Genomic DNA, 52,825 nt, shown 5'->3' with positions numbered 1-52,825 from the left:
GAAAGCAGCTACATGCCGGCACAACTGGCCCTGCCCTACGCATCGCTCGCCAAGGAAGCGCGCAGCGGTCAGGTCGCGATCGTGCCCACCGCCGCCTTCCCCGCGCCGGCCGCACCGACCGATCAGCAGCTACAGGCTTATTACACCGCCAATCGCGCGCGTTACACCGTGCCCGAGCGTCGCGTGATCCGCTACGCGATCGTCACCCCGACCAGCGTCCTTGCCCAATCGGCACCGACCGATGCCGAGATTCAGGCCGCGTATCGCGCCAATGCCGCGCGCTTCGCACCGTCGCAGACGCGCACCGTGTCGCAGGTCGTCATCGCCGACCAAGCCGTCGCCGCCAAGCTGGCGCAGGCGGTCCGCGGTGGTCAGGCACTGGCCACCGCCGCCAGCGCGATCGGTCTTGAAGCCACGAGCTTCGCCGGCCAGACCAAGGGGCAGTTGGCGGGCAAGACCTCGCCCGCCGTTGCCGATGCCGCATTCGGCGCGCAGCAGGGTGCGGTCGTCGGGCCGGTCCAGTCGCCGCTGGGCTTCGTCGTGTTGAAGGTCGATGCCGTCACGCAGGTGCCTGGCAAGACGATCGAACAGGCCCGCCCCGAACTGGTCGCCGAATTGAGCAAGACGAAGGGCGCGACGGCGCTGGGTGCCATTCAGGAAAAGATCGACGGCGGCATCACCGATGGCGCGACGTTCGATGAGATCGTCAAGGATGCCAAGCTGTCGGCGCAGGCGACCGCCCCGGTCACCGCGCAGGGCATCGATCCGCTGAAGCCGGCCCAGCCCGATCCGGCGCTGACTCCGATCGTTCAGGCAGGCTTCGCCTCCGAATCGGGCGATGCGCCGCAGATCGTGCAGACGGCCGCCGATGGCACCTTCGCGCTGGTGTCGACCGGCGAGGTCACCCGCGCCGCGCCCCGTCCGCTGGCCGAAATCCGCGAACAGGTGATCGGCCAGTACAAGCAGGATCAAGCGCTGAAAGCCGCCCGTGCGGTAGCACAGCAGATCCTGACCAAGGTGAATGGCGGGATGCCGATCGGCACCGCCGTCGCCCAGTCGGGCACGCGCCTGCCGGCCCCGCGCCCGGTGAACGCATCGCGCGCGCAGCTGTCGCAGCTGGGCGCGCAGGTGCCCGCCGCGCTGCAGCTGATGTTCTCCATGGCGCCGAAAAAGGCCAAGCTGACCGCCGCGCCCAACGGAGAGGGCTGGCTGATCGTCTATCTCGACGGCATCCAGCGTGGCGATGCCCGGAACGACAAGGCGGCGATCACCGGCGTCGGTCGTGAACTGGGTCGCCTGACCGGTAACGAATATGCCGAGCAGTTCGTCGAGGCGGTTCGCCGGCAGGTGGGCGTGAAGCGCAACGAACAGGCGATCAACCGCGTCCGGGGTGAACTGGTCGGCGGCGCCATGCCCGCCCCCGCACAATGAATGGACTGGAGGGCGTAGCCGCTGCCCGCGCCGCGCTGGCCGAAGGGCGGCCGGCGCTGCTGTGGACCACGCGGGTCGCCGATACCGAGACGCCGGTCGCCGCCGCGCTCAAGCTGATCCAGCCGGGGCGCGGTGACTTCCTGCTGGAATCGGTCGAGGGCGGGTCGGTGCGTGGCCGGTACAGCCTGTTGGGGCTGGCCCCCGATCTTGTGTTCCGGGCGCAGGGCCATGATGCGGCGATCAACGCGCGGTGGCTGACCGACCGCGAGGCGTTCATGCCCTGCGAAGAGCCGACACTGGCGGCATTGCGGACGCTGGTCGGCCAGTGCCGGATGGACGTGCCGCCCGCGCTGCCCCGCGCGCTTGCCTGTCTCGTCGGCTATTTCGGCTATGAGACGGTCGGACTGGTCGAAACGCTGCCACGGGCGGCGGACGACGCGCTGGGCCTGCCCGACATGATGTTCGTCCGGCCGACCGTGTTGCTGGTCTTCGACCGGCTGTCGGACACGTTGTTCGTCGTCGCACCGGTCTGGCCAGGCGCGAGCGTCGAGGCGGCGGCAGACCGGATCGAGGCGACAGCGGCGGCACTGGACGCAGCGGCCCTGCCCGCCCCCGCGCGACTGGCCGAGGTGCCTGAACTGGCGCTGACCCCGACCCTGCCCGCTGGACGCTATGGCGACATGGTTGCGGCGGCGAAGGAGTATATCGCGGCCGGCGACATTTTTCAGGTGGTGCTGGCACAGCGCTTCACGACGCCCTTCCCGCTCGAACCGTTCGAACTGTACCGGGCATTGCGGCGGATCAACCCGTCGCCGTTCCTCTACCATCTCGACCTGCCCGGATTTGCGCTGACCGGGTCCAGCCCGGAAATCCTCGTCCGGCTGCGCGATGGCGAAGTGACCATCCGGCCGATCGCCGGCACCCGGCCGCGCGGCGGTACGGCGGCGGAGGACGAGGCGAACCGGACCGGGCTGCTCGCCGATCCCAAGGAACGGGCCGAGCATCTGATGCTGCTGGACCTTGGCCGCAACGATGTCGGGCGGGTCGCGTCGGCCGGCAGCGTGCGGGTGACCGACAGCTATACCGTCGAACTCTACAGCCATGTCATGCACATCGTGTCGAACGTGGTCGGCACGCTTCGGTCGGACGCGGATGCGCTGGATGCGCTGTTCGCCGGATTTCCCGCGGGCACGGTATCGGGCGCGCCGAAGGTGCGGGCCTGCCAGATCATCGCCGAACTGGAGCGAGAGCGTCGCGGGGCCTATGCCGGCGGCGTCGGCTATTTCAGCCCCGACGGGTCGATGGACTCGTGCATCGTGCTGCGGACGGCGGTGGTGAAGGACGGGACGATGCACGTCCAGTCGGGCGCGGGCATCGTCGCTGACAGCGATCCGGCGTACGAGCAGCGCGAGTGCGAGGCGAAGGCAGGCGCGCTGCTGGCGGCTGCACGCGAAGCGGTGGCGCAGGCGGGCAAGGTTCGTTTCGGACAATAATGCGCAAGGTGGCGGAGTTTGCGCTACGTTCATGTCGCGACGCTATGCTGGTCGCGACGATCTGCGGCCAAGTGTGCGAAATCGCATGATTCGTCGGTGAGAATTCATGCCGTGGATGGGCGAAAACTGGTGCCGCCGTCTCGGTGAGTGGGGAAGACCATGGTGCAGATTTGCCGTGCGACCTTGCAGCATCTCGACCGGATCGTTCCGTTGTTCGACGCCTATCGCCAATTCTATGGTCGGAACAGCGACCTCGATGGCGCGCGCGCGTTCCTGACCGCGCGGATAAAGGGGGACGAATCGGTGATCCTGCTGGCGGCGGACGGTGCGGGCTTTGCCCAGCTCTATCCGTGTTTCTCGTCCGTGCGGATGCGGAAGACGCTGATCCTGAACGATCTGTTCGTGGCACCGGAGGCACGTTGTCAGGGGGTCGGTGCGGCGTTGCTGGACGCCGCCTGCGTTCATGCGCGTTCGGTCGGCGCGGCCAAGATGTCACTGTCGACGGCGGTCGACAACAGCGCCGCCCACGCGCTGTACGTCCGCGCTGGGTGGGAACGCGATGCGCAGTTCCACACCTATACCATCGGCGTCGACTGAGGCCGCGCCTGATAGGGGAGACGACGGCCGGCTATCTCAAGGCTTCAGCGTCGCAGCGCGATCCAGCCGAGCCATAGCCAGCCGACAATCATCGCCAGTCCACCCAGCGGGGTGATCGGACCCAGTAGGCCACGCGGACCGCCCAGCGCCATGACGTATAGCGACCCGCCGAACAGCAGCCCACCACCGACGAACAGCCAGCCCGGCCCGCGCGCGCCAAGGCTGATCGCGACCAGCGCGGCAATGGCGTGGGCAAGCTGATATTGCCCGCCGGTCTTCAGCCATTCGGCTGCCGGCCCGGAAGCCCCATGCGCGCCGAACGCTCCGGCGGCGACCGCCATCGCGCCCGACAGCGCAGCCGCGAGCAGAAGGAAGTTCATCGCAACAACTCCAGCGTATCGACGACCATCGCGACCGCGACGACCAAGGCGGCAATGGCGGCGACCAGCACCGCCCCCGCCAGCATGTCCTTCACCACGCCCACTTCCGGGTGGTGACCGGGATGGAGGAGGTCGATCACCCCTTCCAGCGCGGCGTTGAGCAGTTCGAGCGACAGGACGATGGCGATCGTCATGCCGATCAACGCCCACCAGATCGGCACGGGATGCAGCACGATCAGCCCGGTGACGGCCGCGCCGGCGAAAGCCAGATGGGTGCGGAAGCTCGCTTCCCGTCGCCACGCCGCGCGCAATCCGGCTACCGCGAAGCCCAGTCGCTCGCCGAGCGGCCGTCCCTTCATCCCGCGTCGTCCGGCACCGTACCCGATGCGGCAGCCACACGGGCATGGGTGAAGATCATGTCGCGGCCCTCGCGCAGATCGCCGGTTTCAGATTGCTGCGAGAGGCGCTTGGCGTCGGTCTTTCGGTACAGATCCTCGGTTCGGTCGATTTCGCCATCGTCCACCCCGACGCTGACCATCGCCGCGCGTGCCATGGTGACGGCGGAATCGAGCACCTCCCGAAACACGCCCTGGACCGGGGTGCCGGCCAGCTTGACGACCGAACGTCGGTCATAGGCGCGCACGAAGATGCCGGCATTCGGAAACGCCTGATGGATCGCCTCGATCGTGTCGGTTTCGAACGGATCGCCATCGACGCAGAACAGCAGCAAGGCGGCGTCCTGCGCCCCGGCAAGGCGGAGCAGATCGATCCGCGTGCCGTCGCCATAATAGACCTTCATGCCGAAGCTGCCGGCGATCTCGATCATCTCGACATCGCGGTCGATGACGGTGACGCTGATCCCCTGTGCCAGCAGCATCTGTGCGACCGTTTGCCCGAAGCGGCCATAGCCGGCGACGACCGCGCTGGCCCCGTCATGGCGCGGACCTTCGGGCATGTCGCCGCGCGTCTTGTCGGGATCGGCACGGAACCGGCGCGTCGCCATCATCAGGAACGGCGTGGTCGCCATCGACAGGGTGACGATCGCCCCGAACACGCTCGCCGCCTCCGGCGCGATCAGCAGCGCATTCTGTGCCTGCGCGAACAGGACGAAGCCGAATTCGCCGCCTTGGCTGAGCAACAGGCCGAGCGCCAGCGCACCACGCCACGGCATTCCGAACAGGCGGCCAAGCCCGAAGATAACCAGCCCCTTGGTCGCGATCAGCGCCAGCGCCATGCCGACCACGAACACCGGCCGTTCGACGATCGCGCCCAGATCGAGCATCATGCCGACCGCAAGGAAGAACAGCCCGAGCAGGATCGAGCGGAACGGCTCGACATCGGCTTCCAGCTCGTGCCGGTAAGGACTGTCGGCCAGCATCACGCCGGCGATGAACGCGCCGAGCGCGGTCGACAGACCGAGTGACTGCATCACCGCCGCGCTGGCGATGACGGTGAACAGGCCGGCGAACACGAACATCTCGCGCTCGCCCATATTACCGATCAGGCGGAATAGCGGGCGCAGCAGGAAACGGCCGGCAAGGATCAGCCCGACGACCGCACCGACGGTCCACAGTGCCAGCTGCCAGCCCGGGGGGCCACCGGCATCGGCCGGATTGCGCGACAGGGCAGCGACGATGGTGATGAGCGGGACAATCGAGAGGTCCTGAAACAAGAGGATCGCAAAGGCGCGTTCACCGAACGGCGTCTTCATACGTCCGGCCGATTGCAGCATCGGCAGCACCTGCGCGGTCGAAGACAACGCGAGCGGCAGGCCCAGCGCGAGTGCCGCCGCCCAGCTGAAATGGGTGGCGAGCCAGACGACGCCGGTGATCGCGACCCCGCACAGGACAACCTGCATCAGGCCGAGTCCGAAGATGTCGCGTTTCATCTGCCACAGGCGCGTGGGGCTAAGTTCGAGGCCGACGAGGAACAGCAGCAACGTGATCCCCAGTTCGGCAATGGCGAGCTTGGATTCGGCATTGCCGACCAGCCCTAGCACCTGCGGCCCGACCACCGATCCGGCGACGAGATAGCCGAGCGTGGCACCGAGGCCGAGCTTGCGGAAGATCAATACGAACACCAATGCTGCGCCCAGCAATGGCGCGAAATCATGGAGCAGCGATGCCGTGCCGTGTTCCATCAGGCGGCGGCCCGCTGGTGCGCGGCGGTGGCGGCGGCTTCGGCGGCCGCTTCGAAGGCGAGGCGGATCGAAGCGTGGCGCGCGCTGTGCGGGCGGGCAGGTTCGAACAGGATCAGGCCGGGCCAGTCGGGCGCGTCGCCCTCCCCGGCAAGCCATGCCGCCAATGCGTCGCTGGCAGCGGCGAGGTCCGCCGGCGACGTGCCGACGATCGCACGGGCCAGCAGCGCCGACGATGCCTGCCCCAGCGCGCAGGCCCGCACCAGCATCCCAACGCCCGCGACACGGCCATCGTCACCCAGCGCGATGTCTACCGTCACCCGGCTACCGCAGATAGGAGAACGTCGTTCGACGGAGGCGTGGGGATCGGAAAGGCGAACGGCCTGCGCGGTTTCGGCGGCGAGGCGCAGGATTTCGGTGTTGTACAGGTTTGCGGTCACCGGACCGATGTAGGGCGCGTTCGTGACGGTGGCGAGTCGAAGTCGGCTTTTTCTATTCGCCGAACACCGGTTCGCCCCGGCGGCGGCGGTCGATGAAGTCGACGACGCTGGTGCTGGTGGCGTTCAGCAGCGGATAGGTGCGCGCGTTTCTGATCCACAGCGGCCGCCGCGTAGGACCGCCACCGATGAAATCGGCCGCGAGCAGCAGCAGCAGAAAGGCGAGACTGACGAGGATCAGCCCCTTCAACGCGCCGAACCCGAACCCCAGCGCACGGTCGACCGGACCGAGTACCGAGGCACGGGTGCGCGCGCCGATGCCGTTGGCGACCAGCCGTCCTGCGAAATAGCCGATACCGGCGATCAGCGCGAACGCCAGCGTCGCCGCACCGCCCGCCGTGCCGGTCGGACCGACCAGCGCGGCGGCGACGGGCGTATGGAACAACTTGAGCATCAGCACGACCAGCGCCCACGCGCCCAGCGACAGGACCTCGGTGACGAAACCACGCATGAAGCCCAGCACCGCCGCGCCACCGACGGTGCAAAGAACGGCGATGTCGAGCGAGGTCAGGCCCATGGGGGTGGCTATGCCGGGCGGCGGGGAGATTGTCGAGCGGGTGGTGGTGTCACCGATACTCCGTCAACCCGGATCAAGTCCGGGGTAACGGCTAGTTTGTGCGGACCGCAAATCCTCCCCGGCACGGTGAAGGATTTACCGCCCCAGCATATAGTCCACGAAGCGCGGCAGGTCCTTGAAACCGGAGAGCTTGATCGCGCCGCCTTCCGCCTGGCTGGCAGGAGCGAGCGCGCGCGAAAAGCCGAGCTTGCCGGCCTCCTTGAGCCGTAGTGCGCCGTGCGCGACCGGGCGGACTTCGCCGGATAGCGCAATCTCGCCGAATACGATCGCGTCCGAGGGCACCGGCCGTTCGGACAGTGCCGACACCAGCGCCGCCGCAACGGCAAGGTCGGCGGCGGGGTCGGTCACGCGGTACCCGCCGGCGATGTTGAGATAGACTTCAGCGGTCGCGAAGGCGAGGCCGCAGCGTGCTTCCAGCACCGCGAGGATCATTGCCAGCCTACCTGAGTCCCACCCGACCACCGCGCGGCGTGGCGTCGCCCCGGAGGCGAGGCGGACGGTCAGCGCCTGTACCTCGACCAGCACCGGGCGCGTGCCCTCCAGCGCGGGAAAGACGACCGTGCCGGTCACATTCTCGTCACGACTTGTCAGGAACAGCGAAGAAGGATTTGAAACTTCAGACAATCCTTCGCTTTCCATCGCAAAGACGCCGATTTCGTCCGTCCCGCCGAACCGGTTCTTGACCGCGCGCAGGATGCGATACTGGTGACTGCGCTCTCCCTCGAACGCCAGCACCGTGTCGACCATGTGTTCCAGCACGCGCGGGCCGGCGATCGACCCGTCCTTGGTCACATGGCCGACCAGCACGACGGCGGTGCCGCGTTCCTTGGCGAAGCGGATCAGTTCGCCCGACGACGCGCGGACCTGGCTGACGGTGCCGGGCGCCCCTTCGATCAGGTCGCTGTGCATCGTCTGGATCGAATCGATGATGAGCAGGTCGGGCGCGGCCGATCCGCCGAAGGTCGTCAGGATGTCGCGCACCGACGTCGCCGCCGCCAGCTGCACCAGGGCATTGCCAAGGCCCAGCCGCCGCGCGCGCAACCGGACCTGATCGGCGGCTTCTTCGCCGGAGACATAGGCGACGCCCTTGCCCGCCAGCGCGAGCTTTGCCGCCGCCTGCAGCAGCAGGGTCGACTTGCCAATGCCGGGGTCGCCGCCGATCAGCGTCGCCGACCCCTCGACGAACCCCCCGCCCAGCGCCCGGTCGAGTTCGGCGATGCCGGTCGTCAGCCGATCGGGCAGCGCTATATCGGTGTCGAGACCCGACAACAGGATCGGCCGACCGCCGCTTTGCAGATTATGCCGCGCCGAAAACGGCGTAACGGCCGCGCCGGCATCCTCGACCAGCGTGTTCCAGTCGCCGCAATCGGCGCATTGCCCCGCCCATTTCGAGGATACCGATCCGCATTGCTGGCAGACGTAGCGCTTCTGGGGTTTTGCCATGGCGCCGCGGTTAGCAGATGCGGAACGAAAGGGGAATATCAGTCGAGTTCGCTGCCGCGCTTCAACACCTTGGTGCCGTCGTCCTGCTCGATCAGATAGGCCGGATTGTCCTTCGTCCCGTTCTTGACGACCTTGCTGCCCTTGATCGTCCGCTGCACGCGGCGGTCGAAGCGTTCCTCGACCTTGCCCTCGGCCGTGCCGTTACCCCACGACCATTTGACGTTCTGGCCCTTCTTGTAGCCGTCGCTCATCTTGTCCGCTCCTGTTTATCGGCGGGATCAACCCGTTGGAGCAGCCAAGCGTTCCGGTGGCGTACGGGGCGTTCCGGCGCTATGGGCACGCGGATGAAGCCTTCCCAACTCCGCGTCGCGATGTTCAGCGGAAACTACAACTATGTCCGCGACGGCGCGAACCAGGCGCTCAATCGTCTTGCCCGCCACCTGCTCGACCATGGCGTCACCCTGCGTGTCTATTCGCCGACGACCGACAAGCCGGCCTTTCCGCCGACCGGCGATCTGGTCAGCGTGCCCGCATACGGGATGCCGGGTGGGCGCGGCGAATATAAGCTGGCGCGCGGGTTGACCGCGAAGACGCGGGCCGATCTGGAAGCCTTTGCACCCAATATCGTCCATGTTTCCGCGCCCGACATTCTCGGCCACCGCGCGCTGAGCTGGAGCCGCGACAGGGGGATCGCGACGCTGGCGTCGCTCCACACCCGGTTCGAAACCTATCCGCAATATTACGGCATCGGCTTTCTGGAGCCGGTGGCGGTCGCGCTGTCGAAGCGGTTCTACAATCGCGCCGATCAGGTGATGGTGCCCGGACGCGGCATGGCCGATCTGTTGCGCGAATGGGGCGTCACCTCCCCCATCGGCATCTGGTCGCGCGGAGTGGACCATAAGCGGTTCAGCCCGGCAATGCGCGATCTCGACTGGCGGCGGTCGCTGGGGATCGGCGATGACGAGGTGGCGGTCAGCTTCCTCGGGCGGCTGGTACTGGAAAAGGGACTGGACGTCTTTTCCGAGGTCGCGACCGAGTTGCAGCGGCGCGGGGTCAAGCATCGCATCCTCGTGATCGGCGAAGGCCCGGCGCGCGACTGGTTCGCCGAGCGCGTGCCGCACGCGGTGTTCGCCGGGTTTCAGGCGGGCGACGATCTGGGCCGCGCGGTCGCGTCGATGGACGTGTTCTTCAACCCCTCGATCACCGAGACGTTCGGCAATGTCACGCTGGAGGCGATGGCCGCCGGCGTGCCCGTCGTCGCCGCCCGCGCGACCGGCGCAGTGGGGATGGTCGAGGACCGGGCGACCGGATTCCTGGTGCCGCCGCGCGACGTGCCCGCCTATGCCGATGCCATCGCGCGGCTTTGCGAGGATGCAGACCTGCGCTGGCGCATGGGGCTGGCGGGGCATGAGGCGGCGAAGGCGTATCGGTGGGATACCGCGAACCAATCGGTGCTGGATGCGTATCTGAAGATCGTGCGAGGGTAGGTTACAGTTCGAGCAAGGGCAGACGCGGCGTAAATAGAGCACTGTGTTGACATCGCAGGGGTCGTAACTGCCGGTCGACGATAGAGCCGCGACGTTGCGTGTATGGATTCCCGCCTTCGCGGGAATGACGAAGGTGGTGACATTGGTGGCAAGATCGATGGAATCACCGCCCTCGACCCCTGCCCCGCCGATCGCTTAACGTCGCATCAACCCGTGTCCGGTATCGTTGCGGGTGACGTTTAGGGTTCCCGCGCCGATGATCGACAATTTCTCGCTGGGGCTGACCCACCTGCTAATGCTGATCGCGGCATGGCGGTTGCTGCGGCGGCCGGACCTCGACGATGAGCGGGTGCGCGACGATGCCCCGCGCAAAGGGCGGGATCGCTTCGGTGCGTGACCTCGTCTTCGTCGCCTTTCTGGGATTGTTGTTCGCGGCCGGGTTTCGCAAGCCGTTCGTGTTCATACTGACCTATGTCTATATCGACATCGTCTCGCCCCAGCGGCTGACCTATATCCTGCTCAATTCGATCCCGATCTCGCTGATCGCCTGCGGGCTGGCGGTCCTCGCGTGGGTCGCGGTCGATGACAAGCGCGACACGCGGATGGCGCCGCGCCAGTTCCTGATGCTGGCGCTCCTGCTCTATTGTTTCTGGACGACCAAGACCGCCGATTTCCCGGTCGAGGCGCAGTTCAAATGGGAATGGGTGTGGAAGGCGCTGGCCTTCGCCATCTTCCTGCCGCTGACGCTCAGGACCAAACTGCGCATCGAGTCGCTGCTGCTGTTCATGGTACTGTCGGCGGCGTCGATCATCATCGTCGGCGGGATCAAGACGCTGGGATCGGGCGGCGGCTATGGCGAACTCAACCTGATGGTGTCGAACAACGCCGGCCTGTACGAAGGGTCGACCATCTCGACCGTCGCCATCGCGATCATTCCGCTGATCCTGTGGTTCAGCAAGTTCGGGACGGTGTTCGCTCCCGACTGGCGGGTGCGCGCCTTCTGCTACGCCCTCATCTTCTCCTGCCTGCTGATCCCGGTCGGCACGTCGACGCGGACGGGACTGCTGTGCATCGTCCTGCTGGGCGTGCTGATGCTGCGCGACGTCAAGCGGCGGCTGACCTATCTGGCATTGGCCGGCGCGGCGGGACTGATGGCGGTGCCGTTCCTGCCGTCCGCCTTCACCCAGCGAATGGAGACGATCGGGACGTACCAGTCCGACGCGTCGGCATCGACGCGCCTTGCGGTGTGGATGTGGACGCTCGATTACGTGAAGCAGAACCCGTTCGGCGGGGGCTTCGTCGCCTATCTGCAAAACCGCATCCGCTATGAAAAGGTCGCGATGGTCGGCGAAGCGGGCAACCGGACGGTCGAGCGCAGCCTCGAGGTCGATGCCGGGCGCGCCTATCATTCCGCCTATTTCGAGATGCTGGGCGAACAGGGCTATCCGGGGCTGCTGATCTGGCTGGCGATCAACCTGGGCGGGCTGTTCCGGATGGAGGTGCTGCGGCGGCGCTATGCCAAGGCGGGCGAAGAGGACGCATGGGTCGTGCCGCTGGCCGCCGCGCTACAGAATGGGCACGTCGTCTATCTGTTCGGCGCGAACTTCGTGGCGATCGCGTTCCAGCCGTTCGTCTTCATGCTGATCGGCGCGCAGATCGGCCTCGACACCTATCTGGCGCGCAAGCGGGCCGATCAGGCATGGCAACCGATCCAGCGGAAGAAGGGGGCGGTGACCGCATGAACGAACTGAAGGCGCTGACCGGTGCGCGCGGCCTTGCCGCCTGGTGGGTGGTACTGTTCCACCTCCGCGGGTCGATGGCGGAGATGCATCCGGCGGTCGAATCGGCGATCGCCAAGGGGTATCTGGCGGTCGACTTCTTCTTCCTCCTGTCGGGCTTCGTGATCTGGCTGTCATGGGGGAAACGCTTTGCCGAAGGCGGCCTTCCGGTCGCCGGACGGTTCCTGTGGAAGCGGATGGCGCGCATCTGGCCGCTGCACCTGTTCGTACTCGCCTGCGCGGTGGCGCTGGCGGTCGTGCTGGCGGCAACCGGGCGCAATATCGACCGGTTCCCCTTCGCCGAACTGCCGCTGCATGTCGTGCTGCTGCAAAGCTGGGGGTTGGTCGATCCGCTGAAATGGAACGACCCGGCCTGGTCGATCTCCGCCGAATCCGCCGCCTATCTGCTCTTCCCGCTGCTGGCGGTGGCGATCGACTGGCGCAAGCTGCCGAGCATCGCGCTGATCGGTTTCGTCGCGATCCTGTTGTTCGGCCTGCTCCCATTGGCGGGACAGGACGGGTTGGGCAGCGACCTGCAACGCTTCGCCGTCATCCGCTGCGTGATCCAGTTCGCGGCGGGTACCGCGATCGGCGCGCTGTGGTTGCGGTGGCAGGGGCGTGACCGCGTCGCGGTGATCGCGGCCGTCCTGGCGGTCTTGCTGGCTGCGGCGTGGGGGACGAAGCTGCTGTCGGAGGCGCGTTCGCTGCCGGCTGCACTGGCGTGTCTGTTGCTCGCGGCGGGAATCACGTCGAACCGGCGCGGCAATCCGTTGGAGTGGTGGCCGATCTATCGATTGGGTGAGATCAGCTATGCGACCTATCTCGGCCACTTCCTGCTGTGGTTCGTGTTCAAGCTCGTACTGGTCGAGGATGCGACGAATGCGCCGATATGGGTGCTGGGGCTGTATGTCATCGCGGTGATCGGGTCGTCGGAACTACTGTATCGCGGGGTGGAGCGGCCGGCGCAGAACTGGTTGAACCGGGTCGGGGATCGGCGGCGGGTGGCGGTGGCTTAGTTCTCACTACCTGGTCACCCCGGACTTGATCCGGGGTCCCGCTTTCTACCGACCGTCGAAGAGAAGAAGCGGACCCCCGGGTCAAGCCCGGGGTAACGAGTGGGCGAACACGGTTTTCGATCGATCACGTCGCCCCAGCGAAGGCTGGGGCCTCCTGCGGCGAGAAGAGTGCTCCATTACCGGGAGATCCCAGCCTGCGCTGGGATGACGCCGGTGGATAGCTGGGACGACATGTTCGGGTACGATATGGAGGCGGGCCTTTGCGATCCGCCCGCCCCCTTCCCTTCACGCCTCGGCCAGTTCCTCCTGCAGCGCTTCGATGATCGCCTTGGAAAACGCAGGAATGTCGTCGGGCTTGCGGCTGGTGATGAGGTTGCCGTCGATCACTACCTCTTCGTCGACCACTTCGGCACCGGCATTTTCCAGATCGGTGCGTACCGACGGCCAGCCGGTGACGCGGCGACCGTCGACCACGTCCGCCTCGACCAGCAGCCACGGCGCATGGCAGATGGCAGCGACGATCTTGTCGTCGTCCATGAATTCGCTGACGATCTCGACCGCGCGTTCCTGGATACGCAGCGCATCGGGATTGCCCACCCCGCCGGGGAGCAGCAGCATGTCGAACTCCTCGGTATCGACCGCATCGAGCGTCAGGTCGGGGGTGATCGTCCGCGCCTTTTCGCTGTCGTTGACGACGCCCTGGATCGGATCGGTCTTGATCGAGGCGAGCGTCACGACGGCACCGGCATCCAGCAGCGCCTGACGGGGCAAGAACAGTTCGGATTCCTCGAACCCGTCGGTGGCGAGGATCAGCACGCGGGCATTGGCGAGGTCGGCCATGGGAAAGTCTCCTGTGCGGGGTGGTCCCGTCGTAACCGGTCGCCCCGGTGCCGGTTCCGGAACGAAGCGACGAGCCGAACATTGATCGGGACATTCGCAGGGACAGCCCGATGGAACCAGCCGACGACGAACCCCCCTGCCCCGCCGGCTGCGTCTTTTCCGATTGCGAGGCGCCGGGCATCACGCGGCGCAAGCTGACGCGTGGCTGGGGCTATTATGACGCGGACGGCGACCGCATCACCGACCGCGACGAGATCGATCGGCTGAACGCCGTCGGCTTGCCGCCCGCCTATCGCGACGCGTGGTTCTGTCCCGACCCCATCGGCCATATCCAGGCGATCGGCTGGGACGAAAAGGGTCGCAAGCAGTATCGCTACCACGCCGATTTCCGCGCGGCACAGGAAAGCGCGAAATATGATCGCTGCGCCGCATTCGGCCACGCGCTACCGAAACTGCGCGCGCAGGTAGAATGCGACCTCGCCAAGCGCGCGCTGTCGCGCGATCGGGCGGTGGCGGCGGTGGTGCGGCTGCTCGATCTGGGGCGGGTGCGCGTCGGGAACGAAGGCTATGCGCGGGTCAACAAGAGCTTCGGCGCGACGACGCTGCGCAGGCGGCACGCGAAGCTGACCGGTACGAAGCTGAAGCTGCAATATCGTGCCAAGTCGGGCAAGATGCGGGTGCTGACCATCACCGACCGATCGCTCGCCAGTTTCGTGCGCAAATGTCAGGATCTGCCGGGGCAGCACCTGTTCCGCTGGGTCGATGCCGAGGGGGAGACGCATCCGGTCACCTCCGGCGACGTCAACGCCTATATCCGCGCGGCGATGGGCGGCGACTTCACCGCCAAGCATTTCCGGACCTGGGGGGCAAGCGTACTGGCCTTCGCCACGCTGGCCGAGGCGGATGCGGACATCAGCCTGAAGACGATGCTGGGGCCGGTGGTCGACGCGCTGGGCAACACGCCCGCCATCGCGCGCAAATCCTATGTCCATCCGCTGCTGATCGATCTGGTCAAGGACGGGCAGAGCGCCTTTCGTGACACGCTGCGCCTGCCGCGCACCGCCAAATATCTCAGCCGCCACGAACGCGGGCTGATCGCGCTGCTGGAGGCGCAGGACAGCCTCCCCGCCGCTGCCTGAAAGGACGTCATGCGTATGAAGAATAGCGCGTCGCCCGTCGCGACCGTCGAACGGGGCTTCAACGCCGATCAGGCGCAGGCGCAGGCGCGGCTGCTGTTGCAGGACGGGGCGCGGTGGATCGCGGACAACTGGTTGCAGGTGCTGGTGGCGATCGGCGCCGGCGCGCTGGTCGTCGTCGCGCTGCTGCTGCTGCGCCGCTGGGGCATGAAGCTGGCGCAAGACAATCGCGCCGGATGGGGCAGCGTGGCAGGTCGCGCGATCGGGCGGACCGGGCTGTTCTTCATGGTGATGCTGGCCGCCAAGCTGGTCGATGGCTATGCCAGCGCGCCGCCGATGGTGACCGCGACGATCGAGTTCCTGTTCACCGTCGCCGCCGTGTTCCAGGCGGCGATCTGGGCGCGCGAGGTCATCCTTGGCGCGGTCGAGCGGCGCACGGCGAGCGACAGCTATCATGGCGAGGCGCTGGCATCGGCGATGGGGCTGATCCGGTTGCTGGTGACGTTCGCGTTGTTCGCCATCGCGCTGATCGTCGTGCTCGACAATCTGGGGGTGAACGTCACCGGGCTGGTCGCGGGGCTGGGTGTCGGCGGCATCGCCATCGGCCTGGCGGCACAGGGCATCTTCGCCGACCTGTTCGCCGCGCTGTCGATCATCTTCGACAAGCCGTTCCGGCGCGGCGACAATGTAAGCTACGACCAGACCAACGGATCGATCGCCGAAATCGGGCTGAAATCGACGCGCATCCGGTCGGTGACCGGCGAAGAGCGGATCATTTCGAACAAGAACCTGCTCGACAAGGAAATCACCAACAACACCCGCCGCGCCCATCGCCGCGCGTCATTCGTGATCGGCGTCACCTATCAGACCGATGCAGAAACCTGCGCTCGCTTGCCCGCGATCCTGCGCGAGGTCGTGGAGGCCGAAGACCGGGTGTTCGTGCGCTGCGGCCTGATCGGGTTCGGCGCGTCGAGCATCGATTTCGAGTTGCTGTTCGATTCGGCCGGTGCGGATTACGCTGCCTTCTATGACGGTAGGACTGCGGTGGGTGTCGCGATCCTGCGGCGGTTCGCGGCGGAGGGCATCGAGATCGCCTACCCAACGCAGGTCAATCTGACCGCGCGTGCGGATGGAACGATCGTCGACCCGCCATCGCCACATTCGTAGCACTTTGAATATCGGGTTTGTACCAGCCCTCCTTGCCGACAGCCATTTCGGAATTTCTGGTGCGCGACCGCTTGGCGACGCGCAACGCCTTGGCTATGATCGCCCGACAGGAACGGGAGAGGATGCCGGTGGCCGAGATGACGGCGCAGGAGATGGCGAAGCGGGTCGGCACCGTCTGGCGGTCCGACTGGATCGTGCTGGACCAAACGACGATCAATGCCTTCGCCAGTGCGACCGGCGACCATCAGTTCATCCATGTCGACTCGGTCGCCGCCGCCGCAACCCCGTTCGGCGGCACGATCGCGCATGGCTTCCTGCTGTTGTCGCTGATGCCGAAGCTGTCGGCGATGAGCGACCAGCCCCGGATCGCCCCCATGCGGATGGAGGTCAATTACGGCGGCAACCGTACCCGCTTCCTGTCCCCCGTCCGGTCGGGTTCGCGCATCCGGGGCCGCTTCACGCTGTTGGCGATGGAGGAAAAGCGCCCCGGCCAGTGGCAGCAGACGACCGAATATGCCGTCGAGGTCGATGGCACGGATAAACCCGCGCTGATCGCCGAATGGATCAGCCAGATCTTCACCTGAACGCCCGAGGAATCTCCATGCGCTCTGCCGTCATCGTATCGACCGCCCGCACGCCCATCGGCCGCGCCTATCGCGGGGCGTTCAACAACCTGCCCGCGCCGACACTCGCCGCGCATTCGATCCGCGCCGCCGTCGAACGCGCCGGGATCGAGGGCGCGGAGGTTGACGATGTGCTGCTGGGCGCGGCCCTGCAACAGGGGCATCAGGCGAACAACATCGCCCGGAACGCGGCTCTCCGCGCCGGGCTGCCGATCAGCGTGTCGGGCATGTCGATCGACCGGCAATGCGCCAGCGGGCTGATGGCGATCGCCACCGCCGCCAAGCAGATCGTCCACGACCGGATGGATATCTGCGTGGCCGGCGGCGTGGAATCGATCAGCCTGGTGCAGACGCCGCAGATGCGGGTCGCACCCGACCCCGAATTGCTGGCGATGCACGGCGACATCTACATGCCGATGCTCCAGACCGCCGAGATCGTCGCACAGCGTTACGGCATTTCGCGCGAACGGCAGGACGCCTATGCGCTCCAGTCGCAGCAGCGCACCGCCGCCGCCCAGGCCGCCGGGCTGTTCGATGCCGAACTGATCCCCGTTACCGCGACGATGAACGTCGTCGACAAGGCGACGAAGGAAGTGTCGCAGAACGAAGTGACACTGACCAGGGACGAGGGAAACCGCGCCGACACGACGATCGAGGGGCTACGGGCGTTGAAACCCGTCCTCGGCGAACAGGCGGTCATCACCGCCGGCAATGCCAGCCAGTTGTCGGACGGATCGTCGGCCTGCGTGCTGATGGAGGAATCGATCGCCGCCGCGCGCGGACTGCGACCGCTTGGCCGCTATGTCGGTATGGCGGTAGCGGGCACCAAACCCGATGAGATGGGGATCGGTCCGGTCTATGCGGTGCCGAAGCTGCTCGAACGGTTCGGCCTCAGCGTCGACGATATCGGCCTATGGGAACTGAACGAGGCGTTCGCGGTGCAGGTGCTACAATGCCAGGACGTGCTGGGCATTCCCAACGACCGGCTGAACGTCAATGGCGGCGCGATCTCGATCGGCCATCCCTACGGCATGTCGGGCGCGCGGATGACGGGCCACGCGCTGATCGAGGGCAAGCGTCGCGGGGTGAAGCATGTCGTCGTGACGATGTGCGTCGGCGGCGGCATGGGCGCGGCCGGGTTGTTCGAAGTGCTGTGAGGGCAAAGGGTAGCCCGTCATCCCGGCGCAGGCCGGGATGACGGCCCGGATAAAGGCCTGCCTTATCCGATCCGCTGCATCCAGCCGTGCGGGTCGTTGCTGCGCCCGCGTTGGATATCGGTCAGTTGCTTCAGCAACGCCTGCGTCCGCTCGCCGGGCTGGCCGTCGCCAATCTGGAAGCTGAAGTCCGCCGACGACACCTTGCCGATCGGCGTAACCACTGCCGCCGTGCCACAGGCGAAGGCTTCCACCAGACGGCCGCTGGCAGCATCCGCCTGCCACTGGTCGATCGAATAGCGTTCCTCGCGCACCGTGATCCCCTGATCGCGGGCCAGCGTCAGGATCGAATCGCGGGTGATACCGGGCAGGATCGTACCGGTCAGCGGCGGGGTGAGCATCGTGCCGTCGTCGAACACGAAGAAGATGTTCATGCCGCCCAGTTCCTCAACCCAGCGACGTTCGGTCGCATCGAGGAAAACGACCTGATCGCAACCCTGCCGGATCGCTTCCGACTGGGCGAGCAGGCTGGCGGCATAGTTTCCGCCGCACTTGGCGTCGCCGGTGCCGCCGGGGGCGGCGCGGGTGAACTCCTTCGATACCCATAGCGACACGCTCTTTGCCCCGCCCGGCCAGTAATTGCCGACCGCCGACGCGATGACGCAGTAGAGATATTCGGCCGACGGCTTCACGCCGAGGAAGGTTTCCGACGCGATCATGAACGGGCGGAGATACAGCGCGCTGCCCTCCCCCGCCGGAATCCAGTCGCGCTCGGCCAGCGTCAGTTCGCGACACGACGCGACGAACAGGTCATCGGGCAGTTCCGCCATGGCGAGGCGGTGAGCCGAACGGCGGAAGCGTGCGGCATTCTGTTCAGCACGGAACAGCGCGACGCCCCCATCGGGCAGCGTATACGCCTTCAGCCCTTCGAAGATTTCCTGCGCATAGTGCAGCACGGCAGCCGCCGGGTCCATGATGATCGGCGCCCGCGCGGTAATCTTCGCGTCGTGCCAGCCCTTGTCCTCCGACCAGCGCATCGTCGCCATATGGTCGGTAAAGACGCGTCCGAAACCCGGATTCACGATCCGCGCGGCCCGTTCGCTCGCCGCGACCGGGGTCGCATGGGGTTCGAAGGCGAAGCTCGGCTGCGTCATGGCGTCCTCATGGATGAATGCTTGCGGTGAGGTAGGCCGGATGGCACAAATGGTCAACATGACTGCCCCATCTTCCGCGCAACCCATGACCGCCTCCGCCCTGTTCCTGCGCGAGGCCGAAGTGCGCCGCGGGATCGAGCTGCTCTATTTCGGCTATAGTCACCTGACGCGCAGCATCGATGAAGAACTGGCTGCACAGAATCTGGGCCGGGCGCACCACCGCGCGCTGTATTTCATCGCGCGCCGCCCCGATCTGTCGGTCAGCGAACTGTTGCGGCTTCTCGCGATCACGAAACAGTCACTGGGCCGGGTGCTGAACGACCTGTCGGCGCGCGGGCTGGTGGAAAGCCGCGCGGGCGATCGCGATGCGCGGCAGCGGCTGCTGAAGCTGACGCCCGAGGGGCAGGCGCTGGAGTCGCGACTGTACGAGATGCTGAACGCGAAGCTGTCACGCGCCTATTCGGGTGCGGGGCAGGATGCGGTCAGCGGCTTCTGGGCCGTGCTGGAAGGTCTGATCCCGGCGGGCGACAAGGCGGCGGTAGCGGCGTTAGGGCGTTAGCTCCGCGCCGCAGCCGCCATTTCGGCATTGCGCCGCTCTGACGCAACCAGCGTCGCCGCCAGCAGCCGCTTGAGCGCATCGCCTTCGTCCAGCACGTTCAACCCCTGCCGCGTCGATCCGCCGGGGCTGGCGACCCGGTCGGCGAGTGCCGCGGGCGACGCGTCCGATCCGGCGGCCATCGTCGCCGAGCCTTGCACCGTGGCGGTGGCGAGGCGCTGCGCCTGATCGGCGGGCAGGCCGAGTGCGGCACCGGCGGAGGCCAGCGCGTCGATGAAGCGGAACACGAACCCCGGCCCGCAACCCGACAACGCGGTGACGGCATCGAACAGCGCCGCATCGTCGATCCACTCGACCAACCCGAGCGGTGCCATCAGCGCAGCGGCCGTCGCACGGGCAGCCACGTCCGGCCCATGCGAATGCAGCGCCACGACCCCCTGCCCGATCGCAACCGGGAGGTTTGGCATGGCGCGAACGATCGTACCGGCGTCGAACCGCCGCGAGAGCGCCGCGTCCTCGACCCCCGCGAGGATCGAGACCAGCAGCGGCACGCCGGCGATCCGCGGCGCGAGATCAGGCGCGACGGAATCGAGTTGTTGCGGCTTGATCGCCAGCACGACGATCGCTGGGGAGCCACCCTGCGGGATCGTCGTCGCATGGGTCACGCCCGCCGGCACGTCGCGCGGGGAACGGGTGACGACGGTGATCGCGCCCGGATCGACGCCATCGGCGATCCATCGCTCCAGCATCGCGCCGCCCATATTGCCGCAGCCGATCAGCCACAGCGTTCCGGGCAGCGCAGTCATGCCTCGCCCTGCGTCTCGATCATCGACGCAGCGATCGCTTCCTTGGGCGACTTGCCGCCCCACAGCACGAACTGGAAGACGGGATAGAAACGTTCGCATTCGTCGATCGCGGCGTCGATCATCATCTCGGCCTGGTCGATGGTCAGCACCGGCTCCTCCGGCAGCATCGCGGCATGGCGATAGAGCAGGATGCCGCTGGACGACCAAAGTTCGAAATGGCCGATCCACAGCTGTTCGTTGATAAGACCGATCGTTTCATAGATCGCCGCGCGCCGTTCGTCGGCAACGCGAACGTCGGGCAGTGCGAGGAATTGCAGCACGCCGTCCTCGCCCCGCCAGATCGCGCGCAGTTCGAACTCGGTCCAGCTACCCTTCACATGCGCGACGATCTCATCGCCGTCGCGTTCATGTTTCCATCCATGTGCGGCGAAATAGCGCTCCAGCGTATCGATCGGTACGGCGTCGTCGCCGTCATCTTCAACTTCGTCCAACATCATCCCCACGTCTTTAACCGCTCGCGTGCCCGTCGTCACGCGTCGCGGCGTGGGACCCGGGACAGCGGATCAGAGCGCGCCTTCGCCAGCGCCGGGACTGTCGGCCGGTTCGCGGTCGAGCGGTTGCGCGGCGGGGGCAACCTTGCCGTCCAGCGCATCGAGCCGGGCACGCAGCGCATCGGCTTCGTCGCGGGCGGCGACGGCCATGGCCTTCACCACCTCGAATTCGTCGCGGCTGACGAAATCCATGCCGCCGAGAAACGTCTTGGCCCGCTCGCGCGCGGCGGCCTCGCCCTCACGCGCCATGCCGGCGATGGTGCCGGCCGCGCCGTTCACGAACTTGGCGAAATCGTCGAACAGGCGATTGTCGGATTGCATGGAAAATCCTTCCGGTGGGTCGGGCGCCATTCGGCCCGCCCCTTCTCTAAAGCGTGATTTGGGTGGAATGGGCCGGCGGCACAAGGGCTTCTGCATTGGGATTACGCCGGTCGATCTGCCAGTTGAGCGCCGAGGCGATCACCAGCCACACCAGATACGGCACCAGCAGCCACGCCGCGAGCTGCCTGATGCGGCCAAAGGCGAAGGTGGTGGCAAGCGCGGTGAAGAACAGCGCGACGATCAGGTACAGCGCCAACGTCACCTGATGCGCGCCGAAGAACAGCGGCGACCAGACGAGGTTCATCGCCAGTTGCGCGACGAAAAGGACAATGGCGCCCCCACGCCCGCGCGCGCCGCGCGCGTTGAGCACGACCGCCAGCGCAAAGCCCAGCATCACATACAGGATCGTCCACACGACCGGAAACGCCCAGTCGGGCGGCCGGATCGCCGGCAGGTCCAGCATCCGATACCAACCGTTCGCATCCCCTGCGACGACCAACTGTCCCGAAGTGAAGCCCAGCAGCAGGATCAACGGCACGCACACCACAGCGCGCCGCAGAAAACCCGATCGCAATTGCCACTTCGACGCGATCTCGTTCATCCCGCCCCCCAGCACCGGCCGCGCCCGCTGCGCCGCCGTTCAGGGCGCATTGCTTGCTGTGTGCAGTGCATCATTGCAAGCCAAACCCGGTGATTCGGGCGCATGGGCGCCGATCAGAAACTCGATATTGCCCTCGGGACCGGTGATCGGGCTGGGATCGACCCCTTCGACCCGCCAGCCGAGGCCGCCCAGCCAGTCCGCTACCTCTTCGCATACGCGCGTATGGACTGCGGCGTCGCGCACCACGCCGCCCTTGCCGACCTCCTGGCGCCCTGCCTCGAACTGCGGCTTGATGAGCGCAAGCAACCGGCCGCCGGGCTTCACGAAACCGAGCGGCACCGCCAGCACCTTTGCCAGCGCAATGAAGCTCGCATCGCACACGACCAGATCGACCGGTTCGGGGATATGCGCCTCGGTCAGCAGACGCGCGCTTAGTTGTTCGTGGACGATGACACGCGGGTCCTGCCGCAGCTTCCACGCCAGTTGGTTGGTACCGCTGTCAACCGCATAGACCCGCGCCGCGCCGCGCGTCAGCAGCACGTCGGTAAACCCGCCGGTCGAAGATCCGACATCGATCGCGACCGCACCGGCCACGTCCCAGCCGAAATGGTCGAGACCATGCGCCAGCTTGATCCCACCGCGCGAGACCCACGGATGATCGCGCCCGCGCACGTCGAGCGTAGCGTCGGACGCGAGTTGCTGCCCCGGCTTGTCCACTTTGCGGTCGCCGACGAACACCAGCCCCGCCATGATGAGCGCCTGCGCCCGCGTCCGGCTTTCGGCCAGACCGCGATCGACGAGCATCTGGTCCGCACGTTGCTTTGCCATGGCCCCGCATGGCGCGGCTTTCCGCCCGTCGCAACCCTTGATCGACTGGTCGATTGGCTATTGCCTATCTTTTAAGTAGGAATACATTGAACACAGGAAGCCGCCCGGACCCGATCCCTGTCCCTAAGCCTGGCCGGCGGCTTCCACCCTGTTGGACCATGACGCGCAGGAGTGTGACGATGGCACAGTTTTCGACTCCCCCGACCGGCCTGCCCACGGTGCTGACCGTTCCCGGCCTGAACGGGTCCGGTCCGTCGCATTGGCAGACGCTGTGGGAGCAATCGCGCCCAGATACCGCGAGGGTCGAACTGGGGCTATGGTCGCGGCCGTTGCGCAACGCGTGGGTCACGAAGCTGGATCAGGCGATCCGGCAGGCGCAGGCCCCGGTGGTGCTGGCGGCGCATTCGCTCGGCTGTCTTGCGGTCGCATGGTGGGCGCAATTGTCGGGACAGCCCTATGGCTGGCCGGTGGCGGGCGCGCTGCTGGTGGCACCGGCCGATGTCGATCGCTCGGGCGCGCCGGTGGAGTTGCAGGGATTCGCGCCAACGCCGCGCTTCGCCCTGCCCTTCCCCTCGCTGGTCGTCGCATCGACCGATGATCCATGGGTGTCGATCGAGCGCGCGCATTCGATGGCGGTCGATTGGGGCAGCCATTTCGTCGATGCCGGCGCGCAGGGGCATCTGAACGCCGCCAGCGGCATTGGCTGGTGGGAAGAGGGTCAGGAATTGCTCGACCGGGTGATTGCCGCTTCGGGCGACGGGCATGGCCATGTCCGCCTGCCCAGCGACGCGCGATCGGTGCTGGCTGTGAACGCGACCGAAGCAGCGCAGGGGCAGTTCCTGCGGTGACGGCGACGAAATGAAACGTCACTCCGGAATTGATCCGGGGTGACGACTAAGCAACCGACTGGAGATACACGGCGAGGTCCCGGACATCCCTCATCGGCGGCAGTTCGACTGGATCGGCGGGGGTCGGCATCGTCAGCCCCAGCCGCTCCCACGCTGCCTCGACCAGATCGGCGACCTCTTCATCATCGATCATCAGGAAGCGGGCGAAATTGTCGTCGGGATGCGGTACGATGCCCTCTCCGTAATACGGCGCAACCAGTTCGCGGGTCAGAACGGCGATAGCCGGCGACACGCCGTTATCGGCCACCATCGCGTCGAAATCCGCGTCGCTCCACCCGGCGCGATACGCCTTGGCCGCGCGAAACTGTCGCCACATCCGCCAGTTGAACCAGGCGAGCGCAAGCACCGCCAGCGCGATGATCGCCGCCGCCTTCTGCCCGCCGGTCATGCGCGGACTTCGGTCGCTCCGCTCTCGTTCCAGCGCAGCGCCTGCAACACCGTATCGACGATCTGCGGCGCGTTAAGGCCGGCTTCGTCATACTGCTTCTGCGGGCTGTCCTGATCCTGGAACGTATCGGGCAGGCGCATCGTGCGCAGCTTCAGACCGGCGTCGGTCAGGCCGGTGTCGCTCGCGAAGGTCAGCACATGCGCGCCAAGGCCGCCGACCGATCCCTCTTCGACGGTCACCGCGACCTCATGGCTCGTCAGCAAGCGGCGGATCAGCGCTTCGTCGAGCGGCTTGGCGAAACGCAGATCGGCGACCGTCGTCGACAGCCCCTTGGCCTCCAGCGCGTCGGCGGCCTTCAGCGCCTCCTCCAACCGGGTACCAAGCGACAGGATCGCGACCTTGTGCCCTTCGCGGACCAGACGCCCCTTGCCGATCTCCAGCTTCTGCGGAACCTCGGGCAGCGCCACGCCGGTGCCGCCCCCGCGCGGATAGCGGACCGCGATCGGGCCGGCGTCATATTCGGCGGCGGTATAGGTCATGTGGACCAACTCGGCCTCATCCGCCGCCGCCATCACCACCATATTGGGCAAGGTGGCGAGATAAGTCACATCAAAGCTGCCCGCATGGGTCGCGCCGTCCGCGCCGACCAGCCCGGCACGGTCGATCGCAAAGCGCACCGGCAGGTTCTGAATACAAACGTCGTGCACGACCTGATCGTAGGCGCGTTGCAGGAAGGTCGAATAGATCGCGCAGAACGGCCGCATTCCCTGCGCCGCCAGACCGGCGGCGAAGGTAACGGCGTGCTGTTCGGCGATGCCGACGTCGAAGAAGCGATCACCATGTTCCTTGGCAAACCGATCCAACCCGGTGCCCGACGGCATTGCGGCGGTGATCGCGCAGATGCGGCTGTCGGTGTCGGCCAGCTTGCTGAGCGTATGGCCGAACACATTTTGATATTGCGGCGGCCCGGCGGGGGCCTTGACCTGCGTACCGGTGATGACGTCGAATTTCTGGACGCCATGATATTTGTCGGCCGCCGCCTCGGCCGGGGCATAGCCCTTGCCCTTCTTCGTCACGACATGGACCAGGATCGGGCCTTCCTCGGCATCGCGGACATTTTCGAGGACGGGGATCAGATGGTCGAGATTGTGGCCGTCGATCGGGCCGACATAATAAAAGCCCAGTTCCTCGAACAAGGTCCCGCCGGTCGCCATGCCGCGGGCGAATTCGTCGGTCTTGCGCGCGGCGGTGTGCAGCGGGCGCGGCAGCTTGCGCGCGATCTTCTTGAACGCCTCGCGCAGGCCGAGGAACTCGCGGCTCGATACGATACGCGACAGATAGGCCGACAGCCCGCCGACCGGCGGCGCGATCGACATGTCGTTGTCGTTCAGGATCACGACCAGTCGGTTGCCGGCATGTTCGGCGTTGTTCATCGCCTCATAGGCCATGCCGGCCGACATCGCACCGTCACCGATCACGGCGATGCCCTTGCCCGGCGTGCCGGCGATCTTGTTTGCGACGGCGAAGCCCAGCGCGGCCGAGATCGAGGTCGAGCTGTGCGCCGCGCCGAACGGGTCGTATTCGCTCTCGGACCGCTTGGTGAAGCCCGACAGGCCCCCGCCCTGGCGCAGCGTGCGGATACGATCGCGCCGGCCGGTCAGGATCTTGTGCGGATAGCATTGGTGGCCGACGTCCCACACCAGCCGGTCGGCCGGGGTGTCGAACACATAATGGATTGCGACGGTCAGTTCGACGACACCGAGACCCGAGCCGAGATGCCCGCCGGTCGTACCGACCGCGCTGATCGTTTCCTGCCGCAGTTCGTCGGCGAGTTGCCGCAGGTCCCCGGGGGCCAGCTTGCGAAGGTCGGCGGGCGTCTGAACGGTATCGAGCAGCGGCGTGCTAAGTGGATCGGCCATCGGGCCTGACTAGCGCAGGTGGAACCGACTGTCGATTGCCGGCGCGTGCGTGTTCGGACAAACCACGCCTATGCTTCGGGAAAGGTTCAGTTCTGGTCGCAATCTGCACAGGTTCCGCGCACTTCGATCACCGGCCGCACCGGTTTGAATCCTGCCCCGGACGCTGCGGCACGGACGGTCTTGGTGATCTTGTCGTCATCGATATGCGTCGTCTGTCCGCATTGGTCGCAGACGAGAAAGATGCAGTCGTGGATGCAGTCGGGATGGGTGTTCGCCAGATAGGCATTGGCGCTCTCGACCCGCCGCGCGAGGTTGGCGTTCACGAACAGGTCGAGGATGCGATACACGCTGTTGGGCGCGACGCGACGCCCCTGCGCCTTCGATACGGCATCGGCGATGTCATAGGCGGAGGCGGGTTTGTCGAACGAGGCCAGCACGTCGAAGATGCTGGCCCGCATGGCGGTCCACTGTTCGCCGGCACGGATCAGCGCAGCCTCGGCCGCCTTGTTCCACGCGGCCCCATGATGTTCGTGATGTTCGTGCGCCATGTGAGCGAGATAAGCGCGCGACGCCCAAGCGGCAAGGCGGTCAGCAACCGGACCGGCGGTTCAGGTGGTGGCCCAGCGCCAGCAAACCGACGCCGGTGAGCGTCGCGATCGCTTCCGGCACGCCATGCGGCAGGGTCAGCGCCAGCGCCATGATGCCCAGCCCCGCCCCGCCGATCAGCGTCGGCAGCTTGCGTCCGTGCCGCATATACCCCGCCCCCAAGGCAAAGGTGCCGAGCAGCACGGCCAGCAGCAGGCCGATCTCGTGGATCGCCGGATGCAGCAGCGTGCCGCCGACCGATGCGAGCAGCGCCATCACGGCAATGGTCGTGACGCAGTGCACCGCACACAGGCCGGACAACAGGATGCCGAACCGATCGAGTCGGCCTTCATGCAACCAGGAACGGGCGGCGGTGCTGCGCATCGCCACCCTATGCCCCGGTTTGCGCGAAGTTACAACATATCGCTTCATGGTTCGACTAACGCAGTCGGCGTCACGGGGTTCGATCGGGACAAGAAATTAGGACCGATCGACATTCGTCCTCGGAGAACTGGGTCACACCCATATTCTCGTCTCGTCGGCGGCGGTGAATACCGATCGTACCTATCGCGCGATGACACCAAGTAGAGCCGTTCGTGCTGAGTAGGGACTGAGCTTGTCGAAGGCCCGTATCGAAGCACATGCCCCGTTCCTTCAATACGCCGCTTCGACACGCTCAGCGCTTGCGCGTCACCATCAGGTCCGGCTTCTTGGGCGGGGTCCAGCCGGCCGGCGGCTCGACACGCTGTCGGCTGGTGCCCAGCCCCATCGCGCCGGGTTGCTGGCGCGTCAGTCCGGCCGTGTCGGCTATCTTCGCCGCATCCGCATCGGCCCCGCCGCGGAGCAGGTTGATACGGTCGCGCAGTCGCGACGCGGTTTCGAAATCCATCGCGGCGGCGGCGGCCTCCATCTGTGCACGCAGGGTGTCGATCGTCTCGGTCATACCGCTCCAACGCACGACACCCATGCACGGATCATTGCCAGTCGAAGGGCAATGGCGCCTCGCGAAACGCGAAGCGGTCGAGATGCCGTGCCACCGCGCCCTTCAGCCCGTCGAGCTGTTCTTCCGACGTCGCGTCGATCCGTATGTCGAGCATCTCGGCGGCCGCATCGAACGTCACCAGAGCGTCGCCGGGATGGCTGGCACCACGGGCGTCGCGGGGGAAGACGACGGTGCCATGATCGGCGTCGAACTCGACCGTCAGGTTATGCTGCCAGTGCTTGCACAACTGCTGGAGATAGCGGCTGGCATGAGCGGTCGGCACCGCCGCGCGGGTCGTGAAATCGCTCATAGACGTTCCACCTTTTGCGCCGCTTCATCGAGGATGGCGGCGATGGCGTGGAGGGTGTCGGTGTCCACGTCCGGCCCGGCCAGCCGGTGGTGGAGCGCGGCGCGCAGATTGGCGCGGGCGCGATGGATCGGCCCGGCATCGGTCCGGGCACGGTGTTCGCCCAGTGCCGTCAGCCGCGCGAACAGGTCGCTCACCTGCTCCGCATCCTGCGCCAGTTGCGCGGTGCCCGCCTCGGTAGCGGCGAACAGCTTGCGCGCGCCTTCGCTCGCCTGCTCCTCGATCAGCCCCATGTCGGTCAGCAGCGTCAGCGTCGGATAGACTACGCCGGGGCTGGGCGCATAGGCGCCGCCGGTGCGCCCCTCGACCGCACGGATCAGGTCGTAGCCGTGGCGCGGTGCCTCCGCGATCAAGGCCAGCAGCACCAGCTTCAGTTCGTCACCGCCCAGCACCCGGCCGCGTGGCCCACCACCGTGCCGGCCACGACCACTCGGACCCGGACCACCGGTCCATGACGCATATCCCATTCCAAATCGCATTTTCATTCTCCGATATATCTTAGAAAGGACGATATATCTTGGAGTAGACGATGCAAGAGGTGTTTGGCGGTTTTTTCGCAAGCCCTATATTCGGCCCATGTCCGACCTGTTCGCCGACTTTGCCCCGCCCGTTCCGCAAGCGCCCGTCGACGGGCCGCTGGCCGATCGCCTGCGCCCGGCCACCCTTTCCGACGTCGTGGGTCAGGATCACCTGACCGGCCCGGATGGCGCGATCGGGCGGATGGTCGCGGCGGGGAAATTGTCGTCGATGATCCTGTGGGGGCCGCCCGGCACCGGCAAGACGACCATCGCCCGGCTGCTCGCCGATGCGGTGGGGCTGCGCTATGCCCAGATTTCGGCGGTTTTCTCGGGCGTCGCCGACCTCAAGAAGGTCTTCGCCGAGGCGCGCGAGCATGGCCGGCTGGGCCGCAAGACGTTATTGTTCGTGGACGAAATCCACCGGTTCAACCGCGCGCAGCAGGACGGTTTCCTGCCCTATGTCGAGGACGGCACGGTTACTTTGGTCGGCGCGACGACCGAGAACCCGTCGTTCGAACTCAACGCCGCGTTGCTCAGCCGGTCGCAGGTGCTGATCCTGCACCGGTTGGGTGCCGATGCGCTGAACGAACTGCTGGCGCGGGGCGAGGCGCTGGAGGAACGCCCCCTGCCCCTGACGGATGCGGCGCGCGCGGCGCTGGTCGCCAGTGCCGATGGCGATGGCCGCTTCCTGCTGAACCAGGCGGAGACGTTGTTTTCGATTCGACTGCCCGAACTGCTCGACCCCGCCGGGCTGTCGGCGCTGCTGCAACGGCGCGTCGCGGTCTATGACAAGGATCGGGAGGGGCATTACAACCTGATCTCCGCGCTGCATAAGTCGCTGCGCGGATCGGACCCGCAGGCCGCGCTCTATTATATGGCGCGGATGCTGACGGCGGGCGAGGAACCGCTCTACGTCCTGCGCCGGCTGACCCGCTTCGCCAGCGAGGATATCGGCCTCGCAGATCCGCAGGCGCTGGTGCAGTGCCTCGCCGCCAAGGACGCATACGACTTTCTCGGCAGTCCGGAGGGCGAGCTGGCGATCGTGCAGGCGTGCCTGTACCTCGCCACCGCGCCCAAATCGAACGCGGCGTACAAGGCGCAAAAGGCGGCGTTCAAATCCGCGCGGGAGACGGGATCGCTGATGCCGCCGCCATCGATCCTGAACGCCCCGACCCGGCTGATGAAGGACATCGGCTATGGCAAGGGCTACGCCTATGACCACGATCATCAGGACGGGTTTTCGGGCGCGAACTACTGGCCCGAGGAGATGACACCGGCGCGCTTTTACGAACCGACCGGGCGCGGGTTCGAACAGCGCATTGCCGAGCGGATGGCATGGTGGGACGAACGGCGACAGACGTCGTGAGGGACTGGGCGGCGGTCGTCGCGGGGCTTGCGCTGCCCGGCGTCGAACTCGGCAGCAGCTATGGGCAGCCCGCGCTGCGCTTTCGCAAGGGGACGCTGGCCGGCACCACCGCACCCGATCCGGGCAGCTTCGTGCTGCATGTGTCGTTGGCCGAGAAGGAAGTGCTGCTCGAAACTGATCCGGCAACCTTCTGGCAGACCGACCATTATCGCGACTGGCCGGCGATCCTCGTCCGCTACGGCACCGATGCCGGCAATCGGATCGCGTTACTGCTGGAACGGGCATGGTGGGACCGGGCGACGGTCCGCCAGCGCCGCGACCGGGGCGAGCGGCCCTGATGCGGCATTTCACCCGGTTCGCCGCGATCGACTGGTCGGGACAGGCGGTGGCGCGACCGCGGGGGCTGGCGGTGGCCGAAGCGGGTGACGGCGGACCGGCGCTCGTTGCCCGGGACGGCGGCTGGTCGCGGGACACGATACTCGACTGGCTGACCCTGCTGGCAGACGAACAAGCGGACATGCTGATCGGGCTGGACCTTTCGCCGGCCCTGCCCTTCGTCGATGCGAGCAGCTATTTTCCGGGCTGGGCGCGGTCGCCTGACGATGCCCGCGCGCTGTGGGCGATGGTCGACGCGATGGCGGCGGACGATCCGCATCTGGCGGCGACGTCGGTAGTCGACGATGCCGAATTGTCGCGCCATTTCCGTCGGCACCGCGCCTGCGGCGACCGGTTCGGGCAGGGGCGCGGCCGGCTGCGGCTGTGTGAGGAACGGCAGCGCGCGGCGGGATTCTCCCCCACCAGCTGCTTCAATCTGGTCGGCGCGGCGCAGGTCGGCAAGTCGAGCCTGACGGGGATGCGGGTGCTGCACCGGCTGGACGGCAGGATACCGGTCTGGCCGTTCGATCCGCTGCCGGCAGCGGGGCCGGTCATCGTCGAAATCTACACGACGATCGCCGCGCGGGCGGCCGGGGTCCGCGCCGGGCGGAGCAAGTTGCGCGACGCCGATCAGCTCGACACGGCGTTGGCGGTACTGGGCAGTCCGCCGCACCGGCCATCGCCGCGCTATGACGATCATGCGACCGACGCTTTGCTGACCGCCGCGTGGCTTCGCCAGGTTGCGCACGATCCAGCGCTCTGGTCGCCTCCCGAACTTTCACCGCAGGTCGCGCGGACCGAAGGCTGGACCTTCGGCGTCGTCTGAGATTGTGTTACGCCACACCGCTTGGTAAGTGGCCAGCGGTGTGCCCCGTTACGTTAATGGTAAACGGCTTCCTTTGTAACGAAGAGACGCGGGTTCGATTCCTGCACGGGGCACCAGCGGTTCCGGATAATTTCGCGCGATAACAGCGTGATACCCGATGGGCCAGCGGAGCTCTTCAGCCGTTCGTTCCCTCATTCTCGCTCGAATTAAGCCGAACAAGGGCGAAGGACCGCGACCGTTCGAATCAGCTTGCCGGTCCTTGTAAGCCAGGCGGCGGAACACCCTTCGCATTAGGATCTACCCCGCGACGTTCGTCCAGCGACCGCATAATCGGTGTAACCGTCAGACCGTGAAGCAGGACCGAGAACAGCACGATCAGCCCGACGATGGCCCACAGATGAGCGGCGTCACCGACAGGCATGTGGTTGATCCCGTACGCCAGGTAGTAGATCGAACCGACGCCGCGGATACCGAAGAAGGATAACGTGAGCTTCTCGCCCCGGTCGCCTGACCATCCGAGAAGTCCAATCCAACCGGTTAGCGGCCGCACGATCAGCAGGATCACCAGCGCCACCAAACCATCCGTCCAGGCAATCGGCGTCAGCAAACCACTCACCAACGCGCCACCGAACAGGATCAGCAGCACCATCATCGCGAGGCGCTCGATCTGCTCGGTGATCGCGTGCATCTCGTCCTGAAATTTGTGGTCGCGGTGTGCGCTTCGGAAGGTAAGCGCCGTGACGAACACGGCAAGGAAGCCGTAGACGTGGACGATCTCGGTCACGCCATAGGAAACGAACGTGGCAGCCAGTGCGATCAAGCCGTCTCCGGTTCGGGCGAGCTTCGTTTCGGCGGGGATGTGAAAGGTGAGCCAACCAAACACCCGCCCGACCAGCCAACCGCCGACAATCCCACCAACGATCTCCCAAAAGACGCGATAGGTCAGCCATTCGGCCAACCATGGCTTCCCTGCCGGCAAGGCCATTGCGAGTAAGATGGCGAGATGGACGAACGGGAATGCGGCGCCGTCGTTCAGCCCCGCCTCTGATGTCAGTCCGAAGCGCACCTCGTCCTCATCGCCGGTCTTAGGCGGCCCGACCTGCACGTCCGACGCCAGCACCGGATCCGTTGGCGCTAAGCTCGCAGCCAGCAACAGCGACACAGCGAGCGGCAGGCCCAGTGCCGCCACGCCCAGCCCGGTGATCGCGAGGATGCCGAGCGGCATCGTGATCGCCAAAAGGCGCCAAGTGATCGTCCATCGACGCCAACCGAACACACGATCGATCTTGAGGCCCGCCCCCATCAACGCGATGATGACGACGAACTCGGCGAACCGCTCGGTTATGTCAGGATACAGATACGGCAACGGACGGAGCTTCACCTGCGGGAGCAGAAAGACCGCGGCTCCGATACCGATGCACACGATCGGCAGAGACAGCGGCAACCGCTTCAGGGCCAACGGTAGCCACGCGACCAAGGCAATCAGCAAACCGGCGCCGGTCATGATCAGGATGTAGGGATCGGGGGAAAGGCTTTCCGTCATGCATCGCTAACGGCTGACGAACGAGGTTCGCCACAGAATGCTTTTCAAGCCCGGCGGCGCTACCGCTACTCGGATAGTTGATCCGGTAGCGCTTCCTTAAGCATGATTCCTTATCGTCGTATTCGAAGGGAGCCAACGTGGAACTCGATCGAACGATCGCCGAAGCCGCCCGCCGATCAGGTGAGCTGGGTATCAGAACGCTGGACTTGCAGGCCGACATATCGGAATTGGCCACCCGTGTCACAGCACAAGCCAGCACGATCGACGATCTCGGGGCGCAAACGAATATCCTCGTCGTGGACGCGAACAATGTGTCAGGCGTCGCGCAAGAATCACTGAACGCAACGACCGGGGCGAATAGCCTGCTGGCAAACTCGCAGCTTCAAATCGACACTGCGATGGGCGACGTGCTTGATCTGATTGGGCAAGTCAGCCTGATCCACGAAAGCCTCGGCGCTTTTACGGCAGCGCTAGAGGACGTCGGCAAGGTGAGCGCCACTATCGACGACATTGCCGGACAGACAAATCTCCTCGCACTCAACGCCACTATCGAAGCAGCCCGGGCGGGCGATGCCGGACGGGGCTTCGCCGTGGTGGCGAGCGAAGTGAAGAAGCTGGCGCGAGAAACAGCAACGGCAACCTCGCGGATCAGTGCATCAATCGACGCCCTAACCTCCCAGGCGGCAGCCATGCTGGCACGCGTTGATTTAGGCGTCGCGAAAGCTCGCTCAACCCACGATGGAACGCAGGACGTTAAGGCCCGCGTAGCCGAAATTCGCCTTCTCATGGACGGGCTGCAGCACAACAGCGTGACTGTGAGCGATAAGGTCGCTTCGATGGCATCAGCCGTCGACGAGGCTCGGATCGGGCTTAACCGGTTAGCGGAAACCTCGACGGACAACGCTACGGGGCTACAGCGCCTGTCCCAGCGCGTCACTTCGGTCAGTGACGATACGAACGACCTGCTACAAATGCTTGCCGACAGCGGGGCAGATATGCCGGATCGCCCTTACATCGACTTCGCCGTCGAAGCGGCCGCGCGGATGTCCCAAGGCTTAGGCCAAGTCGTCTTGAGCGGCGCGCTGAGCGAAGCCGTCCTTCTAAGCGACACTTACAGCCCCGTCGAAGGCTCAGACCCGCCGCTCTTTACTCACCCTGCCATGGCGCTAATTACGACGCTGGCGCGTCCACATCAGGAAGCTGCGCGGAAATTTCGCGGCTTCTTCGGCATGAGCTTCACCGATCGCCGCTGCTTCGGGGCGGTCGCTATGCCGGAGCGCTCCCTCCCCCAACGTCCTGGTCAGCGAGCATGGAACGAAGAACATTCTCGCGCCGGCCTGTTCTTCCATTTTCTGGACACCGCCCAGCAAGTGAAGATCACGAAACCGTTCTGCTTGAAGGCCTATCGCCGCCCTTTGGCAGACGGCGGCGTCGTTCTGCTCAAACAGGTGATCGCTTCGATCAACGTCAACGGCGCGCACTGGGGCGTCCTCCAGTTGGCCTACGAGGATCAGGGATAGTCCGACCCGTTCCAGCCGAAGGACGCCGCCCGCTCACATGTTCATTATGAGCTGCTCCGGCTTCACGTATCGCGGCGGCGGCTCGTACCCTTCGGATGCGAGACGCTGCAGCGACGCCACCTGCACGAGACGACGTCGGCCAAGCTTGATCGTTTGGATCTCACCGGCCGCCACCAGTTCGTAGAAGCGGGTCCGCCCTATGCCGAGCATGGCTAAAGCGTCGTTCACCGAGATGGTGAGAGGGGCAACAGAACGCGTGCCAGAAACAGGCACTGATGTATTAGCCATTAGGAAGCGTCCTAGCAGGGACGACCCAAAGCTGATCGGACTCTAGACGACGGGATCGTGTCGCTGGATACGGCAGAACGCAAGCCGCGATCGATGCAACTGATCGTCAAGCGCCGCTGATCGCCACGTTCTACATGCGATTGAACACAGAAAAAGGCACTCGGGCCGATCCCGTCCGAGTTACGAAAAATGCTGTTTATACAAATACTTGAAGCCAGAGCATCGGATGGGATCAAAAACAACTCGCTTGGGATCACGCCCCGACGGTCCAAAAACTGGCGGAAAACCGCCAAAAATGGCAAGCGTAGCTTGCGTAAGGTGTGTGCACGTATCCCGTTTGGATGAGCGAGCATTGGGCCAATGTCTCAGCGGCGCATGAAAACGTGTTTCGGTCATCGGTAGGGCACCGACCGCCGAAGGGCGGAACGAAGACTACCGCTAGATGAGCATGGCAACCGCCATCGGAGTTGAACGCGGCCAGCCGACCCAGACCTACCCAATCCCGCGCCCCGAGAACCACGCCGCCATCAGCGATCGCTGATGGCGATAAGACCGGGAACCAACAACGTGCGCGACGCAGCGACGCACTGGTTACTCCCCTCATTAGGTTGGCAGGCCAACGATTGCGCCGCATTGACCGCTGCTCGCGAAAGGACGCCTGCGATAGAGCGATCCGCGCGGGTATGGTCCGCGCTCAGCAGTAGAATAGAAGTCAGCGTTTGGCACTTGGTATCGGCAAGCGCTAGAACCGTCGGATGGAACTACCGACTCCGGGATATGTCGTATTCATCGACGAAGCAGGCGACCCCGGGATAAAGCAATCGGCTAACGCACCGGCGTGGACCGAATGGTTTACGTTAGGGGCAGTTGTCGTTGCCGCGCATCGCGAACCAGAGGTCCGCGAATGGATCGAGGAGATGCGAAACATCACCCGATCCCGCCAAAAACCGGATCTACACTACCGCAACCTGTCGCTAGCTAATAAGCGCCGTGTCGCACGTAAACTTGCCTCGAAGGAGGTCCGGCTTTTCGCGCTAGCTTCGCACAAAGCGAACATGCGCGGCCATAGGTCAGCTGCGTTAGGTCGCATGACCCCCGACCAGTATTACAACTGGTGCCTTCGGTTCATCTTGGAACGCGTGACGGCGTGGTGCGCTCGTCGCGCAAAAATCGACGGCGTTAGCCCAGCGATCCAAACTGTCTTTTCGGAGCGAGGGGGCCATCGTTACGCCGACTTGGTCAATTACCTAAAAAAGCTCGACTATCAGGCGCGAGCTGGCACCCTCATCCTCAACGCTCGCCGCATCGTTCCTGACGTTCTCGTGCCAGAACTCTGTGTGGTGAGGCCTCATGCGAATGTCGCAGGGTTGCAATTGGCAGACATTGTGGCGAGCGCATTCTTTCAAGCGGCCAACTCAGCTTTGCCTACCCACGAGTTATCACCTGCTCGCCTTTTAAACGACCGAATGGCGAAAGAGGGTATGAGCAGAATACACGCGAATTTCGGGCTGACACTTCTGCCGCTGCCGCATCAAGGAACGATTCCCGTCAACGAGCAAGCAATCTTCGAGTTTTATGGGTACGACTTCTCGGCGAGGTGACGGGCCCCGGCCTTCGTTCCACCAGCAGGCGGATAGGTCACCATCCTTTGGGCAACCGTCCTGCAAGTTGCCGTCACGGACGAAGCGATCAGGCTGAAGGTAGTTCCGGCGTTTCCCGTCATCACTGACTGTATGTGTCGCGCCCCGGGGGTTCAATCGCCAACGTCATCGCTGGGACTCTACTCGTCCCATTATCGAATCGCCTCGGCTCCATCTGAGGGATTTTTTCTTGTGGCGTCCTTTTGGCGCGGGTGGGCAGAAAGCTACGAAACAAACATTGCCTCCACGATCGCCTGCATCAGCCCCCCGAGGGACCGGCACGCTGACTGACGTGTAGCCGGCGTTGCGGGCGCAGCTTGCGACCCGCTCCTTATCGAGCGTCTTGGAACTCAGCCCACGGATCGGCACCAGCCGGCGCGCCCTGCCCGCTTGCCTCGTCCGGCTTGGCACCGGACAGCACCGCCGCCTTCGCATCGGCCCGCGCGTCCTTCATGATCTTCGCAACCTCGTCGTCGCGCTGATCTTCCGTCAGTTGCTTCCAGACCGCCGAGCCGGTGAGCGCGTCGAGTTGGGGCTTTGCAATCTGGCCGGCGAAAACCTGCAACCGGTCGTACTGCTCCGGCGTCCACTCCACCCGCTTGCCGCCCGCCCGGTACGTCCGTTGCGGTGCCGTTACGTTGATGTTCGCGGACAGCAGCGCCTCAATCGTCCGGTCGTTGCGATCGGTGCCGGCGAACAGCGGCGATACCAGGTCAGGGCCGATAGCCTCCTGCGCGGCAACCGGCTTGCCGAACACGTCGCGGCGCGGGAACAGATCGTCCGACATGCTGGGGATACGCGACCGGATGCGGTCGAGCGGCGCGCGAGCTTCACGCAAAACAGGATCGGTCGTGCGCGCCAACTGAGCAACGATGCTGGGGACTGCAATGGCCCCGGCAGTCCGCGACAGGAACCCTTGCAGATACCTGCTAGGGTCGCTCATTGCCTCTAGCGCAGAACTGATGCCCGATAGCCACGTCTTGTTCGACAGGTTGCTCATGATCGAAACGCCGATAAGCGTGGCGCTCTGTTCGCGCTGCTTGTCCGTCATGTGCGAACCAATATCGACCATATCGGCAACGGTGCCGATCGTCGTAGCGAACGGGTCGAGACGCGAATAGCTATAGTACCGGTCGCCGATCTTGAAGCTGTACGGCTGCCAGCCGTTTGCCAGCATCAGCCGCCGGGCCTTGTCATCGGCTGGCCCGCCCCCCGTAATGTGGCCATCCGCCGCCATCTCGTACATCGCAGCGCCGAACCCGGTTCCGACCAGCATCCGCGCGATAGCCAGGTCACGACGCGCGCCACCTGCTACAATCTCCTTGCGCCACGACTTCATAAGCGGGGCGGCCGGCGACCGTTCGGCGGCGAACTTAAGCAGGTTCACCGGGGTACGGACGAACGGGAACAGCAGCTTCAATTGGGGCCGTCCTTGGCTGGCCTGTGACAGTCCGGCTGCCATGCTGCCATGCTCTAGCGGCGTCTGGAACGTGACATAGCGGGCATAGTCGAACATGCGGGCCAACATCGGCTCTGTCGGGTTTAGCATAAGGTCGGCCGCGCGATCCTTGGCCGCCTGCCCCTTCAAGCCTTCACGCTTCGCTTGCCGGATCGCCAGCCCGCCCAACTCCATGCGCCGGGCAACCGCCTTGAAAAACTCGTCCTCCGCAGTCAGCAGCCGGGTTGGCGTGCGAATCACCGAACCCAGCGGGCCGGGAATTGCTGCCATTTGCTGCGTTTCAATCTTGGTGATCGCGTCAGACGATTCACCGGTCAGGAACGAACGAGCCGCAGCCCGGATGCCTTCACGCGCGCCCGTCACCATTCCGACTGCACGCGAACCAGCCTCCGAAAACAGAACCCGTTCCGTTTCGCGCTGGCTGGGGATCGACCGCCGTACCGCCCCGACAACCGCCGCCGCGAGGTGTTCGGGGATTTGCGCCATGGAGGTAAGCGTGTTCGACAGGATGTTGACGGCGTGCGTCTGGGGGCCGCTCAACAGGCTGTTGATATAGAACTCAACGGCCCGGTCCTTCCACTTGTTCGAAAGCGCCTTCAACGCGAACTGGTTGATGCCGGCGGGCGTCGTGCCGCTTTGCTCGAGGTCAACAATTCGAGAGGCCACGTCCTTTATCCGGGTCGTTCCCCCCACAATGTCGCCGAGCGAAGAAAGTGCTTGCGTCGCATCCCGGCTGTCGGCCGTCATGCGGAACTGTTGCAGCAGTCGGCCGGCTTCCGCCGTCATGCCCGCGACCTGTTCCTGAATAGCGGCATGGCGCAACCACGCCTCGCGGAACGCCGCTTCCAACTCGTCGCCCGGGCTATTAGTGCGGGCAATCCGCTTCGCCATGTTGACCAGATCGGAAGCCGAACGGGCGAGAAGCTGGCGGGCGGCAAGCGCCTGTTCGGCGTTGAACGCCTCGCCCTTGCGACGCTGCAACAGATCGTCGGCAGTCATGCCTAGATCCTCTGCCAGCGCCTTAGTTTCGGCCTGGGTGATGCGGCCACGCTTCGCAGCGTCAAAGCCGCCCGTGACCTGTTCCGTGCGAACCAACGCCCGCTTGATCGCCTGCGGGCTGTCCAGCTTGTCGAGCCGAATGTTGCCGGCGAGGTCTGGCGCGTTCTCGCCCCATTCCTCATAGGCACGAACCGGCGGGGCGTTGGCGTCCAGATCGTCGGGGCCGACCGGCTGGCCGCGATCGAGCGTCAGCGGCGCTCCCTCTGCCTGTGCCGCCTCCACGTCGAGACGTTGCGCCCGTGCCGCTTCGAAGGCGTCCACTTCCGCGAAGTCGTCGGGGTGAAAGGTTCGGTTCCAGCCGCGATGCGTGGCCGTCAGCGAGTCCATAAACTCCGCTGGCGTGGGCGGCTCGGCATGGTCGGGGAAATAGCCCGCTTCCCATGCGCGTTGCGCCGCCATGTCGAGCGGCAGGCCATCATTGGCCACCAGCTTGCCGAACCGCTGTTCGCCGCCGGCAAAGTCCATCCCGTTGCGAGGCGCGTTGGTGATGCCGGCATAGGCCAGTTCGCCGCCGTCCTCACGAACACCGCCTTGCGTGCGTAGCCACGTCACCAGATCGACCGGCCCGCGCTTCGGGATCGTCCGCGTTCCATCGTTCGGCGACGGCAGATTGCGACGCTCGAGCGTCGTTGCCTCATTGGGCGCGCGAACCGTCTGGTAGCGCCCGGCTTCGATACCCGCCGCCTCGTCCAGATCGCGGACAGCGTTCGCCGGCAAAGGGCTTACGTCGCTGGAACGCATCTGTTGCGCAGCGGCGATGCGCTCTCCATTGGGCGCGTCGGCAAGAAGCTGGCGCGGCTGGCGCAGGTCGATGCGATCGGGCACGCGCGGCCCGTCGAGCGTCGGGCGCGGGGTGTCGTTCGCCATGGCCGCGACGGCATCCGCTGGCGCGTCCTCGAACTCGTCCCATGCTCCCGCATCGTCAGCAGCGCGGCTAACCGCTGGGGCAGCGGCAGGAACCGGGGGCACAGCATCCGAAGCGCCAGCAGCACGACCATTCGGGACAATCTCTAGCCGGGCGTTGTCGCCCTTAGTCGGCGACAGGATCGGCATCGCTCCCCAACGCCGCCCGGTATCGTCAACCAGCCCCGGCGCGGTAATGCGGATCGGCTTGCCTTCAACGTGCAAAACCACGTCGTCGCCACGGGCCAAGGCATCGTCCGCTGACTGGCGCAGAATGTCGCCCGCCCGCCCCATGTCGACGCCCGCGCCGGTATCAGCAGCAGCACGCAGCGCGGCGCTATCGATCGTCGTAGCGGCGACAGCCGGAACGGAACCGGCATCGGCAGCGGCAGGCACGGCAGGCGCCTGAACCTCGTCAACCTCGCGCGCCACGGCCGGCGCAGCGTCGGAACCAGTAACCGCAGCAGCGCGGCCCCCACGACCGCCAACAAGCCCTGTCAGGCGTTGCGCAAGCCCAGCGGTGCCATAACCCAGCGCCGCCCCGACAGGCGCGTAAATCGCGGCGTTGGTGGCCCGATCGACCAACCCACCCTCTCCCGCGCCAGCGCCAGCCGCGCCAGCCTCCGCAGCCCCGGCCACCGCCAGCCGACGGCGCACGGCGCTTTCCGCAGCCGCAACCGCCGCCATGCGGGTGCCGCCCGTCTTTAGCGTCGCCCGTGCCGCGTTCAGCCCAACGCCTTCGATCGACGCGCCGGGGATCGCAAGGCCGCTGACAAGCTGCCCGCCGAAACGGGCATAGGGATGCGCCGCGTCATCGTTCGCGAGGATGGAGCGGTTCTGATCGAGGTTGTTGGCGTAAATGTCCGCCCACCGACGATCGCTGTTCAGGATGTTTTCACGCCCGCCCGTGCCGCCGAGCGAATCCACCGTTGCGCCCAGCTCGTCCAGGAAGTTGAGCGGATCACCGACGCCGCGCATGGTCGCGCCGAATGCCCCGTCGCCCGGATCAGTCAGCACGCGGGGCGCGCGCTTGTATGTGATCTTGCCCGTTGGCGTGTGGCCGGCGGCCCGCATCCGCACGAACTTCTCCGCTTCCTTGCGATCGACGGTGAAGCCGTTGGCAACGCCATAATCGACAATCTGGTCAACCGTGCTGTTCGGGTCGTTCGTCAGCGCGATATAGCCGTCTGCAATGTCCTGTCGCAGCCCTTGGAACGGCGTAGGATCATCGGCGAACACCGCCGCCGCCCCGCCCTTGTCGCTCCACTCAGCCTGCGCCCATGGCCCATCCTTCGGGCGTTCGGCTGGGGGCGCTTCGGTCGTGCCGCGCCGGAATGCCTGTGGCGTGACGTAGCTGTCACCGTGGACGCCCAGCCGGTTCAGGCGGGCCAGCCGTTCGGCCTCCAGATAGTCCGTGCGGCGCGTCGGATCGTTAGCCAGGTACTCCGGGGCTGCCAGTCCCATACCCTGCCGGAGCAGCGTCGTTGCCGGGTCCAGCCCGTACTGGCTCAGCACGCCGACAGGGCGGCCATAGCTTTGCGTGCCGTTCGGCGCGAAGGACGCGCCCGGCAGATAGTCAAGCAGCGCGGAGCGCGACTGTTCGCCGATCGGAACCACGGCCCCCGACGCGTCGCGCGCCGTCTGCCGACGCTCGAACGCATCGTACCCCAGCAGACGGGCGTTCGCCCCGGTATCCAGCCGCACCGTGTCGCCGTCGTATGCCTCGCCCGTGGGCTTGCCCCCAGCCGCCGCCGGACGCTTAACCGAGAGCTTCTTGCGCACCAGCGAGGGGGGCGCGTCCTCGAACTCTGCCCATTCGTCCTGTGCCATTACGGGCGCACCTTCATCTTGCCATCGGGGGTACGAAACACGGTGCCGGACGGCAGCTTGCGCGCCTCAGCGACAGACGAGACGGTCGGGATGCCGCCGGCAGCGCCACCACGACGCCCGCCAGTCTCGCGAACGCGGCGGTCGGTAATGTCCTGCCCCCGGCGGCGGTCGGTTGAGGCAATGTCCTGCCCGCGCTGGCGATCGGCCGAGGTGACACCAATGCTGTACCGCCCCCGAGCATCGGTCATGTTCTGGCCGCGTGCCGTCAGCGCGCGACGCCTGGCGCGATCCGCCATACGGTCGCGGGTGTCCATGTTGGCACGCTCGTTGTCCGCCTCGTCGTCGGCAATGTCGGCAGTCAGGCGGCGGTCGGCACGGTCGTCGCGGATCACGTCGGACAGGTTGCGATACAGCGCGCCGTACCGCTGCAACCCGTTGTCGGAGAGGTCGACAGATTGGAGGCTTTCGGCCGGCACGCCCATCTGTGCGAGCATGGGAGCCATCGCCCGCAGTTCCGCGGTTCGAGCGGCCATGTCCGGTGTACCGTCAGCGTTGCGCATCTGCTGCAACCGGAACGCGGCGCTTGCCAACGCCGTCCCTTGCGCCTGCACCCGCTTCAAGCCTTCCGCATCCGACTTGTAGAGCGACGACTGAATCTCAAGCGCGGTGTTCGGGTCGAGCGCGTACAATTCACGCAGCGCCGTTGGGTCCAGCCGCATTCCGTCTGTCCGTGCCGGCAGCGATGCAGGATCAACCAGACGCGAGGGAGCGTCCGAAGCTACCGGCTGGCTACCCGACAAGGCAGAACCGGCAGACGGCGCGGCAACTGGTGGCAGCAGGCTTGCGGGCTGGGTGTATCCCGGCTCGTTCGGGGGCGGCGGCTGCTTTGCGCCCGGCGCGTAGCCCTGTAGCGGCCCCTCCTTGGGGGTGTTCACGAACGACGCGAGGACACCTTGCGGGCTGGCCGCCTCACCTCCCCCCGTGAACAGACGCCCCATCACGTCGCGGCGGTGATCGGCAAGCTGGGTTTCCCGTTGCCGGTCCTGCATCCGCATCGCCAGTTCCGGCGCATACTGCGCCAGCGCGCCCATCGCCTCCGGGTTGCTTGGGTCACGCGCCAGAGCGGAAAGCGCGGATTGCGTTTCACCAGCCGCACGGCGTTGCCGCCCTTCGTCCATTCCAGCCTGAAAAAGCCCGGCCACGTTAGGCGTCTGAAGGAGGTTCCAATTAATCATTGCGGGATGCTCCGGGGCCAAGCGTTCAGTGAACAGACGGCGCGACCCAGACGGGTTCACACCCGCAGGCCGCTTGAATGAGAAGGGAGAGAGCGAGGCAACCACTGCGACTGTCGACAAGCGGCCACAGAACCGGCGACAGGTTCGCCAGCTCGTGCGCAATATCGTCGTAGGGTATGTCGGTTTCCGCCGCGATCATCGCGGCCAAGGACAGCGCCTGTTGCTCGTAGCGTTCGCCGCGCTGCACCCGCTCGGAATGCTTGTGCGCTCGCTCGAACATGGCGACGATCGCAGCGCCTACGGGATCGTCATTCGGGGTAGTGCCGGACATGGAACGCCTCGCGTCATCTGCTGATGATCGCCGGCCCTTGTCCGCTTAGGATGGGGTTTCCGCGTTAGCCGCTCACTAACGCCCGTCGCTGGTAATTGTCTAACAGACTTGGCCGCTTAGCGCCAAGCAATTCAGCCATAGCTTTGGCTGATCGTTACAGCAAAAAGTGCAGCCCAAGCCCGACCACAACACCGACAAGTCCTAGCCCGGTGAAGAACGCGGCATCTTGCAACCGGTCCAAATCAATACCGGTCCCGCCGCCCCGAGAGCGGAGGCGAACCATCTTTTTGTATAAATCAATCCATGCGAAGCCCGCGAACAGAAGCCCTAGCGCGCCGAACCACGCCAGCACGAGAAAGGGGTGAGCGATGCTAACGGCCTCATCCATAGCCCGCACGATATGGCGGCTGGGCGACAAGCGCCAGCCCGTTCCTACTTGGCGCGCAGGCGCACGCCGGGGCCACCGCCGCCCGAAGGCGAACCGTCCGGTATGAACTCAACCCCAGCCGCCTCCAACGCAACCTGCAGCTTGTCGATCGTGGAGGCGTAAGCGTCGTTGCCGCGCTCAAAACTGGAAACCGTCATCACGCCAACCTTGGCCGTCTCCGCAAGCTGCGCAGCAGACAATCGAAGGGCGGCGCGTGCCATCCGGCACTGTTCGGGCGTAATCGACATACCGATGATTTATATGCGTTTGGGCGTTGACACAACCCAATAGAGGCATATTCTGTATCGGTCTTAGGCATAAGCCAAGGCGACCGGATGGGGAAGGTGGAAGCTCCCCGCACCCGGTCTGATCGCAACCCTGCATGAGAGGGAAACGACTATGGACGCCCATAGCATCGGTGCGCGCCCTAGCGCCACGACCGACAATACCGCAATCAACTTTTCGAATGACACCCGTCCCACATCGGGACCGAGCCGCCGCGCCATGCTGCTAGGGATGGCCGCGCTGCCCCTGTCGGCATGTCCGGCACCCGCCCCGGCTAAGGCCGCATCGCACGGTGCCTGCCCCGAACTGGCGGGGCTGATCGCCGCCTATGTCGCGATAGATGCCGAGTACGACCGGTTCTGCGTCGATATTCACGCCCCGGCAGTCGCGCGCCAAGATGCGATGATTGCCGCCATTCCTCATTTCGAGATCGACGCCACGCTGGCGGCGGATGGCTCCCGGGTGTGGTCCACCCGCGAAGGGACGCGGGCCGAAGCGCGGGGCATTGCCAGCCTTGCCCGCCGCTACCAGAACGAAAGTCCGCAGTGGCAAGACAAGCTGCGGCGCGCTCGCACGTTCACCGCTGCCGACCTGCGCCGGACGCGCGCAATTGATCGGACGCATAAGGCCGCCGGCCTGGACGTGGTGGAGGTGCAGGAGGCGGAGATTTGCGGGCGGCTGGATCGTACGCGGCAAGCAATCCTCACCTTCCCCGCTCGCACGCCCAGCGACATGCGCGAGAAGCTGGAAACGCTCGACCAATGGCTGACCCATGCCGAGTTGAAGGACATGGTTATGTCCGACCTCGACAGCATTCAGTCGCGGGAGGCTTGAGCCATGGCCACCGCTGCAATCACCGGGGGCGCTTCGGCGCTCCCCACCTTCGACGCGCCCGCATGGCTGGCGTCCCTCGTCGCGATCGGTGGAGGCTACGCGCTCGCGTCCGGTCGCAAGCTGTGGTTGGTCGTTGAGGACTGCGACGCCGACGACCTCACGTCGGTTATGGCGCAGATCGTCGGCAAGCCCGAACGCGCCGAGGCAATCCGCTGGATCATCGAAGCCCGGCAGAACGGGGAGGCCCGCTGATATGCGCAGCATCATCAAGCGCACCGTGGCGGCTGTCGAGCCGTGGTACAACTGGGGCGCGGTGACGGTCGAGCGGCTGGACGCGGTTAGCGAGGATCACGGCAACGAAGGCGACGTGCGGTTCTTCGACCTGCAATGGTTCGGCCTGCACCTGTCGTTCCAGATCGGACGCACGCCCGCGAAGGCAACGGCTGGGCAGATCGCGAACCGCGCCCGGCACCGCGCCGAGGCCGAACAGCGACACGCAGAGCGGAACCAGCGCCGCACCGCATGGGATGACGCCCACGCGGACTACACCGACGCCCGCGCCCGTTTCGAGGCGTTGCCGGTCGGTACGCCCGAAGAGAGCGTGGCTTGCGACGTGTGGGTCGAGGCCATGGCCCGCCTGATTGAAGACGTGCCGGCCCCCAGCGGAAAGGCCCTCGCAATCAAGGTCGAGCTGGCCGCGTCCCGCGACATTCCCTTTCACCCTGAATGGACCGCCGCCATCGCAGCCGATGCGCGCCGCCTCCATGCGGAGGGCTTCTGACATGGCGACCGATCCGAAAACCAATCTCATGACCCTGTTCGCCGGCCGCAATCTGCTGTCGCCCATGGAGCAGCACGAGGCCAAGCAGCCCCAGCCGATCGCGCTAGAAATGTTCGATAGCGTACCGGGCTGGGCAACCGTCTGCGCCGCCGGGGATGACCACAACGCGCCGCTGATCCAGTTCGGGGAAGTCGTCGTTGCTGAACGCGGACGCTGGATGCCCGTCGATGGCGGACTGTTCCTGATCGAGTACGTGTCCGCCCCGGCCACCCAATTCGACTACGAGAAGCGGCACTGCCGGATCGTACAGGCGCGCGAGACGGACCGCGGCTGGTTCGTGGGCGGCATCCGCGCCGGGCAGCGTGGAGCGTTCGTCGCGAACGACGGCCCCTATGCCGATCCCGTGAAGCTGGGCGAGAAGCTGGTAGGCCGAGTCGTCGGCATCCTGCGCACCGCGTCGTTTATCGACCGCATGGCGAAGGGAGGGCGGTAACATGGCGTCCGAATCCACCCCGCCGCCGATGACCGCGAAACAGGTCCTGCACCTGATCGCGCAGCACCTCGCCAAGACTGGCATGGCGGAAACCCGCTTCTGTCGCGAGGCGGTCAACGATCCGCGGTTGATCGGTGACCTGCGCGACGGGCGCCAGCCACGGCGGGCAACGACCGCTCGAGTGCTTGCCTGCATCAAGCGTATCGAAGCTGCGCCAGCGCCAGTCGTTGAACCATCGCCACGGCCCGTTGCGGCGCGACCCCCGGCAACGGTCCGCCTACTGACGTTGATCGAATGCTACTGCCACGCCACCGGCTTGGGGCTGTCCGCTTTCGGCGAGCTGGTAGCCGGCGACCCCAGCTTTGTCGCTCGACTGTACCGGGGCAGGAGGCCGCAGGAGCGCACCTCAGAGCGCGTGCGCAACTTCATCGCTTCGGAGGCGCGGGCATGATGCGCCGCACCTCATGGCGAACCGAGGCAGCCCGTCGGCACTATCGCGGCCAGTCCACCCGCTACATCGCCTTCGCGATAGGCGTTGACCGTGGGGCAGTGCGACGGTTCCTACGCCCCCTAACCCAACGCGGGCGGCTCCACTCGCGACCCCTCCGGCTACGGAGGACGCAACGATGACCGCCATACTTCTCTACCCCGGCCGAGCCGCTGTCCTGCCTGTCGACGCCATGCTGGCAACGATCCCGAAGCTACCGCGCGCCGCGATCAATCGGCTGGTTGCCCGCATGATCGAACGGCTGGACGAAATGGACGGCGACCCGGAGGCGGAACCGGACAACGAGGACCAGTGCGGCGCGGGTGACGACGGATGCGCGCCGGTCCTGCTGAACGGTCGCGTTCATTGGGGTAGCGCCGACGAAGAACAGGGGGATTGCTGACACGACCTGAGGGGCGGCGACACGTTGCCGCCCTTCTAGCCGCGTCAGCGGGTGGACCGAGCAGGGATTGCGCCCCCGCCCGGTCCTATCACAGCCAGTTAGAGGGCCAGCCATGACACACGACAACATACCGACACCCAAGCCACCGACAAGCGACAGCGCAGCATGGGAGGGCGCGCTACAGGCTTTCCGCTTCGCACAGGACGCCAAGAAGCGCGGCGACGCGCTGGACTATCAGACCGCGCTTACCAACCTGATCGCGACCCCTGCGCCGAACTCTCACGCGCTGGGTTTGAAGCTCGAGGCCATGTTTGCCGAGGGCGACATTTCGCCGGAACGCCGCGCAATCATCCTGGACGATTTGCGACACATCGACAGCGACGACGCTGGCTTGCGCAATGCGTGGCGAGATTACATGGCCGCGCTCACCTTGAGCTATCGGGCCAGCAACGGCCCACAGGACATGGCCACCAGCACCGCCCGCATGGACGTGGCGGATACCGTTCTACTGAACACCGATGCACGCACCAAGGCTGGGGTAGCGGTGAAGCTGCGCCGCGCACTGGTCGGGCTGCACCGGGACCGGTTCGTTCGGCTGGCGCTTCACCAAAGCAACGCTGAATTGGCCGAACAGATCGGCGACATTGACGACACGCCGGCCCGGCTGATTGCGTCCGCGATCGTGACGCTAGAGGCCAATGGATAGCAGCCCGGCTCGATCATCAAGCAATTGGAGGGGCGACGGCATTCAGTGGCGTCGCCCCTTCTATCGAAAGAACCCAACGAGGTGGCCGGCGACGATCACAGCGCCAACAAGCCAGCCACCTACACCGACGTTCTGACAGGCGATCGCCTTCGTTGAAGTCTGAAAATCAACAAGAGGTAACGCCAAGTATCGCTCCATTGCCGTCTGACGAAGCACCTTGTTTCGGTCTGTCACTATCTCCGCTTGAGTAATTGCAACCGACCGGGCCGCACTCATGCGGGCGTAGGCGTCGGCCGCTTCATGCGTAAGCTTTAGATGATCGAAAAACGGGGCGATGCTTGCGCCGACAACCCCAGCAACAAACGCGACGGCGGCAAGGCGCGCGTGCGGCGCATCTAATTGCAACCAGTTTGATGCCTCACCTCTCGCGCCCATCAGCGCCGCCAACGAGAGCAGCGAACCAGAATTGAGCGCGATCACACCGAACCGGATTTTGTCACCCAGTTCGTTCCGCCGCTGAATTATTCGCGCGAAAGAAGCCGTGTCAGCCGCCAATATATTGTCCGCGATGATAGTGGCGGCAGGGTTCGTATCCTTAAAAGTCTCGGGCTTATCCATGGCCATATGGTCGCCGCCGCGTTGACCAACGTCAAGGTCGCGCACCCCCGCCTTGGGCAGGAGTTATCCGCGAACGCAAAGCCTTGGCCGGCGCCGACCAGCCGCCTACCCTGCCCTCCATGTGCAACCGCGCTCGATTCGCCGGGGAACCGGAAACCCTCTTCGGCTCGACCGGCAAACTGTTCGGCGAACGCCCCCGCGACAACCGGTTCGATCCGCAAGAGTTACGCCCGAAGGGGCGGGCTTACGTCATCCGCGATCAGGACGGGGAACGGGGCTGGGACGTGATGGCGTGGGACTTGCTGGGCGGTCAGGCCGCGTGGCCAATGACCAACGTCCGCAACCTCAAGCTGCCGCAGTGGCGCAAGCTGGCGGCGGACCCGGTGAACCGCTGCCTGATCCCGCTGACTGAGTTTTGCGAATGGACGCCGGACAAGCACGACTTGGGCGACGGCAAGCCGGCGCTGAAAGGCGAAATGTGGTTCAGCGTCACCGACCAGACGACGTTCGCCGTTGCCGGGTTCTGGCAACAGACCGCCGAGGGCGCGTGCTTTACGATGGTGACGTGCGATCCGAACGAGCTGGTCGCGCCGATCCACCCCAAGGCCATGATAACGATACTGCGGCCAGAGGATTGCGAGGCGTGGTTGCGCGGCGGCTACGACGAGGTGACCGCTCTGCAACGGCCCTATGATGCGGACGCCATGACGATGCGCGGCCCGGTGTTCCCAACGCGGAAGGGGTGAGGGCCGGCGCGTGAAGGTAACGGAGATCATCGGCCTGTATGGCGCGGCCCTAAGCAGCATCGTTGCGTTCCGGCAGTGGCGCGCGGCGCACCCGAAGCTGATCCTTACGACAGTCCCTGCCTACAACGGGCAAGGCTTCGAACCAGTCGGACAGTTCGTCCGCGTGAACGTATCGAACCGCGGCGCGACGAAAGCCTATCTGCAATCGGCGTTCATCCAGCTTCTATTGGAGCCGCAGACCTTCGGCGACCGCCTGCGATACTGGCGCGGCTCGATCAGCCCTTGGCATAGCGGGGGCCGGATGCTTGTTCGTTTACCAGCCGAAACGATTATCGCGCCCGACATGCCGGCGACATTGGAGCCGGGGCAATCGCTAGTCGTGTGGGTCCCGCTCGATGCCCACCGCGCCTTGTGGGATGGCCCGCGCGTCCGAGGCGTTCGGGTCGTTGTTCAGGATCAAGCCGACCGATCCTACGCGAGCAAGTCGTACCGCCATTAGGCCGAACTGTTCGAACAGGCTCTAGACCCTGCGCCGAGAGGGTCCGATTTGCCCGATACCGACCCTGTTCGAACGGTCGAACTGTTCCATGCAATGTGTCGTCGCAGGGTAAACCCTGTTGAAGCAAGTCGAACTGACTTGGAATCTTAAGGCCGCTCCAAGGCTACAGCGACTGCTGCATCTCGGTCAGGCTTTCCCGAAGGTGTTGCAACGTTGATGGCCAGTCTCGTTCATCCTGTGGCGGTAGCTCGTAATCACTGAACGCGTCCTGATGGAACGTCGCGAATGCGAGAACAGCACCTTCGGCCTTTATGACCTTCACGCGCTGACGAAAATCGAGAGCAATTGACTTAGCAATTGCCTCCCGGAAGATGGCTGGAACCTCAATGGCGATGTCGTTCAGGTGGTGCAGCGACGGTTTGAATCCCGTCGGCCAAGGCTTCGATTGATCCTCGGGCAGTAAAGCAATACTCTGCTCGACGGCTGCAAGCAGGCGAATGCATTCGTCGGTCAGGATGCCAGTTTCTCTGCGTAGCGTAGCTTTCGCTGTTCGGTCTGCTAGCCACGCACCGCCGCCAACAGCGGCAGCCGCTCCAACTAACGCGCCGCCGAATGCGAACACATCGTCAGACTTGAAGCCGCTGAGCAGGAGGGCTGCGAAGCCGCATCCAGAAACCCCGCCACCTAGGCCTGTAAGCAAGCATTGAAGCACTTCATCTCGCGTCATGGTTCCTGACGTATCCGGATCTATGACGATCAGCCAGCCGCCTTGCGCTTCAAAGGACACGGATTCCGGCTATATCAGTCATAGCTACCCAGCCTACCAACGCCGCTTCGGCTTCGGTTTGGCAAGTTCGGGATGATGCAACGGCGACTTGTCGCGCCAGTCAGGCGCCACCTCGCCGGCCAGCCGCGCCAAGGCGAGGTCGATCGCCTCTTTCTGCCACATAGGCTTGCCGTCGTAAAAGATCGGAATGGGCATGATGCCCTTGGAAACCTGCTTCTCCAGCAGCGCTACTGATCCGTCGAGATAGGCGGCGGCCGTTCTCTCGGTCATCAATGAGGGCCAGCGCTGGCCCTGTATGGAGCGGGGCGATCGTAGTTTGGGTTCGTCCGACATCGCAATCCTACTGACGTTTCAGTTCGATGCCGCGTACCGCAGAGAGGTATTCGGCTGACGGATTCGGCTCTGAATATTCTGGCGCGGTGCCGTCCAATATCGAAAGCACCTCGCGCGACAGCGCGGGAGTCGGATCCATTCGAGGCCGCTCGCAGTTCTCCGCATCGATCAATATAGCCGGTGGATTTTCAAACCATCCGGCCAGCAAGCCACACTCGTCGTACCCGATCCAGCCTTGGCCCCGGATCTCGATCCGCCCTATCGCATGGGTGCCTGCTATTACGATCCGTGCCGTGTTGAATGCGGACGCCTGGGGATCATCGCTAACCGCCGGCTCGGCGAACCCCGCCATGTATTCCAAAGCTGGTGAATGGTCGGCATTTGACCCCTTGATGAGTGGTACGCGGCCTTCTTTGAATATGACGTCCCGCGTTTCGACAAGAGCGCCGCCGCCGTCGACGGCCCCTACGATACGAGCGTCCCTGATCTCGTAAGCCGTTTGCATGTTCCGCCACAGCTTACGACGACCCTTGCGGTTGGTCTGATTGCGGTCAGCCATCGACAGGCCTCATTGCCTTGCCTGCTGACGACGTGCAAAAAACAGGCGCTCCTCTTCCGCGACCGAACGCAGCCTCTCGTCTAGCGGGTCCTCAGACAAACGGTCGGCCCAAAGGTCAATGTCTTTGCGATCGTACAGCACGCGCCGACCGATACGCCGCTCAGCTATCCCAAGCGTACGGAAGGTTGTGTTCGATATTGATAAATAGGCCGCAGCGTAACCCACGCTCATCAGCCGGGGCCAGTCGGGAAGTTGCAAACGGCTCGGCGGCGCGTCGTCTTGGACGGCTGGGGGCATAATGGCCTCGCTATGGCTGCTGACCTATCGTGACCCGCCAAACATGCGCAAATCAAGTGCACTGACGTAGCTATGATCCTCCATCGGCTCAGTACCAGCATCGATGACGATGTTGCCGAGCGGGTCGATGTGCAGGCGGACGCGGGTAAAGCCAGCCGCCTTCGCGCCTTTCATTGCCCGTTTGACGTCCTGTTCGGTGAAGCGCGCTGGGTTCCCCATAGGTGCTACCTAGATGGTGTCGTGGGTGCCGATGTCTTGGCGCACGCGTCGCGTCGCGGCTGGCGCATCGCTACGCCAGCCGCCGGCATTCACTTACTCGACGTTTGGACCGTCATCGGAGCCGGAGCTGCCGACCCGGTGAACGCTACGGGTACGTCTTCATCCAGATAGCCAGTCACGTTCGAACCAGCCGGGATGCGTGCGCTCGTACCAGTCATGAAGAACCCAGCAATCGGCACCAATACTACTGCACCCACGACCCCGGCCGTCCCGGTCACGCCCTTATCGTCCACCTGGCCCGACATGCCCAGCCGACGACCATTGGCTTCAACATACACCAGCCGCGCGCCGATGCGTCCCGACTTGCCCCACATTCCCTTGTTACGCACATCGGTGACTTCGCCGACTGCATGGGCACCGACCGGGATGACGGTCACGCCGTTGACCTGCACCGGCTCGGCAACCTCCAGATTGAAGCGCTGGCCTACCTTCAGTTTCTTACCTTCGGTGGTAAGCCCATCGAGCGTGCGCAGAACGACGGACGTACCGGCGCGCAGGATCGACGCATCGCCACCAACGACGACTGCCGTCGCCGGCGCAGCTGGCGCAACCGTTGCCGTCTGCGCGTTCGCATTGGCCACCAGCATAACGCCAGCGGCAATCAAGATTGCCTTCTTCATGTAGCCCCCAAATATGATTCGGCCCCCCGGCCGAATTGCGACAGTCGACTACCTGTCTGATGTGACGTCAATAGGTCGATTGGTCCCTAACGGATCGTCGCGACGTCAGCATTGCGCCTCACGCAGGACATTCGCGGCGTCGATAGCGTCTAACGAAAGAAACCGAACAGGCCAGACAGTAGCGGGATGGCAATTACGAGCCCGAGCAAGGTTGCTTCTGCGTAAAACAGCAAATGCTTCCTCGCTTTCACTGACGGGTTCCCGTTCGCAGTGCATCTACCCGCGCTGCCATGTCTGTGAACCGCGCGACCCCTGCTGCATCGCCAGCTAACGCGAGTGCGCCGATCCGCTCTGCGATCCAAACGGGCGCGGCGGCGCCGTGGATGCGGACCGCCAGGATTGCTTCGCTCCATCGTTCCTCTTCAGCCGTCATCGCGCGCCCATGGGGATCGCCGGGTAGTAGGCGTGCTGGATGGCGCGGTTGCATACCGTGCTGCCGCCTGTTCGATCGTGAGTTCTTCGAGCGGCACGTGCTGCCGGGTGGCGTGGAGGTTCCGAAGGATCAGGGCCAAATCGCTCTCGGTCAGCCCGGAGGCGTCGTCGACAATCACGCCGGCCGGCAAGGCTTCGCAAAATGCCGCAAGGCGATTGCAGGCCGCTCCAAGAGCGGGATCGGTCGAATCATCGAAAGCTGCCATGAGAAGGTATCTATCTTCTGATCGGCTCGCAGGCGATCCCGTCTCCGTCCCCATCCATGTGAGCGCCGTATCCCGGTTGCCCCCGACGCAGGGGTGCTGCGCCCGCGCGACGCGCTTCACCGCAGTTGCGATAGCTCCAGCCGCTTGCCTGGTTCGGCGCTGAGGGCTGGCGATTGGCGGGCCGGGTAATGATGCGACCGACCGGCTTCCTGGCGGCAGCAGTGGCGCTAGGACAATCCGTGACGTGACCCCCGTTTTTTCCTCCAGTTGGAGCTAGAGTCCGACCCCGGAAAGGGACGGACAGATGAAGCGGAAGCAGTTTTCGGAAGAGCAGATCATCGGCATCCTGAAGGAGGCC

Annotated in this window: 64 protein-coding genes and 1 tRNA gene (1 of these 65 cut by a window edge); 28 read left to right on the top strand and 37 right to left on the bottom strand. The window is 65.3% G+C overall.

All coding sequences use genetic code 11. The features are described 5' to 3' along the window. The 3 genes from ASE83_RS05655 to ASE83_RS05645 all read left to right on the top strand — a co-directional run. Positions 1–1,431 carry the 3' portion of a peptidylprolyl isomerase gene (locus tag ASE83_RS05655; protein WP_055785117.1) on the top strand. It extends 522 nt beyond the left edge of the window, so 1,431 of the gene's 1,953 nt are visible here — the last part of the coding sequence; its start codon lies beyond the left edge, outside the window; the stop codon is at positions 1,429–1,431. Beyond that, positions 1,428–2,924: an anthranilate synthase component I gene (trpE, locus tag ASE83_RS05650; RefSeq protein ID WP_055785115.1), complete on the top strand. Its 1,497-nt coding sequence runs from the start codon at positions 1,428–1,430 to the stop codon at positions 2,922–2,924. Before ASE83_RS05655 ends, trpE begins: the two co-directional genes overlap by 4 nt. Before the next feature lie 162 nt (positions 2,925–3,086). Further along, the gene (locus ASE83_RS05645) at positions 3,087–3,521 is read left to right on the top strand and encodes a GNAT family N-acetyltransferase (RefSeq protein ID WP_200923811.1); all 435 of its coding nucleotides are present in this window, start codon (positions 3,087–3,089) and stop codon (positions 3,519–3,521) included. 44 nt (positions 3,522–3,565) lie between these two features. On the opposite strand, the gene ASE83_RS05640 is transcribed toward ASE83_RS05645, so the two are convergent. The 7 genes from ASE83_RS05640 to ASE83_RS05610 all read right to left on the bottom strand — a co-directional run bounded on the left by ASE83_RS05640 (position 3,566) and on the right by ASE83_RS05610 (position 8,806). Further along, the gene (locus ASE83_RS05640) at positions 3,566–3,901 is read right to left on the bottom strand and encodes a DUF423 domain-containing protein (RefSeq protein ID WP_055785112.1); all 336 of its coding nucleotides are present in this window, start codon (positions 3,899–3,901) and stop codon (positions 3,566–3,568) included. Beyond that, positions 3,898–4,260 carry a diacylglycerol kinase gene (locus ASE83_RS05635; protein WP_055785109.1) on the bottom strand — a complete coding sequence of 121 codons (363 nt, stop codon included), beginning with the start codon at positions 4,258–4,260 and terminating at the stop codon, positions 3,898–3,900. Before ASE83_RS05635 ends, ASE83_RS05640 begins: the two co-directional genes overlap by 4 nt. Further along, the gene (locus tag ASE83_RS05630) at positions 4,257–6,041 is read right to left on the bottom strand and encodes a cation:proton antiporter domain-containing protein (protein ID WP_055785106.1); all 1,785 of its coding nucleotides are present in this window, start codon (positions 6,039–6,041) and stop codon (positions 4,257–4,259) included. Before ASE83_RS05630 ends, ASE83_RS05635 begins: the two co-directional genes overlap by 4 nt. Further along, complete coding sequence (locus tag ASE83_RS05625) at positions 6,041–6,478, bottom strand: iron-sulfur cluster assembly scaffold protein (RefSeq protein WP_055785102.1); 438 nt, start codon at positions 6,476–6,478, stop codon at positions 6,041–6,043. The genes ASE83_RS05630 and ASE83_RS05625 overlap by 1 nt, the downstream gene beginning before the upstream one ends. Before the next feature lie 52 nt (positions 6,479–6,530). After that, positions 6,531–7,052, bottom strand: coding sequence for a CvpA family protein (locus tag ASE83_RS05620; RefSeq protein WP_055785099.1), 522 nt, complete (start codon positions 7,050–7,052; stop codon positions 6,531–6,533). 135 nt (positions 7,053–7,187) lie between these two features. After that, a complete protein-coding gene (gene radA, locus ASE83_RS05615; RefSeq protein ID WP_055785096.1) occupies positions 7,188–8,555 on the bottom strand; it encodes a DNA repair protein RadA in 1,368 nt (455 codons plus the stop codon). 38 nt (positions 8,556–8,593) lie between these two features. Continuing rightward, positions 8,594–8,806: a DUF2945 domain-containing protein gene (locus tag ASE83_RS05610; protein WP_055785093.1), complete on the bottom strand. Its 213-nt coding sequence runs from the start codon at positions 8,804–8,806 to the stop codon at positions 8,594–8,596. Between the two features lie 93 nt (positions 8,807–8,899). On the opposite strand from ASE83_RS05610, the gene ASE83_RS05605 reads away from it, so the two are divergent. The 4 genes from ASE83_RS05605 (at position 8,900) to ASE83_RS05595 (ending at position 12,836) form a co-directional block, all read left to right on the top strand. Next, the gene (locus ASE83_RS05605; RefSeq protein WP_055785308.1) at positions 8,900–10,042 is read left to right on the top strand and encodes a glycosyltransferase family 4 protein; all 1,143 of its coding nucleotides are present in this window, start codon (positions 8,900–8,902) and stop codon (positions 10,040–10,042) included. A gap of 256 nt (positions 10,043–10,298) precedes the next feature. Further along, positions 10,299–10,439: a hypothetical protein gene (locus ASE83_RS18770; protein WP_200921821.1), complete on the top strand. Its 141-nt coding sequence runs from the start codon at positions 10,299–10,301 to the stop codon at positions 10,437–10,439. After that, entirely contained in the window at positions 10,432–11,784 is a 1,353-nt protein-coding gene (locus tag ASE83_RS05600) for a DUF5935 domain-containing protein (RefSeq protein WP_055785090.1), read from the top strand. Before ASE83_RS18770 ends, ASE83_RS05600 begins: the two co-directional genes overlap by 8 nt. Then, a complete protein-coding gene (locus tag ASE83_RS05595) occupies positions 11,742–12,836 on the top strand; it encodes an acyltransferase family protein (protein ID WP_235513087.1) in 1,095 nt (364 codons plus the stop codon). Before ASE83_RS05600 ends, ASE83_RS05595 begins: the two co-directional genes overlap by 43 nt. A 285-nt stretch (positions 12,837–13,121) precedes the next feature. On the opposite strand, the gene ASE83_RS05590 is transcribed toward ASE83_RS05595, so the two are convergent. Further along, positions 13,122–13,676 (bottom strand): type 1 glutamine amidotransferase domain-containing protein, encoded by a 555-nt coding sequence (locus tag ASE83_RS05590; protein ID WP_055785084.1) that lies wholly within the window; start codon positions 13,674–13,676, stop codon positions 13,122–13,124. A gap of 110 nt (positions 13,677–13,786) precedes the next feature. Here ASE83_RS05590 and ASE83_RS05585 point away from each other — a divergent pair, with 110 nt between their 5' ends. From ASE83_RS05585 to ASE83_RS05570, 4 genes are all read left to right on the top strand, one after another. After that, a complete protein-coding gene (locus tag ASE83_RS05585) occupies positions 13,787–14,815 on the top strand; it encodes a DNA topoisomerase IB (RefSeq protein WP_055785081.1) in 1,029 nt (342 codons plus the stop codon). A gap of 9 nt (positions 14,816–14,824) precedes the next feature. Then, on the top strand, positions 14,825–15,979 hold the full coding sequence (locus tag ASE83_RS05580) for a mechanosensitive ion channel family protein (RefSeq protein WP_082443136.1): 1,155 nt from the start codon (positions 14,825–14,827) through the stop codon (positions 15,977–15,979). A 152-nt stretch (positions 15,980–16,131) separates the two neighbouring features. Then, positions 16,132–16,563, top strand: coding sequence for a MaoC family dehydratase (locus ASE83_RS05575; protein WP_082443149.1), 432 nt, complete (start codon positions 16,132–16,134; stop codon positions 16,561–16,563). A gap of 17 nt (positions 16,564–16,580) precedes the next feature. Continuing rightward, complete coding sequence (locus tag ASE83_RS05570) at positions 16,581–17,759, top strand: acetyl-CoA C-acyltransferase (protein ID WP_055785074.1); 1,179 nt, start codon at positions 16,581–16,583, stop codon at positions 17,757–17,759. Positions 17,760–17,821: 62 nt separating this feature from the next. Here ASE83_RS05570 and ASE83_RS05565 read toward each other — a convergent pair whose 3' ends face one another. After that, positions 17,822–18,910: a branched-chain amino acid aminotransferase gene (locus ASE83_RS05565; protein ID WP_055785072.1), complete on the bottom strand. Its 1,089-nt coding sequence runs from the start codon at positions 18,908–18,910 to the stop codon at positions 17,822–17,824. A gap of 85 nt (positions 18,911–18,995) precedes the next feature. On the opposite strand from ASE83_RS05565, the gene ASE83_RS05560 reads away from it, so the two are divergent. Then, on the top strand, positions 18,996–19,469 hold the full coding sequence (locus tag ASE83_RS05560; RefSeq protein WP_235513085.1) for a MarR family winged helix-turn-helix transcriptional regulator: 474 nt from the start codon (positions 18,996–18,998) through the stop codon (positions 19,467–19,469). On the opposite strand, the gene proC is transcribed toward ASE83_RS05560, so the two are convergent. From proC to ASE83_RS05535, 5 genes are all read right to left on the bottom strand, one after another. Continuing rightward, complete coding sequence (gene proC, locus ASE83_RS05555; RefSeq protein ID WP_055785070.1) at positions 19,466–20,272, bottom strand: pyrroline-5-carboxylate reductase; 807 nt, start codon at positions 20,270–20,272, stop codon at positions 19,466–19,468. The genes ASE83_RS05560 and proC overlap by 4 nt on opposite strands. Next, positions 20,269–20,769, bottom strand: a complete 501-nt coding sequence (locus ASE83_RS05550) for a YbjN domain-containing protein (protein WP_055785067.1) — start codon at positions 20,767–20,769, stop codon at positions 20,269–20,271. The genes proC and ASE83_RS05550 overlap by 4 nt, the downstream gene beginning before the upstream one ends. A gap of 66 nt (positions 20,770–20,835) precedes the next feature. Next, positions 20,836–21,144, bottom strand: coding sequence for an accessory factor UbiK family protein (locus ASE83_RS05545; RefSeq protein WP_055785299.1), 309 nt, complete (start codon positions 21,142–21,144; stop codon positions 20,836–20,838). Positions 21,145–21,190: 46 nt separating this feature from the next. Continuing rightward, on the bottom strand, positions 21,191–21,745 hold the full coding sequence (locus tag ASE83_RS05540) for a TspO/MBR family protein (RefSeq protein WP_055785296.1): 555 nt from the start codon (positions 21,743–21,745) through the stop codon (positions 21,191–21,193). 39 nt (positions 21,746–21,784) lie between these two features. Beyond that, complete coding sequence (locus ASE83_RS05535) at positions 21,785–22,573, bottom strand: TlyA family RNA methyltransferase (protein ID WP_055785064.1); 789 nt, start codon at positions 22,571–22,573, stop codon at positions 21,785–21,787. A 179-nt stretch (positions 22,574–22,752) separates the two neighbouring features. On the opposite strand from ASE83_RS05535, the gene ASE83_RS05530 reads away from it, so the two are divergent. Then, complete coding sequence (locus ASE83_RS05530; RefSeq protein WP_055785061.1) at positions 22,753–23,421, top strand: RBBP9/YdeN family alpha/beta hydrolase; 669 nt, start codon at positions 22,753–22,755, stop codon at positions 23,419–23,421. A gap of 46 nt (positions 23,422–23,467) precedes the next feature. Here ASE83_RS05530 and ASE83_RS05525 read toward each other — a convergent pair whose 3' ends face one another. From ASE83_RS05525 to ASE83_RS05495, 7 genes are all read right to left on the bottom strand, one after another. Beyond that, on the bottom strand, positions 23,468–23,869 hold the full coding sequence (locus ASE83_RS05525; RefSeq protein WP_055785059.1) for a hypothetical protein: 402 nt from the start codon (positions 23,867–23,869) through the stop codon (positions 23,468–23,470). Continuing rightward, entirely contained in the window at positions 23,866–25,788 is a 1,923-nt protein-coding gene (dxs, locus tag ASE83_RS05520; RefSeq protein ID WP_055785056.1) for a 1-deoxy-D-xylulose-5-phosphate synthase, read from the bottom strand. The genes ASE83_RS05525 and dxs overlap by 4 nt, the downstream gene beginning before the upstream one ends. Positions 25,789–25,874: 86 nt before the next feature. Further along, on the bottom strand, positions 25,875–26,336 hold the full coding sequence (locus tag ASE83_RS05515) for a Fur family transcriptional regulator (RefSeq protein WP_055785054.1): 462 nt from the start codon (positions 26,334–26,336) through the stop codon (positions 25,875–25,877). A 40-nt stretch (positions 26,337–26,376) separates the two neighbouring features. Beyond that, entirely contained in the window at positions 26,377–26,757 is a 381-nt protein-coding gene (locus tag ASE83_RS05510) for a MerC domain-containing protein (protein ID WP_055785051.1), read from the bottom strand. 292 nt (positions 26,758–27,049) lie between these two features. Beyond that, the gene (locus tag ASE83_RS05505) at positions 27,050–27,316 is read right to left on the bottom strand and encodes a UvrB/UvrC motif-containing protein (RefSeq protein ID WP_055785048.1); all 267 of its coding nucleotides are present in this window, start codon (positions 27,314–27,316) and stop codon (positions 27,050–27,052) included. 31 nt (positions 27,317–27,347) lie between these two features. Further along, entirely contained in the window at positions 27,348–27,665 is a 318-nt protein-coding gene (locus ASE83_RS05500; RefSeq protein ID WP_055785045.1) for a DUF2218 domain-containing protein, read from the bottom strand. Further along, the gene (locus ASE83_RS05495) at positions 27,662–28,201 is read right to left on the bottom strand and encodes a PadR family transcriptional regulator (protein WP_055785293.1); all 540 of its coding nucleotides are present in this window, start codon (positions 28,199–28,201) and stop codon (positions 27,662–27,664) included. The genes ASE83_RS05500 and ASE83_RS05495 overlap by 4 nt, the downstream gene beginning before the upstream one ends. Positions 28,202–28,298: 97 nt before the next feature. On the opposite strand from ASE83_RS05495, the gene ASE83_RS05490 reads away from it, so the two are divergent. From ASE83_RS05490 to ASE83_RS05475, 4 genes are all read left to right on the top strand, one after another. Further along, positions 28,299–29,606: a replication-associated recombination protein A gene (locus tag ASE83_RS05490; RefSeq protein WP_055785042.1), complete on the top strand. Its 1,308-nt coding sequence runs from the start codon at positions 28,299–28,301 to the stop codon at positions 29,604–29,606. Beyond that, positions 29,603–29,944: a hypothetical protein gene (locus ASE83_RS05485; RefSeq protein ID WP_055785039.1), complete on the top strand. Its 342-nt coding sequence runs from the start codon at positions 29,603–29,605 to the stop codon at positions 29,942–29,944. Before ASE83_RS05490 ends, ASE83_RS05485 begins: the two co-directional genes overlap by 4 nt. Beyond that, positions 29,944–30,807 (top strand): hypothetical protein, encoded by an 864-nt coding sequence (locus ASE83_RS05480; protein ID WP_055785290.1) that lies wholly within the window; start codon positions 29,944–29,946, stop codon positions 30,805–30,807. The genes ASE83_RS05485 and ASE83_RS05480 overlap by 1 nt, the downstream gene beginning before the upstream one ends. Before the next feature lie 42 nt (positions 30,808–30,849). After that, positions 30,850–30,923: transfer RNA gene (locus tag ASE83_RS05475), tRNA-Thr, on the top strand. A gap of 128 nt (positions 30,924–31,051) precedes the next feature. Here ASE83_RS05475 and ASE83_RS05470 read toward each other — a convergent pair. Continuing rightward, complete coding sequence (locus ASE83_RS05470) at positions 31,052–32,350, bottom strand: cation:proton antiporter (protein ID WP_055785036.1); 1,299 nt, start codon at positions 32,348–32,350, stop codon at positions 31,052–31,054. Positions 32,351–32,487: 137 nt separating this feature from the next. Between ASE83_RS05470 and ASE83_RS05465 the strand changes: the two genes are divergently transcribed. Continuing rightward, positions 32,488–33,870 (top strand): methyl-accepting chemotaxis protein, encoded by a 1,383-nt coding sequence (locus ASE83_RS05465; RefSeq protein ID WP_082443134.1) that lies wholly within the window; start codon positions 32,488–32,490, stop codon positions 33,868–33,870. 33 nt (positions 33,871–33,903) lie between these two features. Here the strand turns inward: ASE83_RS05465 and ASE83_RS05460 are convergent, their stop codons facing one another. Then, positions 33,904–34,158, bottom strand: a complete 255-nt coding sequence (locus tag ASE83_RS05460) for a helix-turn-helix domain-containing protein (RefSeq protein WP_082443133.1) — start codon at positions 34,156–34,158, stop codon at positions 33,904–33,906. 755 nt (positions 34,159–34,913) lie between these two features. On the opposite strand from ASE83_RS05460, the gene ASE83_RS18070 reads away from it, so the two are divergent. Continuing rightward, positions 34,914–35,759 carry a DUF3800 domain-containing protein gene (locus tag ASE83_RS18070; RefSeq protein WP_082443132.1) on the top strand — a complete coding sequence of 282 codons (846 nt, stop codon included), beginning with the start codon at positions 34,914–34,916 and terminating at the stop codon, positions 35,757–35,759. A gap of 370 nt (positions 35,760–36,129) precedes the next feature. Here the strand turns inward: ASE83_RS18070 and ASE83_RS05450 are convergent, their stop codons facing one another. The 5 genes from ASE83_RS05450 to ASE83_RS05430 form a co-directional block, all read right to left on the bottom strand. Further along, entirely contained in the window at positions 36,130–41,049 is a 4,920-nt protein-coding gene (locus ASE83_RS05450; protein WP_055785033.1) for a hypothetical protein, read from the bottom strand. After that, positions 41,049–42,284 (bottom strand): hypothetical protein, encoded by a 1,236-nt coding sequence (locus tag ASE83_RS05445; RefSeq protein ID WP_156352754.1) that lies wholly within the window; start codon positions 42,282–42,284, stop codon positions 41,049–41,051. The genes ASE83_RS05450 and ASE83_RS05445 overlap by 1 nt, the downstream gene beginning before the upstream one ends. Positions 42,285–42,309: 25 nt before the next feature. Next, positions 42,310–42,615 carry a hypothetical protein gene (locus tag ASE83_RS05440; protein ID WP_055785028.1) on the bottom strand — a complete coding sequence of 102 codons (306 nt, stop codon included), beginning with the start codon at positions 42,613–42,615 and terminating at the stop codon, positions 42,310–42,312. 154 nt (positions 42,616–42,769) lie between these two features. Next, complete coding sequence (locus ASE83_RS05435; protein WP_055785025.1) at positions 42,770–43,003, bottom strand: hypothetical protein; 234 nt, start codon at positions 43,001–43,003, stop codon at positions 42,770–42,772. Positions 43,004–43,047: 44 nt separating this feature from the next. Then, positions 43,048–43,290 (bottom strand): hypothetical protein, encoded by a 243-nt coding sequence (locus ASE83_RS05430; RefSeq protein WP_055785021.1) that lies wholly within the window; start codon positions 43,288–43,290, stop codon positions 43,048–43,050. Between the two features lie 256 nt (positions 43,291–43,546). Between ASE83_RS05430 and ASE83_RS05425 the strand changes: the two genes are divergently transcribed. The 7 genes from ASE83_RS05425 (at position 43,547) to ASE83_RS05395 (ending at position 47,031) form a co-directional block, all read left to right on the top strand. Beyond that, positions 43,547–44,161 (top strand): hypothetical protein, encoded by a 615-nt coding sequence (locus tag ASE83_RS05425; protein WP_055785019.1) that lies wholly within the window; start codon positions 43,547–43,549, stop codon positions 44,159–44,161. Between the two features lie 3 nt (positions 44,162–44,164). Then, a complete protein-coding gene (locus ASE83_RS05420) occupies positions 44,165–44,413 on the top strand; it encodes a hypothetical protein (protein WP_055785017.1) in 249 nt (82 codons plus the stop codon). 1 nt (position 44,414) lies between these two features. Further along, positions 44,415–44,942, top strand: a complete 528-nt coding sequence (locus ASE83_RS05415; RefSeq protein WP_055785015.1) for a hypothetical protein — start codon at positions 44,415–44,417, stop codon at positions 44,940–44,942. A gap of 1 nt (position 44,943) precedes the next feature. Continuing rightward, a complete protein-coding gene (locus ASE83_RS05410) occupies positions 44,944–45,435 on the top strand; it encodes a hypothetical protein (RefSeq protein ID WP_055785012.1) in 492 nt (163 codons plus the stop codon). Position 45,436: 1 nt separating this feature from the next. Beyond that, positions 45,437–45,886 (top strand): hypothetical protein, encoded by a 450-nt coding sequence (locus tag ASE83_RS05405; protein ID WP_055785009.1) that lies wholly within the window; start codon positions 45,437–45,439, stop codon positions 45,884–45,886. Between the two features lie 175 nt (positions 45,887–46,061). Beyond that, a complete protein-coding gene (locus tag ASE83_RS05400) occupies positions 46,062–46,325 on the top strand; it encodes a hypothetical protein (RefSeq protein WP_156352751.1) in 264 nt (87 codons plus the stop codon). Positions 46,326–46,437: 112 nt separating this feature from the next. Beyond that, positions 46,438–47,031: a hypothetical protein gene (locus tag ASE83_RS05395; RefSeq protein ID WP_055785003.1), complete on the top strand. Its 594-nt coding sequence runs from the start codon at positions 46,438–46,440 to the stop codon at positions 47,029–47,031. 60 nt (positions 47,032–47,091) lie between these two features. On the opposite strand, the gene ASE83_RS05390 is transcribed toward ASE83_RS05395, so the two are convergent. Beyond that, complete coding sequence (locus tag ASE83_RS05390) at positions 47,092–47,649, bottom strand: hypothetical protein (protein ID WP_156352748.1); 558 nt, start codon at positions 47,647–47,649, stop codon at positions 47,092–47,094. Positions 47,650–47,768: 119 nt separating this feature from the next. On the opposite strand from ASE83_RS05390, the gene ASE83_RS05385 reads away from it, so the two are divergent. Beyond that, positions 47,769–48,395 carry an SOS response-associated peptidase family protein gene (locus tag ASE83_RS05385; RefSeq protein WP_055784997.1) on the top strand — a complete coding sequence of 209 codons (627 nt, stop codon included), beginning with the start codon at positions 47,769–47,771 and terminating at the stop codon, positions 48,393–48,395. 10 nt (positions 48,396–48,405) lie between these two features. After that, positions 48,406–48,894, top strand: coding sequence for a hypothetical protein (locus tag ASE83_RS05380; protein ID WP_055784994.1), 489 nt, complete (start codon positions 48,406–48,408; stop codon positions 48,892–48,894). Positions 48,895–49,057: 163 nt separating this feature from the next. On the opposite strand, the gene ASE83_RS05375 is transcribed toward ASE83_RS05380, so the two are convergent. From ASE83_RS05375 to ASE83_RS19020, 8 genes are all read right to left on the bottom strand, one after another. Continuing rightward, the gene (locus tag ASE83_RS05375) at positions 49,058–49,681 is read right to left on the bottom strand and encodes a hypothetical protein (protein ID WP_156352744.1); all 624 of its coding nucleotides are present in this window, start codon (positions 49,679–49,681) and stop codon (positions 49,058–49,060) included. Positions 49,682–49,714: 33 nt separating this feature from the next. Then, positions 49,715–49,951 carry a hypothetical protein gene (locus ASE83_RS05370; protein ID WP_156352741.1) on the bottom strand — a complete coding sequence of 79 codons (237 nt, stop codon included), beginning with the start codon at positions 49,949–49,951 and terminating at the stop codon, positions 49,715–49,717. A gap of 70 nt (positions 49,952–50,021) precedes the next feature. Continuing rightward, the gene (locus tag ASE83_RS05365; protein WP_055784989.1) at positions 50,022–50,573 is read right to left on the bottom strand and encodes a hypothetical protein; all 552 of its coding nucleotides are present in this window, start codon (positions 50,571–50,573) and stop codon (positions 50,022–50,024) included. A gap of 321 nt (positions 50,574–50,894) precedes the next feature. Next, positions 50,895–51,089, bottom strand: a complete 195-nt coding sequence (locus tag ASE83_RS05355; protein ID WP_055784984.1) for a hypothetical protein — start codon at positions 51,087–51,089, stop codon at positions 50,895–50,897. Between the two features lie 89 nt (positions 51,090–51,178). Beyond that, positions 51,179–51,769, bottom strand: coding sequence for a hypothetical protein (locus ASE83_RS05350; RefSeq protein WP_156352737.1), 591 nt, complete (start codon positions 51,767–51,769; stop codon positions 51,179–51,181). Positions 51,770–52,016: 247 nt separating this feature from the next. Next, positions 52,017–52,202: a DUF6961 family protein gene (locus ASE83_RS19095; protein ID WP_443024308.1), complete on the bottom strand. Its 186-nt coding sequence runs from the start codon at positions 52,200–52,202 to the stop codon at positions 52,017–52,019. Then, positions 52,192–52,467 carry a hypothetical protein gene (locus ASE83_RS05345; RefSeq protein WP_055784979.1) on the bottom strand — a complete coding sequence of 92 codons (276 nt, stop codon included), beginning with the start codon at positions 52,465–52,467 and terminating at the stop codon, positions 52,192–52,194. Before ASE83_RS05345 ends, ASE83_RS19095 begins: the two co-directional genes overlap by 11 nt. A gap of 10 nt (positions 52,468–52,477) precedes the next feature. Continuing rightward, positions 52,478–52,657 carry an excalibur calcium-binding domain-containing protein gene (locus ASE83_RS19020; protein ID WP_268794963.1) on the bottom strand — a complete coding sequence of 60 codons (180 nt, stop codon included), beginning with the start codon at positions 52,655–52,657 and terminating at the stop codon, positions 52,478–52,480. Positions 52,658–52,825: the final 168 nt, after the last annotated feature.

It is taken from the genome of Sphingomonas sp. Leaf32 (assembly GCF_001421765.1).
Lineage (GTDB): Bacteria > Pseudomonadota > Alphaproteobacteria > Sphingomonadales > Sphingomonadaceae > Sphingomonas.
This window is presented reverse-complemented; position numbering and strand designations above follow the sequence as displayed.

What these genes read in the sequence shown, in the direction of transcription:
- ASE83_RS05580 (WP_082443136.1), top strand. Translation starts at nt 14,825, where the DNA reads ATGCGTATGAAGAATAGCGCGTCGCCCGTCGCGACCGTCGAACGGGGC.
- ASE83_RS05425 (WP_055785019.1), top strand. Translation starts at nt 43,547, where the DNA reads ATGCTGCTAGGGATGGCCGCGCTGCCCCTGTCGGCATGTCCGGCACCC.
- ASE83_RS05395 (WP_055785003.1), top strand. Translation starts at nt 46,438, where the DNA reads ATGACACACGACAACATACCGACACCCAAGCCACCGACAAGCGACAGC.
- ASE83_RS05415 (WP_055785015.1), top strand. Translation starts at nt 44,415, where the DNA reads ATGCGCAGCATCATCAAGCGCACCGTGGCGGCTGTCGAGCCGTGGTAC.
- ASE83_RS05495 (WP_055785293.1), bottom strand. Translation starts at nt 28,201, where the DNA reads ATGCGATTTGGAATGGGATATGCGTCATGGACCGGTGGTCCGGGTCCG.
- ASE83_RS05430 (WP_055785021.1), bottom strand. Translation starts at nt 43,290, where the DNA reads ATGTCGATTACGCCCGAACAGTGCCGGATGGCACGCGCCGCCCTTCGA.
- ASE83_RS05470 (WP_055785036.1), bottom strand. Translation starts at nt 32,350, where the DNA reads ATGACGGAAAGCCTTTCCCCCGATCCCTACATCCTGATCATGACCGGC.
- proC (WP_055785070.1), bottom strand. Translation starts at nt 20,272, where the DNA reads ATGACTGCGCTGCCCGGAACGCTGTGGCTGATCGGCTGCGGCAATATG.
- ASE83_RS05605 (WP_055785308.1), top strand. Translation starts at nt 8,900, where the DNA reads ATGAAGCCTTCCCAACTCCGCGTCGCGATGTTCAGCGGAAACTACAAC.
- ASE83_RS05390 (WP_156352748.1), bottom strand. Translation starts at nt 47,649, where the DNA reads ATGGATAAGCCCGAGACTTTTAAGGATACGAACCCTGCCGCCACTATC.
- ASE83_RS05560 (WP_235513085.1), top strand. Translation starts at nt 18,996, where the DNA reads ATGACCGCCTCCGCCCTGTTCCTGCGCGAGGCCGAAGTGCGCCGCGGG.
- radA (WP_055785096.1), bottom strand. Translation starts at nt 8,555, where the DNA reads ATGGCAAAACCCCAGAAGCGCTACGTCTGCCAGCAATGCGGATCGGTA.
- ASE83_RS05490 (WP_055785042.1), top strand. Translation starts at nt 28,299, where the DNA reads ATGTCCGACCTGTTCGCCGACTTTGCCCCGCCCGTTCCGCAAGCGCCC.
- ASE83_RS05565 (WP_055785072.1), bottom strand. Translation starts at nt 18,910, where the DNA reads ATGACGCAGCCGAGCTTCGCCTTCGAACCCCATGCGACCCCGGTCGCG.
- ASE83_RS05435 (WP_055785025.1), bottom strand. Translation starts at nt 43,003, where the DNA reads ATGGATGAGGCCGTTAGCATCGCTCACCCCTTTCTCGTGCTGGCGTGG.
- ASE83_RS05355 (WP_055784984.1), bottom strand. Translation starts at nt 51,089, where the DNA reads ATGGGGAACCCAGCGCGCTTCACCGAACAGGACGTCAAACGGGCAATG.
- ASE83_RS05450 (WP_055785033.1), bottom strand. Translation starts at nt 41,049, where the DNA reads ATGGCACAGGACGAATGGGCAGAGTTCGAGGACGCGCCCCCCTCGCTG.
- ASE83_RS05570 (WP_055785074.1), top strand. Translation starts at nt 16,581, where the DNA reads ATGCGCTCTGCCGTCATCGTATCGACCGCCCGCACGCCCATCGGCCGC.
- ASE83_RS05535 (WP_055785064.1), bottom strand. Translation starts at nt 22,573, where the DNA reads ATGGCAAAGCAACGTGCGGACCAGATGCTCGTCGATCGCGGTCTGGCC.
- ASE83_RS05350 (WP_156352737.1), bottom strand. Translation starts at nt 51,769, where the DNA reads ATGAAGAAGGCAATCTTGATTGCCGCTGGCGTTATGCTGGTGGCCAAT.
- ASE83_RS05550 (WP_055785067.1), bottom strand. Translation starts at nt 20,769, where the DNA reads ATGATGTTGGACGAAGTTGAAGATGACGGCGACGACGCCGTACCGATC.
- ASE83_RS05385 (WP_055784997.1), top strand. Translation starts at nt 47,769, where the DNA reads ATGTGCAACCGCGCTCGATTCGCCGGGGAACCGGAAACCCTCTTCGGC.
- ASE83_RS05610 (WP_055785093.1), bottom strand. Translation starts at nt 8,806, where the DNA reads ATGAGCGACGGCTACAAGAAGGGCCAGAACGTCAAATGGTCGTGGGGT.
- ASE83_RS05635 (WP_055785109.1), bottom strand. Translation starts at nt 4,260, where the DNA reads ATGAAGGGACGGCCGCTCGGCGAGCGACTGGGCTTCGCGGTAGCCGGA.
- ASE83_RS05500 (WP_055785045.1), bottom strand. Translation starts at nt 27,665, where the DNA reads ATGAGCGATTTCACGACCCGCGCGGCGGTGCCGACCGCTCATGCCAGC.
- ASE83_RS05420 (WP_055785017.1), top strand. Translation starts at nt 44,165, where the DNA reads ATGGCCACCGCTGCAATCACCGGGGGCGCTTCGGCGCTCCCCACCTTC.
- ASE83_RS05620 (WP_055785099.1), bottom strand. Translation starts at nt 7,052, where the DNA reads ATGGGCCTGACCTCGCTCGACATCGCCGTTCTTTGCACCGTCGGTGGC.
- ASE83_RS05540 (WP_055785296.1), bottom strand. Translation starts at nt 21,745, where the DNA reads ATGAACGAGATCGCGTCGAAGTGGCAATTGCGATCGGGTTTTCTGCGG.
- ASE83_RS05545 (WP_055785299.1), bottom strand. Translation starts at nt 21,144, where the DNA reads ATGCAATCCGACAATCGCCTGTTCGACGATTTCGCCAAGTTCGTGAAC.
- ASE83_RS05595 (WP_235513087.1), top strand. Translation starts at nt 11,742, where the DNA reads ATGGCAACCGATCCAGCGGAAGAAGGGGGCGGTGACCGCATGAACGAA.
- ASE83_RS05530 (WP_055785061.1), top strand. Translation starts at nt 22,753, where the DNA reads ATGGCACAGTTTTCGACTCCCCCGACCGGCCTGCCCACGGTGCTGACC.
- ASE83_RS18770 (WP_200921821.1), top strand. Translation starts at nt 10,299, where the DNA reads ATGATCGACAATTTCTCGCTGGGGCTGACCCACCTGCTAATGCTGATC.
- ASE83_RS05640 (WP_055785112.1), bottom strand. Translation starts at nt 3,901, where the DNA reads ATGAACTTCCTTCTGCTCGCGGCTGCGCTGTCGGGCGCGATGGCGGTC.
- ASE83_RS05630 (WP_055785106.1), bottom strand. Translation starts at nt 6,041, where the DNA reads ATGGAACACGGCACGGCATCGCTGCTCCATGATTTCGCGCCATTGCTG.
- ASE83_RS05345 (WP_055784979.1), bottom strand. Translation starts at nt 52,467, where the DNA reads ATGGCAGCTTTCGATGATTCGACCGATCCCGCTCTTGGAGCGGCCTGC.
- ASE83_RS05445 (WP_156352754.1), bottom strand. Translation starts at nt 42,284, where the DNA reads ATGATTAATTGGAACCTCCTTCAGACGCCTAACGTGGCCGGGCTTTTT.
- ASE83_RS05410 (WP_055785012.1), top strand. Translation starts at nt 44,944, where the DNA reads ATGGCGACCGATCCGAAAACCAATCTCATGACCCTGTTCGCCGGCCGC.
- trpE (WP_055785115.1), top strand. Translation starts at nt 1,428, where the DNA reads ATGAATGGACTGGAGGGCGTAGCCGCTGCCCGCGCCGCGCTGGCCGAA.
- ASE83_RS19095 (WP_443024308.1), bottom strand. Translation starts at nt 52,202, where the DNA reads ATGACGGCTGAAGAGGAACGATGGAGCGAAGCAATCCTGGCGGTCCGC.
- ASE83_RS05460 (WP_082443133.1), bottom strand. Translation starts at nt 34,158, where the DNA reads ATGGCTAATACATCAGTGCCTGTTTCTGGCACGCGTTCTGTTGCCCCT.
- ASE83_RS05365 (WP_055784989.1), bottom strand. Translation starts at nt 50,573, where the DNA reads ATGGCTGACCGCAATCAGACCAACCGCAAGGGTCGTCGTAAGCTGTGG.
- ASE83_RS05525 (WP_055785059.1), bottom strand. Translation starts at nt 23,869, where the DNA reads ATGACCGGCGGGCAGAAGGCGGCGGCGATCATCGCGCTGGCGGTGCTT.
- ASE83_RS05370 (WP_156352741.1), bottom strand. Translation starts at nt 49,951, where the DNA reads ATGACCGAGAGAACGGCCGCCGCCTATCTCGACGGATCAGTAGCGCTG.
- ASE83_RS05440 (WP_055785028.1), bottom strand. Translation starts at nt 42,615, where the DNA reads ATGTCCGGCACTACCCCGAATGACGATCCCGTAGGCGCTGCGATCGTC.
- ASE83_RS05575 (WP_082443149.1), top strand. Translation starts at nt 16,132, where the DNA reads ATGGCGAAGCGGGTCGGCACCGTCTGGCGGTCCGACTGGATCGTGCTG.
- ASE83_RS18070 (WP_082443132.1), top strand. Translation starts at nt 34,914, where the DNA reads ATGGAACTACCGACTCCGGGATATGTCGTATTCATCGACGAAGCAGGC.
- ASE83_RS05480 (WP_055785290.1), top strand. Translation starts at nt 29,944, where the DNA reads ATGCGGCATTTCACCCGGTTCGCCGCGATCGACTGGTCGGGACAGGCG.
- ASE83_RS05510 (WP_055785051.1), bottom strand. Translation starts at nt 26,757, where the DNA reads ATGCGCAGCACCGCCGCCCGTTCCTGGTTGCATGAAGGCCGACTCGAT.
- dxs (WP_055785056.1), bottom strand. Translation starts at nt 25,788, where the DNA reads ATGGCCGATCCACTTAGCACGCCGCTGCTCGATACCGTTCAGACGCCC.
- ASE83_RS05505 (WP_055785048.1), bottom strand. Translation starts at nt 27,316, where the DNA reads ATGACCGAGACGATCGACACCCTGCGTGCACAGATGGAGGCCGCCGCC.
- ASE83_RS05400 (WP_156352751.1), top strand. Translation starts at nt 46,062, where the DNA reads ATGACCGCCATACTTCTCTACCCCGGCCGAGCCGCTGTCCTGCCTGTC.
- ASE83_RS05405 (WP_055785009.1), top strand. Translation starts at nt 45,437, where the DNA reads ATGGCGTCCGAATCCACCCCGCCGCCGATGACCGCGAAACAGGTCCTG.
- ASE83_RS05590 (WP_055785084.1), bottom strand. Translation starts at nt 13,676, where the DNA reads ATGGCCGACCTCGCCAATGCCCGCGTGCTGATCCTCGCCACCGACGGG.
- ASE83_RS05585 (WP_055785081.1), top strand. Translation starts at nt 13,787, where the DNA reads ATGGAACCAGCCGACGACGAACCCCCCTGCCCCGCCGGCTGCGTCTTT.
- ASE83_RS05515 (WP_055785054.1), bottom strand. Translation starts at nt 26,336, where the DNA reads ATGGCGCACGAACATCACGAACATCATGGGGCCGCGTGGAACAAGGCG.